Origin of the sequence: Corynebacterium sp. HMSC056E09 (assembly GCF_001813425.1) — a bacterium.
GTDB lineage: Bacteria > Actinomycetota > Actinomycetes > Mycobacteriales > Mycobacteriaceae > Corynebacterium > Corynebacterium hesseae.
Map to the genome: position 1 here is coordinate 1 of NZ_KV812479.1, position 46182 is coordinate 46182.

39 protein-coding genes and 3 tRNA genes are annotated in these 46182 nt (G+C 60.2%); 26 read left to right on the top strand and 16 right to left on the bottom strand.

Features of this window, described 5'->3' with window-relative positions:
* Nucleotides 1–218: 218 nt before the first annotated feature.
* Nucleotides 219–542 (bottom strand): hypothetical protein, encoded by a 324-nt coding sequence (locus tag HMPREF2912_RS01340; protein ID WP_070524461.1) that lies wholly within the window; start codon nt 540–542, stop codon nt 219–221.
* A gap of 48 nt (nt 543–590) precedes the next feature.
* Here HMPREF2912_RS01340 and HMPREF2912_RS01345 point away from each other — a divergent pair, with 48 nt between their 5' ends.
* The 6 genes from HMPREF2912_RS01345 (at nt 591) to HMPREF2912_RS01370 (ending at nt 8929) form a co-directional block, all read left to right on the top strand.
* Entirely contained in the window at nt 591–1967 is a 1377-nt protein-coding gene (locus tag HMPREF2912_RS01345; protein ID WP_070596740.1) for an MFS transporter, read from the top strand.
* Between the two features lie 22 nt (nt 1968–1989).
* Nucleotides 1990–3021, top strand: a complete 1032-nt coding sequence (locus HMPREF2912_RS01350) for an ATP-dependent 6-phosphofructokinase (RefSeq protein WP_070524457.1) — start codon at nt 1990–1992, stop codon at nt 3019–3021.
* Between the two features lie 39 nt (nt 3022–3060).
* On the top strand, nt 3061–4659 hold the full coding sequence (locus HMPREF2912_RS01355) for an aspartate:alanine exchanger family transporter (protein ID WP_070683057.1): 1599 nt from the start codon (nt 3061–3063) through the stop codon (nt 4657–4659).
* Nucleotides 4660–4693: 34 nt separating this feature from the next.
* A complete protein-coding gene (gene gatB / locus HMPREF2912_RS01360; protein WP_210396356.1) occupies nt 4694–6208 on the top strand; it encodes an Asp-tRNA(Asn)/Glu-tRNA(Gln) amidotransferase subunit GatB in 1515 nt (504 codons plus the stop codon).
* Between the two features lie 55 nt (nt 6209–6263).
* Nucleotides 6264–7319, top strand: coding sequence for an NAD(P)-dependent alcohol dehydrogenase (locus HMPREF2912_RS01365; RefSeq protein ID WP_070683059.1), 1056 nt, complete (start codon nt 6264–6266; stop codon nt 7317–7319).
* Nucleotides 7320–7504: 185 nt separating this feature from the next.
* Nucleotides 7505–8929, top strand: coding sequence for a YkvI family membrane protein (locus HMPREF2912_RS01370; protein WP_070683060.1), 1425 nt, complete (start codon nt 7505–7507; stop codon nt 8927–8929).
* Here HMPREF2912_RS01370 and HMPREF2912_RS01375 read toward each other — a convergent pair.
* On the bottom strand, nt 8926–9615 hold the full coding sequence (locus HMPREF2912_RS01375) for a LysE/ArgO family amino acid transporter (RefSeq protein ID WP_070683061.1): 690 nt from the start codon (nt 9613–9615) through the stop codon (nt 8926–8928). The genes HMPREF2912_RS01370 and HMPREF2912_RS01375 overlap by 4 nt on opposite strands.
* 70 nt (nt 9616–9685) lie before the next feature.
* Between HMPREF2912_RS01375 and HMPREF2912_RS01380 the strand changes: the two genes are divergently transcribed.
* The 4 genes from HMPREF2912_RS01380 to HMPREF2912_RS01395 all read left to right on the top strand — a co-directional run bounded on the left by HMPREF2912_RS01380 (nt 9686) and on the right by HMPREF2912_RS01395 (nt 12454).
* Entirely contained in the window at nt 9686–10570 is an 885-nt protein-coding gene (locus HMPREF2912_RS01380) for a LysR family transcriptional regulator ArgP (RefSeq protein ID WP_070524444.1), read from the top strand.
* 28 nt (nt 10571–10598) lie between these two features.
* Entirely contained in the window at nt 10599–11573 is a 975-nt protein-coding gene (locus HMPREF2912_RS01385; RefSeq protein WP_070564294.1) for a DoxX family protein, read from the top strand.
* Nucleotides 11574–11705: 132 nt separating this feature from the next.
* Nucleotides 11706–12143 carry a hypothetical protein gene (locus HMPREF2912_RS01390; RefSeq protein WP_070564297.1) on the top strand — a complete coding sequence of 146 codons (438 nt, stop codon included), beginning with the start codon at nt 11706–11708 and terminating at the stop codon, nt 12141–12143.
* On the top strand, nt 12140–12454 hold the full coding sequence (locus HMPREF2912_RS01395; RefSeq protein WP_070683062.1) for a transcriptional regulator: 315 nt from the start codon (nt 12140–12142) through the stop codon (nt 12452–12454). The genes HMPREF2912_RS01390 and HMPREF2912_RS01395 overlap by 4 nt, the downstream gene beginning before the upstream one ends.
* Nucleotides 12455–12565: 111 nt before the next feature.
* On the opposite strand, the gene HMPREF2912_RS01400 is transcribed toward HMPREF2912_RS01395, so the two are convergent.
* Genes HMPREF2912_RS01400 through HMPREF2912_RS01410 form a run of 3 tightly spaced genes read right to left on the bottom strand, consistent with a single transcriptional unit; the run spans nt 12566 to nt 16235 of the window.
* Nucleotides 12566–13834 (bottom strand): glycosyltransferase 87 family protein, encoded by a 1269-nt coding sequence (locus tag HMPREF2912_RS01400; protein WP_070683063.1) that lies wholly within the window; start codon nt 13832–13834, stop codon nt 12566–12568.
* Nucleotides 13835–13845: 11 nt separating this feature from the next.
* Entirely contained in the window at nt 13846–15699 is a 1854-nt protein-coding gene (gene ilvD, locus HMPREF2912_RS01405) for a dihydroxy-acid dehydratase (protein WP_070683064.1), read from the bottom strand.
* Nucleotides 15700–15701: 2 nt separating this feature from the next.
* On the bottom strand, nt 15702–16235 hold the full coding sequence (locus HMPREF2912_RS01410; RefSeq protein ID WP_070683065.1) for a PH domain-containing protein: 534 nt from the start codon (nt 16233–16235) through the stop codon (nt 15702–15704).
* Nucleotides 16236–16549: 314 nt separating this feature from the next.
* On the opposite strand from HMPREF2912_RS01410, the gene HMPREF2912_RS01415 reads away from it, so the two are divergent.
* The 10 genes from HMPREF2912_RS01415 (at nt 16550) to HMPREF2912_RS01460 (ending at nt 29050) form a co-directional block, all read left to right on the top strand.
* Nucleotides 16550–18382, top strand: a complete 1833-nt coding sequence (locus tag HMPREF2912_RS01415) for an acetolactate synthase large subunit (protein ID WP_070683066.1) — start codon at nt 16550–16552, stop codon at nt 18380–18382.
* Nucleotides 18375–18890 (top strand): acetolactate synthase small subunit, encoded by a 516-nt coding sequence (gene ilvN, locus HMPREF2912_RS01420; protein WP_070528612.1) that lies wholly within the window; start codon nt 18375–18377, stop codon nt 18888–18890. The genes HMPREF2912_RS01415 and ilvN overlap by 8 nt, the downstream gene beginning before the upstream one ends.
* A gap of 109 nt (nt 18891–18999) precedes the next feature.
* Nucleotides 19000–20013: a ketol-acid reductoisomerase gene (gene ilvC, locus HMPREF2912_RS01425; protein WP_070683067.1), complete on the top strand. Its 1014-nt coding sequence runs from the start codon at nt 19000–19002 to the stop codon at nt 20011–20013.
* A 112-nt stretch (nt 20014–20125) separates the two neighbouring features.
* The gene (locus tag HMPREF2912_RS01430) at nt 20126–21919 is read left to right on the top strand and encodes a GmrSD restriction endonuclease domain-containing protein (protein WP_070524423.1); all 1794 of its coding nucleotides are present in this window, start codon (nt 20126–20128) and stop codon (nt 21917–21919) included.
* A gap of 28 nt (nt 21920–21947) precedes the next feature.
* Nucleotides 21948–22832, top strand: coding sequence for a hypothetical protein (locus HMPREF2912_RS01435; RefSeq protein ID WP_148138147.1), 885 nt, complete (start codon nt 21948–21950; stop codon nt 22830–22832).
* Nucleotides 22833–22876: 44 nt separating this feature from the next.
* Nucleotides 22877–24463 (top strand): phosphoglycerate dehydrogenase, encoded by a 1587-nt coding sequence (gene serA / locus HMPREF2912_RS01440; protein ID WP_070528608.1) that lies wholly within the window; start codon nt 22877–22879, stop codon nt 24461–24463.
* Nucleotides 24464–24598: 135 nt separating this feature from the next.
* Nucleotides 24599–25618, top strand: coding sequence for a 3-isopropylmalate dehydrogenase (locus HMPREF2912_RS01445; protein WP_070683068.1), 1020 nt, complete (start codon nt 24599–24601; stop codon nt 25616–25618).
* Between the two features lie 17 nt (nt 25619–25635).
* Nucleotides 25636–27504: a DUF294 nucleotidyltransferase-like domain-containing protein gene (locus tag HMPREF2912_RS01450; RefSeq protein ID WP_070683069.1), complete on the top strand. Its 1869-nt coding sequence runs from the start codon at nt 25636–25638 to the stop codon at nt 27502–27504.
* Nucleotides 27505–28122 (top strand): exonuclease domain-containing protein, encoded by a 618-nt coding sequence (locus tag HMPREF2912_RS01455; RefSeq protein ID WP_070683070.1) that lies wholly within the window; start codon nt 27505–27507, stop codon nt 28120–28122.
* 118 nt (nt 28123–28240) lie between these two features.
* Nucleotides 28241–29050 (top strand): fumarylacetoacetate hydrolase family protein, encoded by an 810-nt coding sequence (locus HMPREF2912_RS01460; protein ID WP_185963178.1) that lies wholly within the window; start codon nt 28241–28243, stop codon nt 29048–29050.
* On the opposite strand, the gene HMPREF2912_RS01465 is transcribed toward HMPREF2912_RS01460, so the two are convergent.
* The 8 genes from HMPREF2912_RS01465 to HMPREF2912_RS01500 all read right to left on the bottom strand — a co-directional run bounded on the left by HMPREF2912_RS01465 (nt 29047) and on the right by HMPREF2912_RS01500 (nt 39035).
* Nucleotides 29047–30150: an isochorismate synthase gene (locus HMPREF2912_RS01465; RefSeq protein ID WP_070683071.1), complete on the bottom strand. Its 1104-nt coding sequence runs from the start codon at nt 30148–30150 to the stop codon at nt 29047–29049. The genes HMPREF2912_RS01460 and HMPREF2912_RS01465 overlap by 4 nt on opposite strands.
* Nucleotides 30151–30229: 79 nt before the next feature.
* Nucleotides 30230–31579 (bottom strand): choice-of-anchor M domain-containing protein, encoded by a 1350-nt coding sequence (locus tag HMPREF2912_RS01470; protein ID WP_070683072.1) that lies wholly within the window; start codon nt 31577–31579, stop codon nt 30230–30232.
* Complete coding sequence (locus tag HMPREF2912_RS01475) at nt 31576–32472, bottom strand: anchored repeat-type ABC transporter permease subunit (protein WP_070683073.1); 897 nt, start codon at nt 32470–32472, stop codon at nt 31576–31578. The genes HMPREF2912_RS01470 and HMPREF2912_RS01475 overlap by 4 nt, the downstream gene beginning before the upstream one ends.
* On the bottom strand, nt 32469–33197 hold the full coding sequence (locus tag HMPREF2912_RS01480; protein ID WP_070683074.1) for an anchored repeat-type ABC transporter ATP-binding subunit: 729 nt from the start codon (nt 33195–33197) through the stop codon (nt 32469–32471). Before HMPREF2912_RS01480 ends, HMPREF2912_RS01475 begins: the two co-directional genes overlap by 4 nt.
* Complete coding sequence (locus tag HMPREF2912_RS01485; RefSeq protein ID WP_070683075.1) at nt 33190–34089, bottom strand: choice-of-anchor M domain-containing protein; 900 nt, start codon at nt 34087–34089, stop codon at nt 33190–33192. The genes HMPREF2912_RS01480 and HMPREF2912_RS01485 overlap by 8 nt, the downstream gene beginning before the upstream one ends.
* Nucleotides 34082–35581, bottom strand: coding sequence for an anchored repeat ABC transporter, substrate-binding protein (locus HMPREF2912_RS01490; protein WP_070683076.1), 1500 nt, complete (start codon nt 35579–35581; stop codon nt 34082–34084). The genes HMPREF2912_RS01485 and HMPREF2912_RS01490 overlap by 8 nt, the downstream gene beginning before the upstream one ends.
* Nucleotides 35581–36678 carry a choice-of-anchor M domain-containing protein gene (locus HMPREF2912_RS01495; RefSeq protein WP_070683077.1) on the bottom strand — a complete coding sequence of 366 codons (1098 nt, stop codon included), beginning with the start codon at nt 36676–36678 and terminating at the stop codon, nt 35581–35583. The genes HMPREF2912_RS01490 and HMPREF2912_RS01495 overlap by 1 nt, the downstream gene beginning before the upstream one ends.
* A 14-nt stretch (nt 36679–36692) precedes the next feature.
* A complete protein-coding gene (locus tag HMPREF2912_RS01500; RefSeq protein WP_070683078.1) occupies nt 36693–39035 on the bottom strand; it encodes a choice-of-anchor M domain-containing protein in 2343 nt (780 codons plus the stop codon).
* A gap of 162 nt (nt 39036–39197) precedes the next feature.
* Between HMPREF2912_RS01500 and gltX the strand changes: the two genes are divergently transcribed.
* The 3 genes from gltX (at nt 39198) to HMPREF2912_RS01515 (ending at nt 41074) form a co-directional block, all read left to right on the top strand.
* Nucleotides 39198–40697 (top strand): glutamate--tRNA ligase, encoded by a 1500-nt coding sequence (gene gltX, locus HMPREF2912_RS01505; RefSeq protein ID WP_083312468.1) that lies wholly within the window; start codon nt 39198–39200, stop codon nt 40695–40697.
* Between the two features lie 173 nt (nt 40698–40870).
* Nucleotides 40871–40942: transfer RNA gene (locus tag HMPREF2912_RS01510), tRNA-Gln, on the top strand.
* Between the two features lie 56 nt (nt 40943–40998).
* Nucleotides 40999–41074: transfer RNA gene (locus HMPREF2912_RS01515), tRNA-Glu, on the top strand.
* An 84-nt stretch (nt 41075–41158) separates the two neighbouring features.
* Here the strand turns inward: HMPREF2912_RS01515 and HMPREF2912_RS01520 are convergent.
* Both HMPREF2912_RS01520 and HMPREF2912_RS01525 read right to left on the bottom strand, forming a co-directional pair.
* Entirely contained in the window at nt 41159–41488 is a 330-nt protein-coding gene (locus HMPREF2912_RS01520) for a transcriptional regulator (protein WP_070683079.1), read from the bottom strand.
* Nucleotides 41481–41885 carry a hypothetical protein gene (locus HMPREF2912_RS01525; protein ID WP_070683080.1) on the bottom strand — a complete coding sequence of 135 codons (405 nt, stop codon included), beginning with the start codon at nt 41883–41885 and terminating at the stop codon, nt 41481–41483. The genes HMPREF2912_RS01520 and HMPREF2912_RS01525 overlap by 8 nt, the downstream gene beginning before the upstream one ends.
* 636 nt (nt 41886–42521) lie before the next feature.
* Between HMPREF2912_RS01525 and HMPREF2912_RS01530 the strand changes: the two genes are divergently transcribed.
* Nucleotides 42522–42594, top strand: a tRNA-Glu gene (locus tag HMPREF2912_RS01530).
* Between the two features lie 217 nt (nt 42595–42811).
* Here the strand turns inward: HMPREF2912_RS01530 and HMPREF2912_RS13135 are convergent.
* Nucleotides 42812–44560: a hypothetical protein gene (locus HMPREF2912_RS13135; protein WP_070683081.1), complete on the bottom strand. Its 1749-nt coding sequence runs from the start codon at nt 44558–44560 to the stop codon at nt 42812–42814.
* A 228-nt stretch (nt 44561–44788) separates the two neighbouring features.
* Here HMPREF2912_RS13135 and HMPREF2912_RS13140 point away from each other — a divergent pair, with 228 nt between their 5' ends.
* Together HMPREF2912_RS13140 and HMPREF2912_RS01545 are read left to right on the top strand one after the other, a co-directional pair.
* The gene (locus tag HMPREF2912_RS13140) at nt 44789–45151 is read left to right on the top strand and encodes a helix-turn-helix domain-containing protein (protein WP_070683082.1); all 363 of its coding nucleotides are present in this window, start codon (nt 44789–44791) and stop codon (nt 45149–45151) included.
* 343 nt (nt 45152–45494) lie between these two features.
* Nucleotides 45495–45788 (top strand): hypothetical protein, encoded by a 294-nt coding sequence (locus HMPREF2912_RS01545; protein WP_070683083.1) that lies wholly within the window; start codon nt 45495–45497, stop codon nt 45786–45788.
* The last annotated feature ends 394 nt before the right edge of the window (nt 45789–46182 follow it).

A 46182-nucleotide genomic window follows, 5' to 3' on the forward strand; every position in this document is an offset into this window, starting at 1 on the left:
CCCGAGAAACATGAGTTAGAAGAAATGTTCTAACAATGATTCTACCGACCCTCACCGCACATAGCCATAGCCAGTAGTGAATTCACGTCAAGTCGCTACTATAAACGGGGGTAGTGGCACCCTGTTAGCTAGGAGGTTCGATAGGGTGCAGTAGGGGTAAGGTGAGAAAACAATCAAAACCCCACGTGCGTTGTTGGCGGCACGTGGGGCGTGGGGATCTACTGGGCGTCGGAAAGCGCGTAGGCAGCACCAGCGCTTGCGGCGGTGACGGCCAGGACTGCCGGCCAGGAGCCAATCTTCTTAGCCAGCGGGTGCGAGAGGCCAAACGCGCCGGTGTATAGAGCAGCAAGGCCAGCCGTAGTGGCTGGGTTCGTCTTAGCCCACCAGCTGCGTCCGGCCCAGACGCCAGCGGCGGCGAGTACAACGCCGCCTAGCGGGCGGATTCCAGTTTCCCGAGCTGTGAGCCAACCGCCAATGAGACCCAGAGAGACGGTCGCGGCCGTCGATACGTCCTGTGGTTTCTTAATGTCAATCATTCCCATGCGCTTCAGTTTAGGCCGCCTGCATGGACGGTGGCTAGACTTCCCTCCATGAATCACGCAGCAACGTACACTTCAGAAAAGCAAGCTTGGCTCGCCATGGCGGCGCTGTCACTCGGCTTCTTTATGTCGTTGCTGGATCAATCAATGATTGCAGTTGCGCTTCCCGACGTCCGTCGTGAGTTCAACGCCGACGTCAATCAGGTGCTGTGGGTCTCGGCCATCTATTTGCTCGCCGTGGTTGTGCCTCTCCTGTTTACTGGAAGGCTAGGGGATATCTACGGGCAGAAGCGAATGTTTCAGCTCGGCAACGGACTCTTTGGCCTTGGTGCACTGCTTTGTGCGCTGGCGCCATCCGTAGAGTTTCTCATCGCCGCACGGTCGCTACAAGGCCTAGGTGCCTCCATTCAGATGCCGCAGACCATGGCGGTGATCAACCGTGTTTTCCCTCGTGAGCGGCGCGGCCGTGCGTTGGGTGCCTGGGGCGTGGTGGGTTCGCTGGCCACTCTTGCTGGACCGCTAGTGGGAGGCTTCGTTGTAGCCGCGTTTGGGTGGCAGGCGGTCTTTTGGATCCACATTCCCATTGTCATTGCAGCGATTGTTCTTTCCGGCCTGTGGGTGCCTTCCTTGCCGACGGCGACCGGAAGGATTGATTTCGTGTCGGTAGGGGCGTCGTTTGTCTCGTTGACCTGCTTCGTCTTTGCGGTGCAACAAGGGCCAGAGACTGGCTGGCCGTGGTGGATTTGGGCCCTCCTCGTCGCCGGAATTGTCGGCATGGCTATCTTCGTGCGCCTGCAATCATCCCGTGGGGCGGCAGCGCTCGTTCCGCTTGGGTTGTTTAAGGACCGTAACTACTCCGTGGGCACGGTGGCCATCGTGTCCATGGGCTTTATGGCTGCGTCGATGATGATTCCGATCATGATGTGGTTGCAGGTCGAGCAGGGTTTATCGGCGGGAGATGCCGGAATGATCGTCACGCCGATGGCTCTGGTTTCTTTGTGCGTGTCACCACTAGCGGGGATTTTGGCAGATAGGCTGCATCCACGACTATTAGCGCTCACGGGCTTCGGCATGTTGATTGCCACTTTCGCCGTGCTGTGGTTCCTCATGCACGCGGGTGTTTCGGGGTGGTGGCTGAGCCTGCCATGTGCGGCCTTGGGGGCGGGACAGTCCTTTATTTGGGGATCCAATGCCGCGACGACGATGCGCGATATTGATGCACATTTCATGGGAGCTGCTTCCGGTGTCTATAACACATCGCGACAGGTGGGCTCGGTGATTGGTGTGGCCGGTGTATCAGCAGTCATGCAGGTCGCCGGCGCGGCGGACTCGCTGGTCGCTATCGCTGCGATCCTTTTCGTCGGGTGTATTGCTTCGCTCTTCTTCCGGGATACCCTGCACGCTGGTGTGGAGACTGCGAGCCAATAGGGAAGCGAGTAGATTGGATGTCATGCGTCTTGCTGTACTGACATCCGGTGGTGATTGCCCCGGTCTGAATGCTGTTATCCGCGCGGTCGTTCGCACCGCATCCAACGAGTTCGGCGATACGGTCGTCGGCTACGAGGACGGCTGGGTTGGTCTGATGGAAGACCGACGCCGTGACCTTTATGACGACGCTGAAATTGACCGCATCCTCCTTCGCGGCGGAACCATCCTTGGTACTGGCCGCCTCCACCCTGATAAGTTCAAGGCTGGGCTGGACACCATCAAGGCCAATATGGCCGATGCTGAGGTTGATGCGCTCGTCGCCATTGGCGGCGAGGGAACTCTCAAGGGTGCTAAGTGGCTTTCTGACAACGGTATCCCAGTTGTCGGCGTTCCAAAGACCATCGATAACGACGTCAATGCAACGGACTACACCTTCGGTTTCGACACGGCCGTGTCCGTGGCCACCGATGCGATTGACCGCCTTCACACCACTGCTGAGTCCCACAACCGCATCCTCATCGTGGAGGTCATGGGCCGCCACGTTGGGTGGATTGCGCTGCATGCAGGCATGGCCGGCGGCGCGCACTACACGGTGATCCCCGAGGTCCCATTCGATATCGCAGATATCACCAAGGCGATGGAACGCCGCTTCCAGATGGGTGAGAAGTATGGCATCATCTGCGTCGCCGAAGGCGCACTTCCCAAGGAAGGCACCATGGACTTCGAAGCGGGCGGTGTCGATCAGTTTGGTCACCAGACCTTCAACGGAATTGGCCAGGTCATCGGTGATGAGATCAAGAAGCGCACCGGTTACGACGTGCGCACGACGGTCCTCGGCCACATCCAGCGCGGCGGCACGCCGACGGCGTATGACCGCGTCCTGGCAACCCGTTACGGCACCCACGCCGCCCGTGCCGCGCACAATGGTCAGTCCGGAATGTGCGTCGCCCTCCACGGTGAAAACATCGACCTCGTCCCGCTCGAGGATGCCGTGGGCAAGCTGAAGGTGGTTCCGGCAAAGCGCTATGCCAACGCGCAAGCCCTCTTCGGTTAAACGCCGCGACAAGGCCGCCCATAGTTAATAAAGGTTTCGATGACAAGCGTATTAGCTTTCCTTGCTGAGCAGCCGGTCCTGTTGGTGTTTTTGCTGATTGGCATCGGCATGGCGCTCGGCGGCATCAAAACCCGGGGAATTAGCTTAGGGGCGGCCGCCGTTCTCTTCCTTGGTATTGCTTTTTCGGCCGCCGCCTCCGCCGTTGGTGTGGAGGCCTCCGTACCTCCCATTCTGGGAATGCTCGGGTTGGTGCTCTTTGCCTTTGGCATTGGCAATAATTCTGGGGTGTCCTTCTTTAAGTCGCTGAAAACCGCGACGGGCCCAGTGCTGTCGATGATTGGAGTCTTCATCGTCGCGGCGCTTGCCGCGTGGGGGTTGGGCACTTATGTCTTTGGGCTATCGAATGCCACCATCGCGGGTACTTTTGCCGGCGCTGTGACGAATACCCCCGCGTTGGCGGCGGCGTCGGAAGCTACGGGTGATCCCGGCGCAGCAACCGTGGGCTACGCGGTTTCTTACTTATTCGGCGTCATCGGCATGCTCGCGGCCACGGTGCTCGTGCTTCGCGACGCCGGGAATGACGACGACACCCTGTCACCCGTCACGCGCCAGCACATGCAGATTTTGAGAGAAATCGCGGTGGCAGAGATTGCAGACATCGGCAACGGGGAAGTGCAAGTGACCCGCCTGCGGCGCGTCGGCAGCAATGATATCGTCCTGCCGAAGTTTTTCGATGTGTTGCACCCAGGTGATGTGGTCACGCTCGTCGGTGCCCCGGAAGATCTGGACAATATCATTGAGCGCGCTGGCCGTGAATCCCCGCAGATCCTCAACGATGACCGCCACGAGCTAGACTTTCGTCGCATTACTATCTCCGAGCACAGCTTGGCTGGCCTGACTATTGCGGAGCTGAACAACCAGCTGTCTGACCGGTGGGGCGCGCGCATTTCGCGCGTTCGCCGTGCGGACAACGATCAGGTTGCTGTCCCCGAACACATCGTGGAGCTGGGAGATCGCGTGCGCGTCGTGGGCTCAAAGAAGTCGCTGCGCGAGATCTCAAACTTTCTTGGGGATTCTTCGCAAGGCCTAACCGATATCAACCCCGTATCCCTCGGCCTCGGCTTGGCCCTTGGCATCTTTGTAGGGCATATCGATATCCCGCTTCCGGGCGGATCTTCCTTCAACCTCGGTGCTGCCGCCGGCGTTCTCATCGTCGCGTTGGTCATGGCGCGGATTGGGCGAATCGGCAATACAGTGACCGCATTGCCGCACTCAGCCAACACGATTCTTTCCGAGCTCGGACTGTTGCTCTTCTTGGCCCAAGCCGGAACGAATGCGGGCGGGGAGATCGCCGGTGCCTTTACAGGCGGCGCGTGGTGGAAGATTCTTCTCCTTGGCATCATCATCACAACGCTGGTCGCATTCGGGTTTGCCTTTGTGATGCGCCGATTCCTGCGCGTCGGCGCTACAAAGACGGCGGGTGCTATGGCCGGAGCTCAGACTCAACCGGCAGTTCTCGCTTTTGTGAATAATCGGACGAGCACTGATCAGCGTGTGGCCTTGGGCTATGCCATGGTGTATCCAGCGGCCATGATTGCCAAAATTCTTATTACGCACGGCATCACCTTGTTGGGTTAGGCGGTTGCGCACGGTGTCGCGTTAACATACTAAGATGGCACGCATGACTGCTGCGATGTATGACCTGATGGACTACGACGAGGTCCTGGAAAAGTTCGAACCCGTAATGGGCATGGAAGTTCACGTGGAGCTCAATACGGAAACCAAGATGTTCTCCACCTCTCCCACGAACTTCAACGCAGCCCCCAATTCCAACGTGGACCCGGTTTCGCTGGGTCTGCCCGGAGCATTGCCGGTGGTGAATTCAAAGGGCGTGGAAGGCGCCATCAAGATCGGTCTGGCGCTGAACTGCAAGATTGCGGAATCGTCGCGCTTTGCTCGCAAGAATTACTTCTACCCGGATCAGCCGAAGAACTATCAGATCTCTCAGTATGATGAGCCGATTGCATACGACGGCTACCTTGACGTCGTTCTCGATGACGGCACCGAGTGGCGCGTAGAGATTGAGCGCGCCCACATGGAAGAGGACACCGGAAAGCTCACCCACTTGGGTGGCGCGGACGGCCGCATCCATGGCGCGACCTCCTCGCTGGTGGATTGCAACCGCGCGGGCATTCCGCTCATCGAGATTGTGACCAAGCCGATTATTGGCGCCGGTGAGCGTGCCCCCGAGGTTGCCCGCGCCTATGTGTCCGCACTGCGCGAGCTCGTCGCGGCGCTGGGGGTCTCCGATGCCCGCATGGATCAGGGTTCGATGCGCGTGGATTCCAACGTGTCACTGCGCCCGGTGGGCCAGGAAGAGTTCGGCACGCGTACCGAAACCAAGAACATCAACTCCCTGCGCTCGGTCGAGCAGGCGGTGCGTTTTGAGATGCAGCGCCAGGCGCAGGTGCTTGTCGACGGTGGCGAGATCGTCCAGGAAACCCGCCACTACCAGGAAACGGATGGCTCGACCTCGAAGGGCCGCCCGAAGGAGACCGCGGAGGACTACCGCTACTTCAACGACCCGGATCTGCCGCCGGTGATTGTCTCCCGCGAGTGGGTTGAGGAGATCTGCCAAACCCTGCCGGAGATGCCGTGGATTCGCCGCGCCCGCATCCAAGAGGAATGGGGCCTGAAGGACGAGGAGATGCGCGATCTGGTCAACGCTGGCGCGCTCGATCTCATTATCGAAACCGTGGATGCCGGCACCAGCCCGGATGAGGCCCGCTCTTGGTGGGTTTCTTACCTGACCGGTAAGGCTAATGAGGCGGGCGTTGAGCTGAGCGCTCTCGACATCACCCCGGCTCAGGTCGCGCGCGTGGTCCAACTGGTCAAGGAAGGCAAGCTGACCACCAAGCTTGCTCGCAAGGCGGTCGACGGCGTCCTCGAAGGCGAGGGGGATGTCGACGAGGTCGTCGCCAAGCGCGGGCTCGAGGTCGTGCGCGATGACGGCGCGATCGAGAAGGCCGTTGATGATGCCCTGGCAGCCAACCCGGACATCGTGGAGAAGTACAAGGCCGGCAACAAGAAGGTCACCGGCGCCATCGTTGGCGCGGTCATGAAGGCTACCCAGGGCAAGGCTGACCCGGGACAGGTCAATAAGCTGATTGCGAAGAAGCTCTCCTAATTGGTATAAATTTCCATTAGGCGAGGTCAGGCGGCTGCGGGGTACCGTAGTCGCCATGACTATTTCTACTAAAGCACTCCAAAAGACAGGCCCAAACGAACCTTTTAAGGTTGTGACCATCCAGCGCCGTGACCCGCGCGCCGATGACGTCGTCATCGACATCAAGGCCGCGGGCATCTGCCACTCGGATATCCACACCATTCGCAATGAGTGGGGTGAGGCGCACTTCCCGCTGACCGTGGGCCATGAGATCGCCGGCGTGGTGTCCGCCGTAGGGGAGGACGTCACCAAGTTCCAAGTGGGCGATCGCGTCGGCGTCGGCTGCCTGGTGAACTCTTGCGGCGAATGCGAGCAGTGCCAAGCTGGAATGGAGCAGAACTGCCTCAACGGTGGTGTGGGCACCTATAACTCCACCGACGTCGACGGAACGATCACCCAAGGTGGCTATGCGGAGAAGGTCGTGGTGAATCAGGACTTCGTCCTGCGCATTCCAGATGCCCTTGACTTCGATGTCGCCGCGCCCTTGCTGTGCGCCGGAATTACCACCTACTCTCCGCTGGCTCGCTGGGACGTCAAGGAAGGGCAGAAGGTGGCCGTCGTGGGCCTCGGCGGTTTGGGGCACATGGGTGTGCAGATTGCCGCTGCCAAGGGCGCGGATGTCACTGTCATCTCGCGCACCTCGCGCAAGGCTGAGGAGGCCGCGAAGCTGGGCGCGAACCGTACGCTCGCCACCACCGAAGAAGAGGACTTTTTCAAAAACCACCGCGGGGAGTTCGACTTTATCCTCTCCACGATTTCCGCCGAGTACAGCCTCGAGGGCTACCTGCGGATGCTGAAGCCGCGGGGCATCATGTCTGTCGTGGGCCTGCCGCCAGAGGCCCTTCCATTGCGCCTCAACCGCCTGGTAGGCGGCGGCAAGGTGCTCACCGGCAACAACATTGGCGGCATCGCCGAAACCCAGGAAATGCTGGACTTTTGTGCCGAGCACGGCTTGGGAGCTGTCATTGAGAAGGTCGGCGTCGATGATGTCGATGCCGCCTATGAGCGCGTCGTTGCGGGTGATGTGAAGTTCCGATTCGTCATTGATACCGCTACGTTTGCCGAGCATTAAGAGGTGAGCCGCCTCATGCTTTAGCGGCCATTGGAGCAAGCTCTCCACGGCCGCACACCTGTTTTCCTGTCATGATGGAGTACCGTGGTAGTAGTGTGCCGCCGTACTCCATCAAAGGTATGGCGTGTTTTTATGCGCTAGCCATAAAGCATAAAGAAAAGAAACTAGAAAACAGATAGGAAAACGTGTCTTATAAAAACGTCGTAGGCATCGCTTTGTCCTTCATTGGCTTACTCGTGGGTGCGGGCTTTGCCACGGGACAGGAAGTTGTCCAGTACTTTACGTCCTTCGGTATTCCCGGCATGTGGGGAATCCTGGTTGCCGGTTTGGTGATGACGCTCGCCGGTACAGTCTTCCTCCAACTAGGAAGTTACTTCCACGCCAGCGAACACAACCAAGTCTTCCGCAACATTACCCACCCGATCATCTCGCGCATTCTTGATGTCGCGGTGATCCTCACGCTGTTTGCGGTGGGCTTTGTCATGCTGGCAGGTGCTGGCTCCAACATGGAGCAGCAGTTCGGTTGGCCTGCGTGGGTAGGTTCGTTGCTCATGCTCGTGCTTGTCATGGTTACGGGTATGTTCGACGTAGACAAGGTCTCCCAAGTTATTGGCCTTTTGACGCCGACCATTATCATCGCCGTTCTCTTCGTTGGCACCTATACCTTGCTGCACATGCCGGAGAGCGTTGATGCGGCGATTAGCGCCTCTGAAGCGATTGAGTCCCCGATCTCGAATTGGTTGGTCTCCGCGCTGAACTACAACGGCCTCGCCCTCATTCTGGCTGTATCGATGTCCTTGGTGATCGGTGGCGATAACATCAGCCCGCGTGAGGCTGGCGTCGGTGGCATTGTAGGCGGCGCGGTCTACGCGGTGCTCATGGGTATCGCTGGTTTCTCCTTGCTGGTGAACGCGGAGAATGTGGGAGATTCAGATATTCCGATGCTGACCCTGGTGGACAACGTTCACCCAGTCCTTGGCGTCATCATGGCAGTCATCATCTACCTGATGATCTTCAACACGGCCATCGGCATGTTCTATGCGCTGGGTAAGCGTTTGTCCTCCGGCAACGAGTCCAAGTACCGCATTATCTTTATCGCCGGCTGCCTTGCAGGTTTCGCGGTTTCCTTCGCCGGCTTCAAGGCGCTCATGCAGTATGTGTACCCGGTTCTGGGCTACATGGGCATCGTCCTCGTCGTCATCCTGGTGGTTGGATGGCTGCGCTCCCTGGGCAAGATCAAGGATGAAGGCTTGCGCCGCGAGCGCATCCGCGCCCTGCTTCACCTGAAGCTGCACCCCGATGAGGAGTACGATGCAGCGCGTTACGACGATGAGATTGGTCAGCAGATCGCCGATTCCAACATGGATGATGAAGCCCTCTTTGAGGATCTCGTCTCCGATGTGGTCGATGAGCTGGATTCGGACGAGGAGCTCGACTTCGACAAGGAAGAGTGGGAGGAAAACCGTAACGACCACTCCTACTACACCGAGCGCGACGCCGTGGAGCAGGACCGCAGCGACGAAGAGATCAAGGCCTGGGTGGAAGAAACCGGCGCGGTGGGAGATCCCGCCGAGGATGAAGACCTCCCCGAGGACTCACAGAAGAATTAGTGGAGCAACAGCTTCGCCGTTAGTGCAAGCATGACGCAGCCGATGACGATGTTGACGACGCGCCAGGTCGTCGGCTTGGCCAGCACGTGGGAGAGCTTGTAGGCGCCAAAGCCTAGGGAGGGGAACCACACTGCGCTGGCCATGATGGCGCCTGCTGCGAACACCCAGCGCTGGTCGCCATATTGGTTTGCAATGGAGCCCAGCATGACCAGCGCGTCGACGTAGGCCAAGGGGTTGAGCCACGTCAACGCCAATGCCCCAAGGACGGGCTTGACCCAGGATTTCGAGCGCATGCGGGGGCGAATTTTGGTGAGCACGGAGGTGCTCGGTGCGCCCGTATTGCCCGCGTTATCATCAACTACTTGGGCCACCGGTGCGGTTTCCTCAATGACAAGCGCTTCCTGTTCCTTCTTGAAAGCATCGCGGAAGCACGTGAAGCCGAAGTAGATGAGGTAGGCCGCGCCGAGGTACTTCACCACGACGAGCGCGGTGGGGAAGCGCTCCACAAGGACGCCGACGCCGGCGGTGCCGCCGGTGATCAAGATGACGTCGGAAAGCAAGCATGCCAACAGGATGGGTCCGACATGGTCGCGTTTAATACCCATCTTGATGATGTAGGCATTCTGCGGTCCGATGGCGATGATGAGGGACAGGCCCAGCGCAAATCCTGCGAGCAATACTGACATGGCTTCTAGTGTGCGTATATCGACATATGAAGTCCAGTTAAGTGTTCTACATCTGGTTTAATATTGCTTCATGAACCCGCTGCATACCGAAACCCTGCTGGCCATCATCGATGAAGGTTCCTTCGAGGGTGCCGCGGCTGTGTTGGGAATCACTCCCTCGGCCGTGAGCCAGCGCATCAAGGCACTGGAGGTGTCGACGGGCCGAATACTCCTGCGCCGCGGGACCCCCGTCACCGTGACTGAGGCGGGGGAGATCGTCGCCCAAGCCGCACGACGCATGGCGCTGGTCCAGGCGGAAGCGGATGCGCGGCTTACCGAGCGGTTGTCCCGCGTGCCACTGACCGTTGCCATCAACTCGGATTCCCTGGCCACGTGGTTTCGTCCTGTAATCCAGCGCACCGCCGAGCGCGGTGCGGCAGCGCTGCGCATCCGCATCGAAGATGAGGCCCGCACGCTCGCAATGCTGCGCCGCGGCGACGTTCTGGGAGCTGTGACTCGCGAGCAAACGCCGGTCTCCGGCTGCGAATCCACGTACCTCGGTACCATGCGCTACTTTGCCGTCGCCGCGCCGGAGCTGGCGGAGACCTTTGAGGACTGGGAGACGCTGCCCATCGTGGGTTTCGGGCCGAACGACGCCACCTTGGATGACGCCATGCGTGAGCGCTTCATCGACTCCCACGTCCTGCGCGCACGGGTATCTCAGATTCCCTCCTCGGAGAGTTATGTCGAAGCTGTGCGCTACGGGCTGGGCTGGGGCTTGGTGCCGCGCCTGCAGGCCCAGCCATTGCTGGAGTCCGGGGAGCTGGTGCTTCTCGACGACTTCCCGCTCGACATCGACCTCTACTGGCAACGCTGGCGGCTGGAATCGGAATTGCTTGCTGATCTCACCGAAGACGTCTTAAACGCTGGCCATGCGGTTTTAGCTTCGCGCCGCGCCGGTAAAGATGCACCATAAGGGTGCTGTGCTGCCTTAAGTTGGAGGTATGAGCGATAAAACTCCTGATAAAGCCACCAACTTTGATGACGATATCCCGACCTACACGGGCAAAGACTCCGTGAAGGACAACGCGCCTGCGGAAGCTGCGGCCGAAAAGCCAAAGAAGAGCAGCCTCTTCCAGCGCCCGGGGCGCGCCGAGCCGCAGGTGATCAAGCCAAAGAAGGCTGAAGAGCCCGCCGTCGAGGCCGAACCCGAGGCGAAGACCGAAACCTTTGAAAGCGCCTCCAAGGAATCCCTGTCTTTCGACAGCTCTGCCGCTGATGCTGAAACTGAAACTACTGCTTTCCCGCGCGCGGAGGCGACGGCAGGAACCGATACGGAGACGACTGCAATGCCAGTGGCTGAGGCTGATGAAGAGCCCAGCGCCGTTGCCGTGGCTGACCCTGCGGCTGAGCCAGTCACCGCAACCGAAGCGGAGGCTGTAGAAGAAAAGCACTTGTCGGCTCGCCGAGGCACCATTGACTTTGGTCTGCTTTTCGTGCGCCTGGCGCTCAGCGTTTACCTGCTCGTGGCGGGTGCTTCGACCTTCTTTAAGCTCGGCGGTAACGAGGGGCTGTCAGGCTTGGAGAACGAGTTCGGTGAGTACACCATGGCGGCGGCCTTGGCCATCGGCGTGCCGACCGTCCAGCTCATTGCCGGTGCCTTCCTGCTTCTGGGTCTAGTTACACCGCTGGCGGCCATGTTCGGTCTCATCGTCACAGGCTTCTCCGCTATTCACGGCCTCAACGCCTCCGGTGCTGGGTTGGATGTCTTTGCCTGGAATGAGAGCGTCTGGCTGGGTCTGGTGCTCTTTGTTATCGCTGTGGCCCTGCAGTTCACCGGTCCGGGATTCATCTCCCTTGACTTCAATCGCTCCTGGACCCGTCGCCCACTGGCAACCTCGTGGGTCTTTGTCGTCATTGGCGTTGCCGCGCTCGTGGCCATCTGGTGGTTTGGAGCTGGCGTCAACCCGTTGAGCTAAGAGTTTTAGCGCCTACTTAAGCTCCCAGCCTGCAGTTATACACCAACTGTTGTTGTTTTCCATTGCGTAAAGTAAGTTGGTTTCCGTAATGGAAAACAATGACTTTGGTGCCGCAGGAGGGGAGCTTTAGTTTTGTCCGATCAGGATGTTCGAGAAGCACTCGCATTTGAGGAGCAACAACAGCTAGCCGCGGCGAAGCGGCCGCCTATCTGGCTGAGCTTGCTCGCATCGGCTGCTTACGGCGCGTGGTTTGCCTACATGTGGATCAAGGATGACGTCCATCCTCTCGTTCTTGTTGGTGGACTGCTTCTTGTACTCGGGCTCTTGGTGAGTCTTGCCTTCTTTTACCGCACGGGGGTGCGGGATTCGATGCGTCAGAAGGTTGATCCGCACGCCTCCAGGAATGTGACCTGGCGCTTCTACGCAGGATTGGGGTTTATGATGCTGCCGGCACTGTTCAATCCCTTTGTTGAAGGGCACGTTATTGCCTCGTGCATCGCAGGTGTGCTGTGCAGTTTGTCGGTCTTTTGGACGTTGCACACCGGTGCGCTGAATAGGATGCCGCGATGAGTGAGCTCGATCCGATAATCCACCCGCTCAACCGCTTTAAGATTTGCGCCACGCTCAATGCCTTTGGCGCCACACAGGGTGGGGACGTCAACCGTGAGATGAAATTCGCTATGTTGCGCGATCGCACGGAGCTTTCCGACGCCTCCCTGTCCAAGCAGCTCGGAGCGTTAGAACAAGCCGGCTACGTGACTCGCTTCCGCGAATATGGCACCAGCCGTGCTAAGGACTCGGTGTGGGTCGCATTGACTGAGCACGGCAAGATTGCCTTCGACGGTCACTTGGCAGCACTCAAGGATTTAGCTGAGGGCTGAGTTGGGCGCATGGTATGGCGTCGCTGAGGTGCCAATGTTGCCAAAGTTTTCCCTCGCGCTGCAGTGGCGGCGCACAACTTTGTCAGAACGGGCAGTTTTGCGTTTCGGGGCTTAGTTGGTTTGGGCCGCAGCGAGTTCGGTTTGTGGCTTGTCGGATTGAGCGCCTCGAGCCTTGAGGCAGATGGCGTAGAGAATCCAGCTGAGTAGTGCCAGCCACACGAAGTCATCGACCAAGAACTTCTGGTACAGCGGCATCGTGTGGACGTCGATGCTATCGCCGAACCACCACTTCGGTGGAACGGTGAGCAGCATGCCTGCCCAAGCCGCGAGAACTGCGAGCGAGCTGCCAGCGACCCAGGTGTGGTGACGCCACGTCCATGCGCGGTAGACCAGAACCGGCACGATGAGCGACAGCCACACCCAGTGGTGTGACCACGAGACGGGGGAGATGAGCAACATGATGGTGGCGGTGGTGAGGTGGGCGTCGACAAGCAGGCCGCGCCGCATCTGAGCCAGGATGAGTGCGGAGCCGAGGCCGATGATCGTGAGCGCAACCACGATCCACAGCACGTTGATGAGCATGCCGTGGTTGTCCATCGCCTCTTGGGAAGTAAAGAGGCGCTGGATGGCACCCTTGAGCGAGGAATTGGACTGATAGTCCGTGGCCACGCCGAAGTCTGCGCCCTTGCCCATATCGAGAAGCTTTGAACTGAAGAATTCGAGAAAAGCCTCCCAGCGGTAGGCCGCGGCCAACAGCGTTGCCACGACAGCGGAGGCGAAGGCTGTGAGGATCGGCTTCCACTCGCGGCGCAGCAGGAAGTACAGCAGCATGGCCAACGGAGTGATCTTGATGGCCGCCGCGAGGCCTATCAGCCAGCCCTGCGGGAGCTTGCGCTTGCGGGGGACGAGATCGAAGACGACCAACGCCATGATGACGATGTTGATTTGCGCAAAACCGTTGTTGAGGCGGATGGGTTCAAAGAACATGGCCGCGGCCCACGCGATCGCCACAGTGGGCCATAGGTGCGGCACCTTGAGTGCGCGGAAGATCGCGAAGAGGCAGGCGAAGACCAGCGCATCCGAGAGGACGATCATGATATCGCCCGCCAGGGCGTCACTCATCCAGTCGAAGGCGGTGAGCGGAACCATCACGAGCGCGCCGAAGGGTGGGTAGATAAAGGGGAGCGCCAAATCCCCGGCGTACATGGGCTCCGAGTAGACCGAGCGGCCCTCCATGAAGGCGCGCACGCCCTCACGGTAAATGATCATGTCCACAGGGTAGTCCGTGTGGAGGACGTGGCGGATGACGCCCACCAGGCCAATGATGAGCCCGGCGGCGGTCAGGAGTGTGCGCCTTGCGGCGTTAGTGGCGAAATTCATCGCCCCATACTCTAATTGACGTAGCCATCCACCACGCGCACCGCACCACGGTCAGCGGAGGTGGCCATGTTGGCGTAGGCGCGCAGTGCCTTGGTGACTGGCCGGTTTCGCTCTTTCGGCGTCCACGGTTTCTCGCGCTGCTCCTCGGTGGCGCGGCGGCGTTCCAAGACGTCGTCGTCCACGTCGAGGGTGAGCTGGCGCTCGCGGATGTTGATGGTGATGGGGTCACCGTTTTCCACTAAGCCAATGAGGCCGCCGTGGGCAGCTTCGGGGGAGATGTGGCCGATGGACAGGCCGGAGGTACCGCCGGAGAAGCGGCCATCGGTAATCAAGGCGCAGGCCTTGCCCAAGCCAGAACCCTTGAGGAAGGAAGTCGGGTGCAGCATCTCCTGCATGCCGGGACCGCCCGCGGGGCCCTCGTAGCGGATGACGATGACATCGCCAGGCTGGACCTCCTTTTTCAGGATGATGGATACGGCCTCCTCCTGGGATTCCACCACGCGGGCTGGGCCGGTAAAGGTCCACAGTTCCTCGTCAACGCCGGCAGCCTTGACGATGGCCCCGTTGGGGGCGAGGTTGCCGCGCAGGACAACGAGGCCGCCGTCGGAGGAGAAGGCATGCTCGGCGTCGTGGATGCAGCCGTTGGAAGCGTCAGTATCCAGCTCATCCCAGCGGTTGGACTGGCTGAAAGGCTCGGTGGTGCGCACGCCGCCGGGGGCGGCGAAGAAGAGCTCGCGGGCAGCGTCGGTAGCCTTGCCGCCGCGGATATCCCACTCGTCGAGCCACTCCTCAGCGTTGTCGTAGAGGGCGGTATGGACCTTGAGGTTCAAGTGGCCGGCGCGGCGCAGTTCGCCCAAGATGGCAGGGATGCCGCCGGCGCGGTGCACATCCTCGATGTGGTAGGTGCCGTTGGGCGCCACCTTGGACAGGCAAGGCACGCGGTAGGAGATCTCGTTGATGTCCTCGAGGGTGAAGTCCACCTCGCCCTCCTGCGCGGCGGCCAGCGTGTGGAGGATGGTGTTGGTGGAACCACCCATAGCCATGTCCAGCGCCATGGCATTGGTGAAAGCTTCCTTGGTGGCGATGGAGCGCGGGAGAACGGCGTCGTCTTCTTCGCCGTAGTAGCGCTGGCACATCTCGACGATGGTGCGGCCTGCTTGTTCAAAGAGAGCGCGGCGCGCGCTGTGGGTGGCTAGCGTGGTGCCGTTGCCTGGCAGTGCGAGTCCGAGCGCTTCGGTGAGGCAGTTCATGGAGTTGGCGGTGAACATGCCGGAGCAGGAACCACAGGTGGGGCAGGCGGATTCCTCCACGCGGGTTAGGCCCTCGTCGGAGACGGCGTCGCTGGCCGACGCCGTGATTGCCGTAATCAGATCTGTCGGCGCGTGCGCCACGCCATCGACAACAACGGCCTTGCCGGCCTCCATCGGGCCGCCGGAGACGAAGATGGTGGGGATGTTGAGGCGCAGCGCGGCGTTCAACATACCCGGGGTGATCTTGTCGCAGTTGGAGATGCACACTAGGGCGTCGGCAGTGTGGGCGTTGACCATGTACTCGATGGAATCGGAGATGATCTCACGCGAAGGAAGGGAGTACAGCATGCCGCCGTGGCCCATGGCGATGCCATCGTCGACGGCAATGGTGTTGAATTCCTTGGGCACACCGCCGGCTTCGCGCACGGCATCGGCCACGATGTCACCGACGTTCTTGAGGTGGACGTGGCCGGGGACGAACTGGGTAAAGGAGTTGGCAATAGCGACGATTGGCTTGCCAAAGTCACTCTCCTTGGAGCCGGTAGCGCGCCATAGTGCGCGCGCACCGGATGCCTGGCGGCCAACAGTCGTGACTTTGGAGCGGAGCGGGTACATGGTTATTCCTTTAATTCGGGGTGTTTCTTGAGGTACTCGGCGTATTCCTCCTTGGTGAGGAGGACTTGCTGGCCATCTCGGTGGACGATGATGACCTTGTCGTCGGCAGCATCACGGCCTGCAGTCAATGCGTCGGGGATGCGCCCATTGGAAGCGGCGGCAAGGCGGGGGAGGGAGTTGAAGGTCACTCCCGGCAGGTTGAAGTTGTTGCCGCTTGTGGTGCGGGCGTAGGCCCGCGAGCGCTGGAAGCCGATTCCCTTGAAGTCGCCCCACGCGATGTTCTTGGGGCCGCGGAAGCCATAGGTGATGTGGATGCCCTTGCCGTCAACGGTGGTGCGTGCGCGTAGAACCCACCAGATGGCCAGCACCGGGAAGATGAGGACCCAAAAGAGGTACTTCGGAGCCCAGCCAATGCTGAGAAATGCAATGGCGGCGAGGATGCCAATGCCGAGGAGATGTTCGCGGGTGGGCTTGAACGTTTCGGCCGTGGGGTGTTCGGCACGAGTTGATGCGTTCTGCGGGTGTGAGGACGTCATAGTGGGTCATCGTAATTGACTGTGCGGCGCGGTGGCGAACCGCCCCACCTGTGCAATCTCGCAAAATGAGAAAAAGATCCCAAAAATGGGGGTAAATGCCAGCGGTGGTGTTTCTATCAGTGTACAGTTTAGCCCATGATCATTATTCGACTTCACCTCGTAGTAGTACCCGGGCGGCGCGAGCCGTAGCGAGTCCACAAGTGACGTCGACCAGCAAGCGCCCCCGTTACCTTCACACCCAGGAAGGAAAGACGGGGGCGTTAGTCGTTGGATGATCTCTTCACCACCCACCCCACTGAAGGAGCACATCAACCGTGACAGCTTCCACACCGCCACAGCGGGCGCCCGAGCGCATCACGGGCGCACACGCCATTGTCCGCACCCTCGAAGATCTCGGCACCGAGCTTGTCTTCGGCATTCCGGGTGGTGCCGTGCTTCCGCTGTACGACGCCCTCTTTGAATCCACGAAGCTGCGCCACGTGCTCACCCGCCACGAGCAGGGGGCCGGCCATGCAGCCGAAGGCTACGCCCAAGCATCCGGAAAGGTCGGCGTCATGATTGCTACCTCCGGCCCGGGTGCGACCAACCTGGTGACCCCGCTGGCTGACGCTAACCTGGACTCGATTCCCGTCGTGGCAATCACGGGCCAGGTGGGCAGCTCCCTGCTGGGCACCGATGCCTTCCAAGAGGCTGATATCCGTGGCGTGACGATGCCAATTACGAAGCACAACTTCATCGTCACCAAGGCAGAAGATATCCCCGGGGCGATCGCGGCAGCCTTCCATTTGGCCGCCACTGGGCGCCCAGGGCCTGTGCTCGTGGATATTCCGAAGGACGTGCAGAACGCTTATATGGAATATTCGGGCCCAAGGATGCCGGAACTACCGGGGTACAAGCCCACGACTACTCCGCACCCGCGCCAGATTACCCAGGCTGTTCAGCGCATTGCGCGCGCCGAGCGTCCGGTGCTCTACGTTGGCGGCGGCGTCATCAAGGCCGAAGCCTCCCGCGAGCTGCGCGAGTTCGCGGAGCTGACCGGAATCCCTGTGGTGACCACGCTTATGGCTCTCGGTGCCTTCCCGGGTAATCACCCGCAGCACATGGGTATGCCCGGCATGCACGGCACGGTGCCGGCGGTCGCGGCCCTGCAGCGGGCGGACCTTATCATCGCCGTGGGCGCACGCTTCGACGACCGCGTGACCGGTGATACGGACACCTTTGCTCCCCACGCCGAGGTGATCCATGCCGACATTGACCCGGCGGAGATCGGCAAAATCCGCGAGGTGGCTGTTCCCATCGTGGGCGATGCCCGCGAGGTGCTTTTGGGACTGACCAAGGCTTATGCCAATGATGCGGAGTTGGATGCCCCGCGAATTGGTCCGTGGATGGAGTATTTGGGGAACATGCAGCGCCGCTTCCCGCGCGGCTTTGAGCCGACGTCAGATGGCCTGCTCAACCCGCAAGAGGTTATCCAAAAGCTCAGCTCCATCGTTGGCCCGGAAGCTATCTACTGTGCGGGCGTGGGTCAGCACCAGATGTGGTCGGCGCAGTTCCTCGACTTCGAGCACCCCCGCAGCTGGATCAACTCCGGTGGCGCCGGCACGATGGGCTACGCCGTGCCCGCGGCGCTGGGGGCAAAGGCTGCCTGCCCGGAGCGAGAGGTCTGGGCTATCGATGGCGATGGTTGCTTCCAGATGACCAACCAGGAGCTGACCACCGCGGCCGTGGAAGGCTTTCCCATCAAGGTTGCCGTGATCAATAACGGCAACCTGGGTATGGTGCGCCAGTGGCAGACGCTCTTCTATGACAACAAGTACTCCCATACCAAGCTGCGCGAGCACGACGAATTTGTGCCGGACTTTGTCAAGCTCAGCGAAGCCCTGGGCTGCGAGTCCATTCGCGTCACCACGGCGGAAGAGATTGGCCCGGCGATTGAACGAGCGCGCTCAATTAATGACCGTCCAGTGGTTATTGACTTCATCGTGGGCCAGGATGCCCAGGTGTGGCCGATGATTGGCGGCGGGGCTTCTAACGAGGAAATCCAGTACGCCCTGGGCCTGCGCCCACTGTTTGATGACAATGAGTCCGCGGCCGAGGAACCGGCCGACATCCACGAATCTCTCGAGGAGGCCGAAAACAATGGCTAAAGACGACATCACCCGACACATCCTCTCCGTTCGAGTTCAGGATATTGAGGGCATCATCTCCCGTGTGACCGGCATGTTCACCCGCCGTGGCTATAACCTCATCTCGCTGGTGTCCGCTCGGACCGAGACGGAGGGCATTAACCGCCTGACCATCGTCGTGGATGCCTCCGAGGTCATCATCGAGCAGGTGACGAAGCAGCTCAACAAAATCGTCCCGGTGCTCAAGGTGGTGGAGCTGGAGGAAGAAAACACCATTGCCCGCTCGATCATGCTGGTAAAGGTTGCCGCGGATAACTCGAACCGCCCCCAGGTGGTCGATGCAGTGAACATTTTCCGCGCGCGCATCGTGGACGTCTCGCCGGAGTCCGTGGTGGTTGAGGCCACCGGTACGCCGGGCAAGCTGCAGGCGCTTCTCGACGTCCTCGAGCCTTTCGGCATTCGCGAGCTGGTGCAATCCGGCAACGTCGCGCTGGGGCGCGGGCCGAAGGCAATGGCACCGACAAAATAAAATCTCACAATGTGGGCGCAGTGTCCCAAATTATGATACAAATTCAATAGACCGAGTTACTACTTGATGAGTAGTACTAACGAACCCAAAGAGAAAAGGAACATCAAACATGGCTATTGAGACTCTGTACGAATCTGATGCAGACCTGACCATCATCCAGGGCCGCAAGGTCGCCATCATCGGCTATGGCTCCCAGGGCCACGCCCACGCTATGAACCTGCGTGACTCCGGCGTTGAGGTTGCTATCGGTCTGCGCGAGGGTTCGAAGTCCCGCGAGAAGGCCGAGGAGGCTGGTTTCAAGGTTTTCAGCAACGCTGAGGCCGCCAAGTGGGCTGATGTCATCATGCTGCTGGCACCGGATACTTCCCAGGCGGCGATCTTTACAGAGGATATCGAACCGAACCTGGAGGACGGCAACGCGCTGTTCTTCGGCCACGGCCTCAACATCCATTTCGGCCTGATCAAGCCGGCGGAGAATATCACCATCGGCATGGTTGCTCCGAAGGGCCCGGGCCACCTGGTTCGCCGCCAGTTCGTCGACGGCAAGGGCGTTCCCTGCCTGATCGCCACCGAGCAGGATCCGAAGGGCGAGGGGCGCGAGCTGACCCTGTCCTACGCTGCGGCCATCGGTGGTGCCCGCGCCGACGTTATCCCAACCACCTTCAAGGATGAAACCGAGACCGATCTCTTTGGTGAGCAGGCGGTTCTGTGCGGTGGCGTGGAGTACCTGATCATGAACGGCTTCGAGGTCCTGACTGAAGCTGGCTATGAGCCTGAGATGGCTTATTTTGAGGTCTGCCACGAGCTGAAGCTCATCGTTGACCTCATCGTTGAGGGCGGCATCAAGAACATGAACTACTCCTGTTCCGACACCGCTGAGTTCGGTGGCTACCTCTCTGGCCCGCGCGTCATTGACGCTTCCGTGAAGGAACGCATGAAGGATGTCCTCACTGATATTCAGGACGGCACCTTCGTCAAGCGCCTTGTCGCCAACGTTGAAGGCGGCAATAAGGAGCTGGAGGAGCTGCGCGCCAAGGTGAACTCCCACCCGATTGAGCAGACCGGCTCCCAGCTGCGTGACCTCATGAGCTGGGTCAAGAACCCGCTGGATGCAACTGCCTAAACTACGCTTCGACTACAGAATCCCGTTGGCCACTGGTCAGCGGGATTTCCTTTTGATGTGATGTTCGCACATAAACGGGCATATTCCCACATTTAGTTGTAGGCTCGGGGCCATGGGTTTCTCTACGCCAAGCTATGACCTTAATGACCTTTTCGCTCGCATCGATCGTGGTGATATTCAGCTGCCCGATTTCCAGCGCTCCTATGCCTGGGATGAAGACCGAATTCGATCGCTGATCGTCACCGTCCTGCGCGGATACCCGCTCGGTGCATTCATGGCCTTGGATACCCGCAATGAAGCCATGCGCTTTCGGCCACGGCCTCTCGCGGGCGCGCCTAACACTGGGGTGAACCCCGGCCTGCTCCTGCTCGATGGGCAGCAGAGGCTAACCACCCTGTATCACTGCTTCCGCGGTGAGGGCTTTGTGGATACCACCGATTTCCGCTCCAAGAAAGTCTCCCGCAAGTACTTCGTGGACCTGCGCAAAGCTACCTCCGAGGACATCATGCCGGATGAAGCTGTCTTCGCCATCAACCAGCACGGCGAACTGCGCTCCCACTTCGCGCCGGACATCGAGGGCACCTTGGATAGTCGCGAGGCCGCAGTACAGGCATGCTGCATCCCGGTCTCGGCGTTGCTGAGTGAGGAAGGCACCAGCATGCTCTTCGAGCTTGCGGCTGCTAACGATGGCGCCACCCGTGACGTCGTCGCTGCCTTCAATAACCGGATTCTACGGCCCCTGTCCGGCTACACGGTGCCGATGATTCGCCTCTCCCGCGAGACGGCGAGCTCGGGAATTGGCTCCATTTTCGCTCAGGCTAACTCGGCCGGTTTGCAGATGGACGTCTTCGATCTCCTGACGGCTGTCTTTGCTTCTGAAGATCCGGACTTTCACCTTGCGGAGGACTGGGCAGGCGTCGAGAAGCAGCTGCGTGCCTTCCCCGCGCTCGACGGCATCGGCCGCAACGAGTTCCTTTCGGCAGTATCGCTGCTGGTGTCCGGGGAGAAGGGGAACGCTGGCGGGCAGCGCGAAGATATCTTGCAGCTGTCACTGAATGAGTACCGCAAGGCCTCGCAAACCCTGGTGATTACTTTCCGTGAGGTTGCTGAGTTCTTGGCCGAGCGCTGCATTCTCTCCCTTGAGCAGGTACCTTATTCCGAGCAGATCATTCCGCTGGCTGTCATCCTTGCGCGCCTGGCAGAAAAGAAGGGCGTGCTGTCCAGCCAGGACGCATGGGACCGCCTCAACCAGTGGTTCTGGAGCGGTGTCTTTGGTGAGCTTTATGGCTCTTCTGCAGTGAGGCTGCGCGCTGCGCGTGATGTCGATGAGGTCACCGCGTGGGTCGCGGGTGAGACCGAGGATGTCCCGAAGACTGTGCGCGATGCCTCCTTCCGCGAGTCCCGCTTGTTGTCTGTGGGGGAGCACGACGGGGTGTGGCACGGCCTCTATGCTTTGCTTATGGCACGCGGCGCGAAGGACTGGCGGACCGGCCGCCCGTTCAACCGGCACAGCTTTGAGGAGCTGCAACCAGGCTTCTTCCCGGTCTTCCCGCTTCGTTGGTGTGAGCGCCACGGCGTCAGCGGTGTGCTGGCCAACTCCGTGCTCAACCGCACGCCGATGGGCAAGCGCACCGAGGTTGTCCTCGACGGGCACTCGCCGGAGCGCTACCTGCCGCGCGTGCAGTCGAAGTCGATTATGGAAGACGCCGAGTTCGACAGCGTGCTGGCCTCCCATGACCTGGAGCCGGAGCTGCTGACCGCGAAGACTGCGCATCAGTTCTTCGCCGATCGCCGCGAGCGTTTCGTGGGCATCGTTGAATACGCGCTCAACAAGAAGGTTGTGCGCGACGTGGATGAGGCGAACCTTTCCGGCGGCGAAGAGGGCCCGCAGGCCTTTGCACGTTAAGGTGTCGTCGTCGGGCGCGCTGCGGGCCGTGCCTGTAGCGCTGCTGCTGGGCATGAGCGCGCTTGCGGCGGTGGGCTGCTCTTCGCTTGGGCGCGGTGAGCCAATCCTGACGCAGGACATTACCGCCCGCCCTGAGGCGGAGATTGACCTAGCCCGCGCGAGCGAAGAAAACCGTCTGCGGCTTATTGACCCGCAATTCGCCAACGAGGTTACGGTGGTTGAGGACCGCTGGGGAATTGACTCCGCACGCTTGTTCTTCAAGGAAAGCAATACGCTGATCTTGGCCGAAGACTCAGATGCCGCTGCCCTGCGGGCCGCGACGCTGAGCGTATCGCAGCGCGTGCCAATGGTGACCTACGATTCATCGATTCGCCCGCAAATCTCGCAGCTGCTTACCGACCTTGACGTTGACCAGATCCTCGTCATCGGGAATGTCCCATGGGCTAGCCACAATGGCGAACGTGAAGTGGTGCATGATCCGGGAAACACCAAGGCGCTGGGGGAGTACACCGCATTCCGCTTTGAATCCAAGGTGGTGGTGAATCGCGAACGCATGGTGGACAGCATCACGCGCCTAGATTCTTCGACCAAGACGGAGTTGAAGGCCGCGTGGGAACCCCTGCCGCAGCACCTTACGAAGGAAAAGATGCCAGCGATTCCTGCCCAGGCGCGCCGTGATGCGCAGATGGCACCGGTGATCGTTGCGACGAAGGACAGCCCTTTAGCAAACGTGGTGAACGCCACCGCGTATGGCGGTACGGTGTTCGTGATGGCGCAACCGGATCCGACGGCAACGAAAGCCGGCGCGGCGATTACTGCGGGGTTGGCGGATGGCCCGATCGTGGCCCTCGGGCCGGAATTCGGTTCAGTGACAGAATTCACGCATAAAATCGCTCAGGGTTGGAAAGAATAAACTACACTTCTCGGCATCCACATTTCAGACTAGTGAAGGAAGTTATGTCGAAGCCGGTCGTACTTATCGCCGATAAGCTTGCAGAATCCACCGTCGATGCTCTCGGGGACACAGTTGAGGTCCGCTGGGTTGACGGCCCCAACCGCGCGGAGCTGCTTGCCGCGGTGCCGGAGGCGGACGCCCTCCTCGTCCGCTCCGCTACGACCGTGGACGCGGAGGTGTTGACCGCAGCGAAGAACCTGAAGATTGTGGGGCGTGCCGGCGTCGGCTTGGACAACGTTGATATCCCCGCTGCTACCGAGCGCGGCGTCATGGTTGTCAACGCACCGACCTCCAACATCCACTCCGCCTGCGAGCAGGCGATCGCGCTGCTTCTCGCCACCGCACGCCAGGTTCCGGCGGCGGATCAGTCCCTGCGCCAAGGTGAGTGGAAGCGCTCCTCCTTCAAGGGTGTTGAGGTATACGGCAAGACCATCGGCATCGTGGGTTTCGGTCACATCGGCCAGCTCTTTGCCCAGCGCCTGCTGGCATTTGAGACCACCGTCATCGCACACGACCCTTATGCCAACCCGGCCCGTGCGGCAGCACTGGGCGTGGAATTGGTGCCCCTTGAGGAACTCATGTCTCGCGCTGACTTCGTGACCATTCACCTGCCCAAGACCCCGGAGACCGCCGGCATGTTTGACGCCGAGCTCCTAGCGAAGGCCAAGAAGGGGCAGATCATCATTAACGCCGCCCGCGGCGGCTTGGTCGATGAGGCAGCCTTGGCTGCTTCGATCAAATCCGGTCACCACCGCGGCGCTGGCTTCGATGTCTATGCCTCCGAGCCGTGCACAGATTCCCCGCTCTTCGAGCTTCCGCAAGTTACCGTCTCCCCGCACCTTGGCGCGTCTACGGTCGAGGCTCAGGATCGTGCGGGTACCGATGTGGCTGCCTCCGTGCTCAAGGCACTGGCCGGCGAATTCGTTGCCGATGCCGTCAACGTCGAAGGCGGCCGAGTCGGCGAAGAGGTTGCCGGCTGGTTGGATCTGACACGCAAGCTGGGCCTCGTTGCAGGCAACCTGTTGGACGCTGCGCCGGTTGCCGTCGAGGTGGAGGCTTGCGGCGAGCTGGCCAACGAGGATGTTTCGGCTCTTGGATTGTCCGCTGTTCGCGGGCTGTTTTCTGGCGTGGTCTCGGAGACCGTTACTTTTGTGAACGCGATGCAGATTGCTGAAAGCCGCGGCGTGAGCGTGGACGTCAAGACCAACGTGGAATCGAAGGGACACCGCTCCTCCGTGAGGGTCAAGGTTATCGGCCCCGACGGCTTGGTATCGCAGCTCACTGGTGCCCTGACTGGCATCGACGGCGTCGAGAAGATCATCCGCATCAATGGCCGTGGCGTCGACATGCGCGCTACGGGCCGCAACCTCTTCTTCTCCTACAAGGATGCCCCGGGTGCCTTGGGCACTGTCGGTACGAAGCTTGGCGCTGCCGGCATCAACATCGTGGCGGCTGCATTGACCCAGGGCAAGGATGTCTCCGATGCAGTCCTTATCTTGCGAGTTGAGCGCGAGGTGCCGGAGGAGCTTGTCGAGGAAATCAACGCGGCGCTGGGTGCTACCTGCCGCCAGCTTGATTTGGATGCCTAGTCTGGACAGCTGAACCTTTCATCCCAGCCCCCGTGAAGGACCGAGAACGGTTCTTTGCGGGGGTTTCGCCGCCCTCAAGGCAGAGGGGGTGGTACTCTCACATATATCCAATATGTGAGAAAGGAATCCCGCAAAATGAAACTGGCAGTGATTGGCGGCGATGGAATTGGTCCCGAGGTAACCGCGGAGGCGCTCAAGGTCCTGCGCGCGGTGCGCCACGACGTCGAGGTGACGGACTATGACCTCGGCGCACGACGCTACCTGCGCAACGGGGAGCTGCTTACTGACGCCGACCTGGCATCCCTGCGCGAACACGACGCCATCCTGCTCGGCGCCATTGGTGCGCCCGGTGAGGTCCCGCCCGGTGTGCTTGAGCGCGGGTTGCTGCTGAAGATGCGTTTCGCCCTGGAACATCACGTCAACCTGCGCCCCTCCAAGCTGTACCCGACGTCCACCTCTCCGCTGGCAAACCCGGGCGATATCGACTTCGTCGTCGTCCGTGAGGGCACCGAAGGTCTGTACTGCGGAAACGGTGGCACGCTGCGCGAAGGTACTGAACACGAGGTGGCCTCGGAGGTCTCTCAGAACACGCGCTTTGGAGTTGAACGCGTGGTGCGCGATGCCTTTCAGCGTGCGATGGGCCGCCGCAAGCACGTGACTTTGGTGCACAAGACCAATGTCCTTGTTAACGCCGGTGGCCTCTGGCAGCGCACGGTGGACGAGGTTGCGAAGGAATTCCCCGAGGTCACCGTAGATTACAACCACATCGATGCCGCAACGATCTACATGGTCACCGACCCAGCTCGCTATGACGTCATCGTGACCGACAACCTCTTCGGCGACATCCTGACCGACTTGGCGGGTGCAGTTACCGGCGGTATTGGTCTGGCTGCCTCCGGCAACATCGATGCCTCCGGCGCTAATCCCTCCATGTTCGAGCCGGTCCACGGCTCCGCCCCGGATATCGCGGGCAAGGGCATTGCGGATCCCACCGCGGCGATCCTGTCGGCGGCCATGCTGTTGCGCCACCTCGGGGATGAGGAGAACGCCGTGCGCATCGAAGAGGCCGTGGCTGCCGACGTCTCCTCCCGCGGCGACGCACAAGCGCGCACCACCGAAATTGGTGATCGAATCGCCTCCGCGCTCAGCGCCTAGCCCTGTATGGTTGGCGCATGAGCGTCGAAATAGACGAGGTCACCAGCTTCCTCGCCCAGAATGAGCCTTTCTCCCACCTGCCGGAGGAAGAGCTTAACGCGCTGTCCTCACAGTTGAGCATGATCTACCTGCGCCGAGGGGATATCCCCATCAAGCTGGGACAAGAGAATGCCAACCTCCACATCATCCGCACCGGGGCGATTGATGTTTTGGGGGAGGACGGCATGCTGCTAGACCGCCGCGAATCCGGGCTCACCTTCGGTTATTCCACGCTGCAGGGGGAGCCGCACTCCGCTTATGAGATGGTCGCGGTGGAGGACAGCCTCGTCTTCACCCTGGCGCAGGAGGACTTCAGCGAGTTGTCCCGCCGCAACCCCGACATTGCGCGTTTCTTTTCAGCGCAATCGCGCCAGATCCGTGCGGCAGCACGCGAGCTTTCTGAATCCACTTCGACCGACGTTTTACGCACGCCGCTGCGAGAGCTTACTCGCACCGACATACTGACTGCGCCGGCTGCCACCACCATCCGCGAAGCCGCGATGCTGATGACGGACCGCGGCGTGTCCTCACTGCTCGTTGTTACACCGGGTTCAGATTCAGCCAAGCGTCTTGCCGGCATTGTGACCGACCGTGATCTGCGCACCCGCGTGCTCGCCGCGGAGCGTGACCCTGCTGAATCGGTGGGGGAGATCATGACGCCTCAGCCCCTCACGGTATCGGCGGATGCCCCGGCCATGGAAGCACTCTTGCACATGGCCGAGCGCGGAATCCACCATTTGCCGGTGGTCAAAGAAGGCGCCCTGCAGGGGATTGTTACGCAGTCGGACGTTACCCGGCTGCTGCACAATGATCCGGTCTACCTTGCGGCGGATCTTTCACGGCGCTCCAGTGTTGCGGAGCTGAATGGTGCCTTCAACGAGGCCACGCGCCTGGCCGGGCGCTTCGTGGAACGTGGCTCGACACCGGCGGAAGCCTCGAGCTTGGTCACGCTTGCCGCCGATGCGGTAGCGCGCCGCCTGTGCACCCTTGCCGAGGAAGAACTGGGTCCTCCGCCAGTGGAGTATGCCTTCGTGGCCGTGGGTTCGCAGGGGCGGCGCGAGATGGCACTGGCCTCAGATCAAGATAATGCGCTCGTCCTCGCGGATGATTATGATGCCAACGCGCACGGCGAGTATTTCGCTCGGCTTAGTACCTTCGTGTGCCAGGGCCTTGCCGCCGCCGGTCAGGCTCTGTGCCCAGGTGACATGATGGCCATGAACGCCGAGTGGCGGATGACGCGCTCCCAATGGATCGACACCTTCCGCAAATGGATCCGGGACCCCCAACCGGAGGCGCTGCTCAACGCCCAGATTTTCTTCGACTTCCGCGTGCTCTACGGAAGCGAGGAGCTGGCCCTCGAGGTCCACACTGCCGCCGTGGAGATGGGCAAGGGTGCGACGCGCCTGCACGCCCACCTGGCTAGCCTGGCCGCGCGCCGCGAGCCGCCGCTGACGCTCTTTCGCGGACTCGTGGTGGAGCGCGATGGCGACTATGCACATACCCTCGACATCAAAAAGGGAGGTACCGCGGGTATTGTCCAGATGGCCCGGCTCTTCGCCTTAGCATCCGGCTCCACGGTTGTGGACACCCGCCAGCGCCCAAGCGAAGCCGCCGGGAACGCGGTGAGCCGCCGCGGTGCACAGGAGCTTCTCGACGCCTTCGACTACCTCCGATCCCTTTCTTTCGAGCACCAAGCTCGACAGTTGCGAGAAGGCCACAAGCCGAACTACCACATTGACCCCAAGAGCTTGGGCCGCATGGATCGCGAGCACCTGCGCGATGCTTTCCGTGCGATCAAATCCATGCAGAACGCGCTTGCCACCAAGTACCCGGTGAGGAGTATCTAGATGTGGAGCCGGTGGAGCCGCCGCGCGGATTGGGGCGCGCCTGCACGAAGCACCCCGCTCGATGAGCTGGGATTGCTCGCCGTAGATATGGAGACCACGAGTCTTGATCCGCGCACAGGAAAGATTGTTTCTATCGGGTGGGTACCGGTGAACGGCGGTGTTATCGACCTATCTGGCGCCGGCTATACCGTGGTGCGCGGCGCGAAGGTGGCCGAAGATGCACATGTCCACCTGCTCACTCAAGACAAAGTCGATGCCGGCGAAGAACGCGAAGTGGCAATCAAGCAGTTGCGAAAGGCCCTGAACGGCCGAGCGCTACTCGCTCACTTCGCACCTGTGGAGGTGGGCTTCATAGAAGCGGCTTCCAAAGAGATATTTGGTCAGGTCCCTCGGTTGAGCGTGGTTGATACCTTTGCTATTGAGCGGCGCCACATGGAACGCATGGGCACTTATCCGCGCGGCGAGGACCTGCGCCTTCCCCGAGTTCGCTCGAGATACGGTTTGCCGCGCTATGGCAATCACAACGCGCTGAGTGATGCTTTGGCCTGCGCTGAGCTATATCTGGCACAGCGGGGGAGCACTCGGGCGGTGACCTTGGGGGACGTCGCCAAGCGCTAGGCGGCCGAGCGGGCTCTGTTCCACAGGTTGGACGCCTGCAGTATCATCGCATTCTTTGCAAGCTTTACACCTAGCCCCTGAACGCGAGTGAAAAACCCTTGCGAGTAGTATGGCCGTCATGCGTTTAGGACGAATTGCTCACACCGAAGGTATTTGTTTCGCCATCATTGATGGCCCCGCCGACGCCCCGCTTGACCAGCTGGTGGCCAAGGAAATCTCCGGCACCCCGTTTACCCCGCCGGAGCCAACTGGCCGCGAGTGGCCGCTGAGCGAGGTGCGCTTGCTGGCGCCGACCCTGCCCACCAAGGTCGTGGCGCTTGGCCGCAACTACGCCGACCACGTGGCTGAGGTCTTCAAGGAATCCGCGGAGCACCTGCCGCCGACGATCTTTATTAAGCCCTCCACCGCGGTCATTGGTCCCGGTGCCCCCATCAAGATCCCGGAGTTCGCCACCAACGTGGAGTTCGAGGGAGAGCTCGCGGTCGTGATCTCAAAGGTCTCGAAGAATATTGATCCGGAGAAGTGGCGCGATCATGTCGTTGGCTACACCATCTGCAACGATGTCTCTTCGCGCGACCTGCAGTTCCAGGATGGCCAGTGGGCACGTGCGAAGGGCATTGACACCTTCTGCCCGCTGGGCCCGTGGATCGAGACGGACCTGGACTGCATCGACCTCGATGACCAGAAGATCAACGCTTACCTGACCCACGATGGCAAGCGCGAGCAAAAGCAGGATTCCAACACCGACCAGATGATCGTGAAGATGGGCGGCATCATCGCGGAGATCTCGCAGTCTTACACGCTGCTGCCCGGCGATGTCATCACCACAGGTTCCCCGGCTGGTACGGCGCCGATGGTGCCGGGCGATACCATCGAAATTGAGATCCCCGGCGTGGGCAGCCTGACCAACCCGATTGAGCGCGCCTAAAGGCCGAGTGCTTTGAGAATGGTGCGCAACTTCGCCGTGGTTTCCTGAAGCTCGGCCGTCGGGTCGGAATCCACGACGATTCCGCCGCCCGCCCACGCGCGGGCGGAGAGCCCATCGCCGGCCACCTCGGCGCAGCGGATGGCCACCATGTACTCGCCATCGCCGGAGTCATCGCACCAGCCCACTGCACCGGCGTAGAAGCCGCGGTCGGCTTCGGCGGTTTCGATCAGCGCTTGCGCGGCTTCCGTGGGGGTGCCGCAGATGGCGGGGGTGGGGTAGATCAGCTCGGCCAGTTCGAGTGCCGTGAAATTCGAATCCTTCAGTGTTCCCGCAATCGGGGTCCCCAGATGCCACATCTCGTTCGTGGAGGTCAGCTGCGGGGTGGTGGGGGCATCGAGAGTCCTGCACAGCGGCTGCAGGATCCGGCGGATGTGGTCCACGACGAAGGCATGCTCGCGCAGATCCTTGCCTGAGTTCTGGAGGTCTTGACCGGCCTTGATATCGTGTGCCTTATCGGCCTGGCGGGGCGCCGAGCCAGCTAGGGGGAAGGCCGTAACCGTTGAGCCTTGCTTCTTAATCAACACTTCCGGGGAGGAGCCCACGAGCATAGAACCCGGGCGCCCCGCCGGCGAGAGGTCGGCGATGAAGCCATCGCGGTTCGAGGATAGATCGATCAACCGCGCGGCCACGAGGAGCGGATCCACCGGAGCATTGAACTCAATGTCAACGGCGCGAGCAAGAACCACCTTGTCCAGCTTGGAGGCTTCGATCGTAGCGATGGCGGCCTCAATGCGGCGCAGGTGCTCTTCCGGCTCCGGATCAAAACCGGTCACGCGCGCATTGAGCTTGCCGCAGCGGTAGTAAGCATGGGGCTCAAGAGGCCCGTCCTCACGAATGATGCTGCGCGGCACGGTGAGCGCAGCTGGGTCGCCCTTGTGAAAGGGAAGTGCGCCGACGACCATGGGCGCGCTGCCGTCGTGTAGTGCGGACACTGCGTCATCGACATCAGTAAAGGTGGTGGTTGAACCTTGGGTACGCACAGACCCCGTCGCGCGGGACAGGAGGAAGTCGGGGGCGGTAGAGGGTCTGTTTTCACACATAAGGAATAACTCTAGTTCCTTCCGCTGCTAGCGCCGAAACCAGATCCCTTGCTTTTGTGATATGACCGGTATCGAGGTGCTAGTCGCGATTGCGCGGGCGGAAGAACTGCACGGCAACAAACAGCCCGATACCAAGTAGCAGGGCCAGGGAGCCCATGCCTGCGAGAAAGCCTGCCCAGAAGCCGACCATCGGGGCTCCATAGCTCATGGCCTGGATGTTTTCGGCGTCAGCATAGTCTTCGTTGGAGTCGGACGCAGAGCGCTGTTGCTGTGCTTCCTGCTTTGCGCCGCGTTCCCGGTTGGCAGCGGTGTTGCGCGTGGAGCCTTTTTCTCCTGAGGAAGCAGTGCTTTGCGACGCCCCACGGTGTGCCGAATCTCTCTGTCCTTGCGTTGTGTGTGCTACACCGTTCTGTGCTGAGTTCTGGGACTGCGACACTGAGCGCTGGCCATCAGCTGGGCGTTCAGTACTGGGCTCTTTAGACGTTGGTGATGTTCCCGGTTGTGCTTTACTGCGTGCACTCGGACGCGTGGAGTGCCGCGAATCCTGAGCCCGACTTGTTTCGGAGGGCTTTCCACCGTTGAGGAGGGTATCTGCCTCCTTGAGTGTTTTGTCCATAGTCTTATCCAACTGTGCGACGGACTTGGTGGTGTCATTAATGTCTTTCGCCAGTTGCTGCGGCCGGCTCTTCGGGCTGCCCGAGCCAGCATCGTCGCCTTCGCTGGAGTCCCACTCCAATTCGCAGATGTCGGAGGCATCGGCGTCGCCGACCAAGAACGGTACGTCGATGGAGTGCTCGGAGCCATCGTTGAGCGTGAACGTGAAGGTAGCGGCGTATGCTCCCGGTTCGGTGAAGATTATCCCGGTGTGGCTGTGGAAGTGATCGGGGTAGTCCCAAGTGATATCCGGGTTATCTGAATCAAAGAGCACGGTGGGTTCAGCGCCCACAGAGTTCTGGAAACCCACCATGCGCCCGCCGTCCGGCGCGGCGTGCAGCGTTAAGGATAGGGTGGCGTCGGCTGCTGCAGCCTCGTCGAGGTAGCTGGTGTTGAATCCAACCCAGGGGATATCCGGGTTCTGGGTTTGGGGAATCTGCCAGCCTTTCGATGGGATGTCGTTGCCTGCGGATTCTTCGAAGGCGGCGTTGCTGCCCACCTCCACGTAAAACTCGCCAGAGGTGTAGTCCTTGCCTGACTCGTCATCGCGGGCCAAGAAGGAGAGGTTTCCGGAATCTCCGACCAATGCTAGGTCTTGGTGTCCACGGGTAAAGGCGTGCAGGGAGTCGGCATCGCAGGAGGCCTCGCTCGCGTGCTCTTCGGCGAGGGCTGGCGGTGCAGCGGCTACCAAGGGTGGGGTACTGAGAGCTAGTGCAGCGACAGCGGTCAGGGTAAGCGGGCGGAAGCTCATACGTGTCATATGGAAAGAGTTCATGCGGACAAGGTCTCCTTCGAGGTGTGTGATTGCGAGGTGGATGCCGCGTCGCGGCGGGAATGCAGTAGAGGGGAGAGTGCCCACGCCACAAGGAAGAAGGCGGTGAGCAGCAGAACGATGGTTGCGCCGGCGGGAAGATCGATGGCCCATGCAAGGTAGATTCCGAAGAAGCTGCCCAGCGAACCGATCACCGCGGAGGCGACCATCATTGACCCCAGCGAGTCACAGAGCAGCCTGGCGGTCGCGGCTGGGGTGATGAGGAGGGCCAGGACGAGGACGTTGCCGATGGTTCCCACGGAGATAACCACCGCGCCCGTGACGCAAAGGTAAAGCACGATGTCTAGAACAAAGACGGGAAGCCCCATGGCACGGGCAGTCTCTTTGTCTAGGCAGGTGGCTGTGAGCTGGGGGCCGAGGAGCAATACTGTGGCCACGATAAGCACCGAGACGGTGAACGCGGTGTAGAGATCAGCGTGGGAGACACCCGTCAGCGAGCCGAAAAGAAAGCTGGTGAGCGAGGCCGTGTAACCCTCCACGCGTGAGATGATCACCATGCCGAGCGCAAAGGTAGCGGCAAAGAAGATGCCGATGACGGAATCTTCGCGCACAGTTCGCCGCTGGGAGAAGCACGCGATGAGCACGGCCACCGCGCAACCCGCCACGGCGCCGCCCAGCAGTACTGACCCGTGAAGTGCGAAGGCGATGGCCAGTCCCGGAAACACTGCGTGGGACACTGCATCGCCGATGAAGGCCATTCCACGCAGCACGACGTAGCACCCCACCACGCCGCACACGATTGCGGCGAGAAGGGAGATCCCTACTGCGCGGGCGAGGAAGTCCAAGTGCGGGTTGGTGAGGTCTTGGAAGAACTCAACTAGCGAGATGTCGATCATGCCGCCACCCCAATCGCAGAGAGCAGGGGCGAGGAGGCTGAGACCCCGAAGGTGGTGCTCCAGGGCTGCGGGGTTAAGCGCAGGGTTTCCGCCGGGCCGTCAGCGATGATGCCCCGGTTGAAGAGCACAAGCCGTGAGCAGGAATGCACGGCCTCTGAGAGGTTGTGCGTGGACATGACAACGCTGGTCCCATCCGTAGTGAGCTTGTCAAAGAGAAGCAAGAGCTCTTCGGTATTGGGGGCGTCGAGTCCGGTGAAAGGTTCGTCGAGAAGCAGCACCTCTGGTTCGCAGGCTAAGGCGCGGGCGATGAGGACGCGCTGGCGTTGCCCGCCGGAAAGTTGGGCTATAGGACGCCGTGCGAATTCTTCCAGGTTGGTCAGCTCGATGGCGCGCCGTGCGGCCTCCTTATCGAGGCGCCCTGGGCGCCGGAACCACCCCACTAGTCCAGTGCGCCCACTCAGCACCGCCTTGGCCACGCTGATGGGGAAGTCCCACTCCACGTCGTGGCGCTGCGGGACATAGCCAAGCGAGGTGGTCACGTCGATGGTCCCGGTAAAGGGCACGAGGCCTAAGACAGCGCGCATGAGCGTGGTTTTGCCAGCGCCGTTCGGGCCGAGGAGCCCGATAAACTCGCCAGGGTTAACAGAAAAGCTTGCCCCGTCGATGACGCGGCGGCCGGACAGCGATACGGACAGATCGTTCACCGTAATGAAGGGATTAGCCACGCCGCCCACCCTTCGCGCGCACGACCGCGATGATGGCACCGATGAGCACTAGGACGCCTACGCCCGCGAGCACCCAGATCCACGTCGGCACCGATGCCGACATAGAGCCGGATGTGGCGGAGGACTCGGCATTGGGGTCCCATTCCACGGCCTGTGCTTGCGCAACGTCGGCGTCATCGCCCACGGCGAAGGTCAAGGTGGCTTCGGCAGCAACCTCTTTTCCGGCGCTTTCTCCTGCGCCCTCGCCGCTCATGCGGACCCGGATCTGGTGAATGCCGGGCTCGGTGAACACCCAATTGGCGTGGGTATGAGTGCCCAAGTCCACCCAGAAGCCTTCTGAGTCCCCGGTTGCTGTAGACCACAGCAGCTGAGGTTCTTCGAAGCCGCCGTTTTGCAGGAAGAGGGAGAAGTCACCCGGGCCTTGGTGCCCGAGGAACTCCATGGTCACTCCTCGCTCAACATTGTCTGCCAATGAGGGAGCTTGGGTATTCCAGCCCAACCACGGAACGTCAGCCTGCTCCGTTTGCGGTACGACCCACACCTGCGAGCCAGGTTCTGCGCCAACGAAGGAGAATGCCTTGTCCTCCGGCAGAGTCAACAGGGCGTTGTCACCCACCTGGAAGACCACATCCTCGGGCTGGCGCCACACGGGTGTTTCAGCCGAATCATCGCGAGCGAGGAACTCAGCTTGGCCTTCGGAGAGCAGGAGCCCTAGGTCGACGTGGCCGTGATCGATGGTGGCAGCCGTTCCAGGCGCGGCTACCTCTTCGTTAGCGCTGACCACCTGGGCGAGATCTCCGGCAAAGGCAGCTGCCGGTGCGAAGGCCAAGGCCGCGGCGGTAAGTGCTGCCGCAAGCGGCATAGTGACGGTTCGGATGGTGAGTTTAGACATGAGATTCCTTTGTTGTGTTGCTGAGACAGCGGTTGAGTGAGTGCGCGTTGAAGCGCAAGAGGTCGAGATACGTCGGAACGGCGTCATCAAGCGTGTCGCCGTAAATCGGGCATACAGCCACCCCGAGGGAATCGGCGGCTTCCCGGATGACATCCGCGCTGGCTTGTTGCGTCGGTTCCACGAATACGGCGGGAAGCTGGAGGTTCTCCAAGGTGCGGCGCAGAGCGATGACATCGCGCGGCGAGGGCTCGATGGCCGGGTTCGGAGTAACGAAGCCCGCAATATCAATGCCGTAGCCTTGCTCCAAGTAGGCATAACCGTGATGCGGCGTAACCAGGTGGCGGTTGCGCTCCGGGATGGCGGAGATGAGCCTTCTTACTTCGGCATCAGCTTCCCGCAACTGCGTGATGTAGTCCTGGGCGCGGGCACGGTAGTCCGCGCCGTGTGAGGGGTCTGCCTGGGCAAGCTGTTCAGCGATGACCTCGGTAAAACTGACAACGTTGGCGGCGTTATGCCACAGGTGCGGGTCCACCTCACCGTGAATGTGTTTCCCTAACACCGCCTGCGGCAGGAGATAGGTTTCATCGCCTGGACGGCCCAAGAAACGGTAGGAGGGATCCGACGGGATCTCCTGCAGCGCGGAGTTAGGGACGCGCAACACCGTGGTTTTCGGATCAAAACGCTCGCCTTGGTCCTCTAAGTCGAGTTTTCCTGTAGCCATGTCAGCGGTGATATCCACGTGGCCCGCATCGATTTCGCGCATCCCCTTAGGTGCGCTTACGCCCACCGCCACTGTGAATTCCTGCGGGGAGCCATCGTGAGCGCCAAAGCTCATCCTGTAGATACCGGGCCTGCTAAAAGCCCAGGACACGTGCGTGTGGGCGTTGGCTGGCAGCGTCGTGGAATCCTCGTGCGGATCTATCCCATCGGCGGTGTTAAAAAGGACCTCTGGCGTACCGAATGTCGAGACCACGTAGGCGGCGGCATCGCCCGGGCCTTCTGCGTCGATCAGGCGCAGGTCGACGCTTGAGGTCCCCAGGGGCGCGTTGCGCACGCGCAACCCCAGCCACACGGCGTCGAGTGCGATGTTCTCCACCAGCGGGACCAGCTTCGCTCCACGCGTGGAGGCCTGATCCGCCACCTCCGTGACGGGCACATCCGAGGACTCCTTCATGGACTTCAGCAGATTCTGTGGCTCGAGAAGGAACCCGTTGGACAACAGTACGTCTGCGTTTGCGATGTCCCGCACCGAGCGCAGGCTCGGTTCAAAGGTATGGGGATCCTTTCCCGCGGGGATCAGGGTCGTCACCGTGGCGTCATGTCCGGCCACATGCTTGGCGACGTCCCCCAGTATCGGTGTCGTCGCCACCACCTTCACCTTTGCATCGTCTCCGCTGGCAGTGTTCGCGCAGCCACTCAGCGCTGAGGCGCCGAGAGAGATGGCGGAAAGAATCGCGGTGCACGCCATCCGAGTGCGTACTTTCCGAGACATCAGTCGCGGCCCCTCAGCAGCGCGAGGCGCGCTAGCGCCAGGCCCAGCACAAGCATTCCCAGGCCGAGGATGCCGATGCCCCACGGCAACAGGTTTTGCCCGCTGTCGTAGTAGCCGGCCGCAGCCACCGTGTCCACATTCTCCCCGTCCGCGGTTTCGGCGGATCGGTGAGAAGGCTTGCGCTCCTTCCTTTCCCCGCGAGCTGTGCGGTCTTTACGCTCCTTGTTGTGGGCCTGTTGTTTGGTGTCTTTGGCACCGGCAGCGGTGGCCGATCCGCGGTCAGCGCCTCCAGAGCTGCCGGCTCCGGTGCTTCCAGCGTGAGAGCGTGAGCCGGAGTTGGAGGAAGCAGATTGCTCAGGGGAGGCGGCGCCTTGCGCAGCCCCGTGGTCATCGTCGGCACCGTCAGTGCCATCATCGACGCTGGATTCCTCGTCCCCGGAATCCTGGGGAGCGGCTTCGCCGTCGCCGACGTCCCAGGTATAGGTGACCTGATTACTCGTGTCGCCGTTGGATTCAGCCTGAACAGTCATGGTGTACGTACCAGGTTCGCTAAACGCCCAATTGACGTGGCGGTGCGCCGGGTAAGCCTGATTGATGACGTCACCGGACACCAAGTCGAGCTCGCCGGCGTCCGTGACCGGTTGAATATCACCAAAGCCTGCGGTTTCGAAGATGAAAATGTCGCCGGGCCCGGTGACCTCAACAAATTCGAAGTTCACGTCCTTATATCCAGCAGATTGGGCCGCTTGCGTATCCCAACCCGGCCACAGGAGTGAGCTGTCCTGGGTCTGGGGGAGGTAGTACGTCGGTGTGCCGATGCCATCGATGCGCTCGGTCGCCTCGCTCCATGCCTCCTCAGCCACCTTGAGGGTGACATCGTTACCGGGCCTGATGACGCCACTACCAGTTACGTCTTCCTTCATCGACAGCGTCAGCTGACCATCCGGCGCGGAGACATAGAAGGCATCCACGTGCCCAGAATCTATAACCTCGCTTTCGGCGCGGGCAGTCGCTGGAAAGCCAAAGACGGACACGAGAAGTGTCACGGCGATGGCGCACACGGCGGCATTGAATGTTTTCAGCGGTGCGGAATGCAATCGAAGTGTCCTTTCTAGCGGTGAAGTAGACCGTTGAAGCGGGCCTCGATCTGGGCTCTGTGGTCGTTGTAGAAATTGAAAAGGCGTTGGAAAATGAGGGCCACGACGACCGGAAGCACTAATCCCCACAGGCTGTCGAGCTTGGGCTTAGAGGACGTCGTCCCCTTATCTCCACTGGGCTTCGTGTTTCCTGGCTTCTTGCCGCCGGGTGTGTCGGTGCCTTCGCCTTCGCTTCCTCCCTTGGAGCTTGCGCAGTCCTTGATTGCGGCGTCTCCGGCCGCGACGGTGAGCACCTGGGGTTCGGAGGAAATTTCTTTGCCATCGGCGGTGGTGGCCGTGTAGCTGACTTCGAGTTTGTAGATACCCGGCTTGGTAAAGACCCAATTGCTGTGGGTATGCGAGGCAAAAGTGGTCTCGATGGACAAGTCCCCCTCCGCTGAGTTGATCAGCGGGGTAAAACCTTTGCCTAATCCTTCAGTAGTGAAGAGCCCAATTTCTGCGCCTTCAGGCTTCTCGACGGGCTTAATATTGAGCATGACCTTGCCGTCTTTATAGTCCTTGTAGTTGAGAGCTTGGGTGTTATATCCCGGCCAGATGATGCTCTGCTCTTGGGTTTGGGGGAGGAGGAAGAATTTCTCCTTGCCCAGGTAGTCGAATTCCTTGCCGTTGAGCGCGGCGGGGCGGGAGCGCAGGGCGTTGTCGTGTACTGCGAGGACGACGTCGTCAAGCGGGCGCTCGACGGTCTTCTTATCCACGATGGCCGTTTCATCCTTGAGGCGGGTGAGAAACTTATCGCCGTCACGGGATACCGAAATATCGACGTGTCCGTGGTCGAGCACTGCCTTGTCGGCGCAGACACCGGTGTTGTCGCCGGGTTCGGGCTGAGGAGTGTTATCTGGGGCTGGCGCAGGAGCCTGAGCCCCAGCGCCGAGTTTGCCCACGCGCTCGTACGTTTTTCCGAAAGCGAAATTGTCGGTCAGCGTGATGCTGCCGGAGTCTTGCGTGATGCTTGGGTGCGGAAGAATATCGAGGCGCACGGTATTGCCGTTGAAGTTTGCATCGGCACCGACGACAAATTCCGCGCGGCCGCGGGTGATAGTGCCGTCGAAATCGATGTCCGGAAGCGAGCTTCCCTTACTAAAGAAGCCACCGTGCACGTAGCCTTCCAGGTTTGTATCGGCTGCCTCCAGGATGATGCGGGTGGCGTCTTCGCCCTCCGGAACGGCGCGCGCGGACAGTCCCGTGTCAGATAGCGAAACCTCTTCTCCGGAGAAGAGTTGACGGGGGTTTGTAGTCTCGGTCCAGGACTCCGCGGACGTCTTCGATGTGGTGGCTACTTCTGCACCCTCGGAGTACTTGAGCTGCTCGGATACCCACCGCGGGCTGCCATCTTCTGGGGTGTACACCGCCTGAATCTCGGAGGATTCTGGGCCTAGGAACTCGTCAAAGTGGGCTTTCCCGTCGGTAACCGGCAGGTCGGTGAGGAAGTAGCCGTCGATAAGCAGCGTGAGCGTGCCGTTACTGCCCCCAGTGAAGTCGATGGAGGAAAGCCGCTCATCTCCATCTTTGTCACGGGACTTGGCAGGGGCGATGCGCAAGCGATAGTCCTTCTGGCTAGCATCCCCCGCGGATGCCTGCTCGAAGCGCTCCTTGAGGGAGGGAGTGCTGTGGTCTGACGGGCGCTGCCCGCCGACCTGAATGGACGTGGTTGTCGGCTTGGAGGAAATGAACTCGCCGTCTTTGTTTCGCGCGGTGGTTTGGTATGTGAGCTGGTAGCGCCCGGGTTTGGAAAAGACAGTGAAGTTGTGGGTATGCGTGCCACTAGTCAGCCACGCGGAGTGAGGTGCGCCCTCCGACGTGCCAAAGAATCGTTGAAGCCCTCCAGGGCCGGGGTAGTAGCCAAACATCTCTACTTCGCCCGGTCCATCGACGCTTAACAGGTCGAGGGAGGCGATGCTATCGCGGAAGGTGTCGACAGGCAGCTCAGTGTCCGCGCCAAAGCCCATCCATACCGGGTCCAGGCTGCCCTGCACGCTGGCAGGGGCCATGTAATAGGTTTCGCCCGGCTTCCCTAGGAAGGAGAGCGCAGGGTCTTCAGGCACGGTGAACTGGTATTGGTTCGTGCCGTTCTGGTCCCAGCCTTTGCCTACCCACGTGACGGTGTCGGCGAGATCGTGGTCGGATTCGGCTGAATGGCTCTTGAGGTTAAGGGAATCGGCTTCCCAGAATGCTTTGGGGGAATCGATGTGCGTTTGGGTGGCCACGTATTTGCCGTCGTCAGGGCCGGCTACGGCGGTAGCGGGGGAGAAGAGAAGTGTGGCGCAGGTAAGCAGCGCCACGGAGCGAGTTCGAGCCACAGTGTGGAACCTTTCTTCAGTTCTGTCGAGAGAATTTCACTATAGGGAATGGAAATCAATTCCGTTTAGTCTGAATCGAAAACCCAGTTCACGCTTAGTGGAAACCGGGTTCAATTACCCCCAAGTGGGGCGGGCGGTGCAGCAACTCGGCGCTGAACTACGATGGTTGACATGACTGAAACAACTTCCGACGTCCGCGTACGTTTTTGCCCGTCGCCCACAGGAACGCCCCACGTGGGCATGGTCCGCACGGCGCTGTTCAACTGGGCCTATGCCCGCCACACCGGCGGCAAGCTCATCTTCCGCATCGAGGACACCGATGCCGCTCGTGACTCCGAGGAGTCCTTCCAGGCCATCATTGATTCGCTGAACTGGCTCGGCTTGGGCTGGGATGAAGGCGTCAATGTGGGTGGTCCGGACGAGCCGTACCGTCAGTCGCAGCGCATGGATATTTATGCTGATGTCCTGCAGAAGCTCAAGGATGGCGGCTATGTCTACCCGGCTTATTCCACCAATGAAGAAGTGCAGGCGCGCCACAAGGCAGCCGGCCGCGACCCGCAGCTTGGCTACGACAACTTTGACCGCGACCTCACCCAGGGGCAGATCGATGCCTTCGAGGCGGAAGGTCGCAAGCCGGTGTGGCGCCTTCGCATGCCGGACAAGGACTGGACTTGGAATGACTTGGTGCGTGGAGAGCTGACTTTTAAGTCGGAGACCCAGCCGGATTATGTGGTGGCCCGCTCCAATGGCGCACCGCTCTACACGTTGGTTAACCCCGTCGATGACGCGCTCATGGGGGTTACGCACGTGTTGCGCGGCGAAGATCTGCTGTCTTCCACCCCGCGCCAGCTCGCCCTCTACGAGGCGCTCATTGAGTTGGGCATTGCCAAGCAGACCCCGGAGTTCGGCCACCTGCCGTTCGTGATGGGTGAGGGCAACAAGAAGCTGTCCAAGCGCGATCCGCAGTCCAACCTGTTCAACCACCGCGATGCGGGCATCATCCCGGAGGGCATGCTCAACTACCTGTCCCTGCTGGGCTGGTCCCTTTCCGCGGACAAGGACATCTTCTCCGTCGATGAGCTCATTGCCAACTTCGATGTGCACGACGTCCTGGGCAACCCCGCCCGTTTCGATCAGAAGAAGCTGGAGGCCATCAACGCCGACCACATTCGTTTGCTTGAGCCGGCTGACTTTGCTCAGCGCCTGCGGGACTACCTCACCGAGTACACCGACTTCCCTGTGGATTACCCGGAAGACAAGTTCGCCTTCGCCGCCGACTTGGTGCAGACCCGCATTAAGACGCTGTCTGACGCTTACGGGTTGATGTCCTTCCTAACTACGTCGGACGCTGAGCTGGAGCTCGACGCCAAGGCGGCCAAGAAGAATCTCAAGGAGGAGGCTGTTCAGCCTCTCGAGGTCGCCATTGCCAAGTTGGAGGAGCTCGGGGAGTGGAAGACCGAAGAGATTGAAAAGGTTCTCTCTGGCGCGCTTATCGACGACCTCGGTCTCAAGCCTCGCAAGGCCTACGGCGCCCTGCGCGTCGCGGTCTCGGGGCAGCAGGTTTCCCCGCCGCTGTTCGAGTCCATGGAGCTGCTGGGCAAGGAGTCCACGCTGGCTCGCCTTAAGGCAGCTCTGGCCGCGACTCCGTGGAGCGCTGAGTAGTCTCAAGCGCTAGTCTCACAGGCCTGTAATTTCGGGGCATTAAGAATCGTTCTTAATGTCCCGAAAATGCTATCTGGCCTGGCGATTTGTGTGTATCGGTGGTGCTGGATATAGTAATAAACCGTTGCAGCGAGCGGCGAGGGGTTAAGCCCCAAGCAAGTTCAAAGCGATAATGGCCTATGGTGTAATTGGCAACACAACGGTTTCTGGTACCGTCATTCTAGGTTCGAGTCCTGGTAGGCCAGCAGTGATAACTGCGCAAAGAGCAGCGGCACTTTGCAGTCAGCGGTCACAGTTCTATGCCCCGTTCGTCTAGCGGCCTAGGACGCCGGCCTCTCACGCCGGTAACACGGGTTCAAATCCCGTACGGGGTACCACTTAAAGAGTGGCAAGCATAACGGGCTTGCCACTCTTTTTCTTTCATCGGCCATAATCCTAGCCCGACTTATTGGGCTGGAGGCTTATAGGCCTTCTGTCATAGATTTGAGGGCTAGAACGTGCCGTGTGTAGGCGTCAGTGCCAGTCTCGGTGAGTGTGACCCACACGGCGTCCTTGGCGCGCGTAGAGCCGTACTCCCGTGTGCGGCTTACGTAGCTGTGGTCTTCGAGGTGCTTTAGTTGCTTGGAGAGCGTATCGGCGGGGAGTTCCGTAAGCTCAGCGAGTTGACCGTACTTCATCTGCCGTCCTTCGGTGGCGCCGGCGGAGAAGAGTGTGGCGCAGATCTTGAGCCGATTGATGGGGTGGATGACTGGGTCTAGCTCAGGGGGCTGGTGAGATGCTTTCCTAGACATTGATGCCCTTTACGGCGGAGTTACTGTTCTCGTAAAGCATCCAGGCTGTCGCGCCAGTAACTATGACTCCGCAAGCGATCATCCACGGCCACGTGTCGGGGGTCGGTGTAGTTGACATGATCATGGCGAAGGGGAGGACTACTCGTGACCATGTCGCGCGATCGTTCCTCGGCCCCTTGTTGGGGTTGGGGCGAACAAAAGGGTTCGCGATTTTGTCCTTGAGGAGGAAACCGAGAATGAACGTCGGTATCAGGATTGCGAGTGTGTACCACCAGGACACCTTGGATAGCGCAAGACTGCTACCGATACCGAGCGCTACAAGTGCCACCGCCCACCAGCTTTGTGTCCAGGCGGTCCGCTGTTGGGCGTCTTGAATGATCTTGAGTTCATCGTTCATGGCCTGACTCCTTTGTTTGCATCTAATGCAAGTGTATCACTTGCATTAAGTGCAAGTAAGGGGGGTGAGGGCTGTTGTAATCAAGGAGTGGTGTGGTTGTGCCCCTTACCGGAGGGTTAAAAGTCCAAGTGCAAGCGGACTTGGGAAAGTTACCAGGGGGTATACCAGTGGCCAATTGGTCTAATCCCTTCCGCTATGCCTTTGGCGGTCATACACTGCAGGTATAAGGCATTCCCGACAGAAAGGAGAGCGGATGGCGGAAGCTGATAATCATCACTATCGCCGACGCGACTCTAGCAGATAATACGAGGCGGCATCGCCATAATCCACAACTTCTTAAAGCCAACATTCGAGCGAAGTAGGAGCCTTGCACCACATGCTGTTAGCGCACGTGTCCTCCCGAACCTCTAGCGATGACTAACGAGTGCTCCGGCCCCAGCTGCCAACGGCACGCCAGCGGAATAACCACTGATTCGATCCGCACCCGGGCCCTGAGAGTCAATGATTTCATCGCAGTCGAAAGCGGCAACGAGGTTCGGGATTTTCTTTGTGTAAAAAGCCATACTAGCTGCCGATTTGTGCATTCTTTCGCCGATCCTATAGTGTTTAGCAAGTCCGCAACGGACAGCTAAACGAGCCCCGTTCGTCTAGCGGCCTAGGACGCCGGCCTCTCACGCCGGTAACACGGGTTCAAATCCCGTACGGGGTACAAAAAGGCGGTTTCACGTTTCTGACCTGCAGAGTTCACGAAACTGACAATCGCCAAACGAAATCCCGATTCTCGTTACTGAGAATCGGGATTCTGCTTGTTTTACTCGATTCCTGGTGCGTGAAAGCAACAGGGATAGAGTGAATTTTCGGCTAAACGGGCAGTAGCCCACGACCTGTAGACCACGGCCCATACGGGCGGTGGTCTTTGTTGGTCTTTAGGCAGCAGCCGGGGGAGCCTGGGGTGCGACGTTGCCGAACGTGTTCCAGTCAGAGACTCGCTTACACGGTTGAGTTGGAACCGGGTCGCTGGGGTTTGTATTCAAGTCGAATACGACTCGGTGAAGGAACTTCTGAATCAGGTGAATGTTGACACCCACGATGCCCAAAGCGGTTACGAGGGTCGCGTTAGCGAACCCACGAACGAGACGGCGAGTCTTGTCGCCCAATCCCATGCGACCGTTCTTGAGAAGGGCGTTCCGGCTCTCGATCGTGTTACGACCACGACGGTACGTGTCAGCCCATTCCTGCGTTCCCCAAGAAGGTCCCGTCTGAACGTGTTTTGCTGCTGCATCCACAGGGATACGAATCTGCGTCTGCTTGAAGACAGCACTGTTACGGTCTTCCTTAGTCAAGTCACGAGCGAACACCTTACGCAGGGTGGAACCTTCTAGAGTCTTGTCAACGCCGATACCGTCAACCTTGAGCTTGGCACGCTTGCCACGTGCCGGGGAATAGAAGTCGATTGAGCCATCCTTGTGCATTTTCTTGACTTGAAGAGCGAATGCTTGGCGACGGTCGATAATGTCGAGTAGCTCGTCACGATCCATCTCGCCAGCGGCAAACAGGGCACTAGCATCGCGCCAGCGGGCGGGCATGCCAGGGAAGAACCAAGAGCCGTCAATAAGCTGAGCTCCGTGGTAGGTAGCCTGTAGGCCCATCTGGCCCTTGACGAGGTCGCCCATGACCTTGTAGCCCGCCTTGCGCAGCGGGATCTGCAGCTTCTCAGGCTTGCTCATCGGGTAGTAGACACGGTCGCCGATAAAGGCACCCTTCGGCAGGGATTCGTCGGCGATGAGATGCTGCAGGGCATCCATGGCACGATCTGCCGGCGCGTGGCCCGGCTTGTCCATTGCCATGCCGACAATGAGCTGTGGCAGGTTGTCCTGGCGGGCAGGGAACGTCTGTGTGACGATCGTGGCCTCGTATGCCCAGTACATCTTTTTAGGCGCGGACTTGGCCTTGTCGCCGTTGTGATCACCTTCGCGGATGTACCAACCTGCGTCAGGGTCTGACGAGCGCTTCGGCTTGCGGTCACGCGGGTTGCCCGACTTAGCGGCGAGCACAGGGGTGCCGTCTACAGCTACGTCGCCCGTCCATGCGTCTCGGTACTCTTCGGGCAAAAGGCGCACTGACGCGGCGATGAGTGCGTTGGTGAACATGGTCAGTCGCAGGTAACGCTTGCGGGTTTCTTCCGGGTTAGCCAGAGAGACTAGGTAGTCGAACTCGTCCGTCGTAAGGCGCTTGCGGTAGGTCAGGGTCGGGTTCGGATCCACGACATCCTTAACCTTGTTCCATGCGCGGTAGACCTTCTCGTACCACGCCTGACGGCCCTTGTAAGTGGTGTAATCGGTCTCGTGACGCTGCGGCAGGCCGAGCGCGCGCAGGACCTGGTTGTTTGCACGATCGGTGATGATGTTGACCGCTTGCTGGATGTGCAGCGGCTTGGCTTCGATGGTTAGCAGGGCCATGAGCGCGAGAACCGTGCGCGGCTGAATCGTGGCTGGACGGCCACCCTTGCTCGGGTCGTATCCATCCTCGGCACGCCAGGTATCGATGAGCAACTCCACGCCCGAATCGTCAACAACGTCAATGGCACGCTTGAGGGAGTTCATGCCGACCACGTCGAGGCTGATGATGCCGACCTCGGCTGCGTCACCTGCGGCAGTGAAAGCCTGGTTGCTCATGGGCTGGGGTTCACCTCCCTGCGCGTACTTGAGGTATGGATGCTGGAACGTCACTTAAGCGACCCCACAATCTGTTGTGAGGCCGGTGAAACTAGCTACGACACGGCTGGAGTCCTTCCGATCGGTGGTGCGTAAAAGCACCATAGATTCCGTACTGTACCGGTAAAGATCGACGACATCCAGGCGAGTGGAAGCTGCGACGGATCGTGTGTTCGATACGCTTGTGACATGCCCGCCCGACAGCCCATCCCCAAAGAGCTCTACCCTGAGTGGCCCGACGCTCAGATTAAGAACCTGGCGCACGCCCGTCTCCAGCTCGCCGCTCGCAACATTCGCCGCCACGTTCACGACAACATTGAGCTGAAATCGCTTAAGGATTTGGCGGAGGTTACCGGCGTTGGACACTCCACGATCAGTGACTTTGTTGCTGGCCGCGCTTGGCCAAGTGTCTTGACTATTGCCCAGATTGAAGTTGGGATCGATCGCGAAATCTGGCCCAGAGGTTTGGGTGAGGGTCGTCGCATAAGGCCCACCGAAATCGCGAAGTTTGGTCATAAGAAGGATCGTTCCCGGTTTTCGCGAGGGCATTGAAAGGGATCTACGACTTTTTGTTCGAACGGGAAAACACCTGGGGATTAGTTAAAAAATTCTTCATTTTCGACCGGGTACCCGGTTTGTGAGATCTGATGTGTTTGGTTGAAACTATGCGAAAACTAGGGGAGAACGAGGATAGTGTGCCGACCTATACAACCGAAGAAAGGTCGTTCCCGTGACCCATCATCACTTTGGAAGACTCGGCGGAGTAGTCAATGAAGATTGTTGGCTCGTCGGCTCTCAGTCACCTACACGTATTCCTATTTCAGAGCTTCACACAAGCCATGTGGGCCACTATGCTGTGCCGTTCGGTTGTGTCTCCTGGCCGTAACTAGCAGGCATGGATGATGAGATTCTTGACCCCGGCGTAGGTCGAGACGGCATGTATCGACAGGTTGATCAGTGGCTGCACGATACCTATTCGCTAGAGAACACATTCCCCGAAATGTCGGTGGCTGGGTTCACACAAGAGCTATTGACGAAGCCGTTGTTGTCGTTGATGGGGGGTGATCTTGACGCTGTACGCAAGTACATTACCAACATGTGCAATCACGCTGTGGCGAACAAGCGAGACTATCTCAACCAGATCGCGGTCTTGAATCTGAATGGCTTGCACTTGTTGATGAGTGAATGAAACTGATGTAGTTCTTATCAGATCAGCGGCGGCGAAAAGGGGACAGTCAAAATCCCGTTTCGCCCCGTTTCATTTGCGTGATAATAGGTGCATGGCTGCGAAAGAACTCACCGAACGGCAAAAGAAAGTTCTTGAATGGATCTTGCACGGGTGTGTCGGCAACCCGCCTTACGAGACATTCAAGACCACAGCACGCATGTTGGAGGGGCACGGTCTGGTCAAGATTTCGGGTCGTGGTGCAGCATGGAAAGCGGTTGCAACAAAACGCGGTGAGCGTGTTCACGATGGGACTGAAGCTCTGTTCGTGAAGAGGCGAGGGAAGAGCGCGGCTTCGTCTGTGCCTGTCTCACAACCTCACGTGGGCCTGCCCCCCGGAAAGTAGACACGTCGGGGG

Coding starts and splice junctions, on each gene's coding strand:
- HMPREF2912_RS01340 (WP_070524461.1), bottom strand. CDS start 542: ATGGGAATGATTGACATTAAGAAACCACAGGACGTATCGACGGCCGCG.
- HMPREF2912_RS01345 (WP_070596740.1), top strand. CDS start 591: ATGAATCACGCAGCAACGTACACTTCAGAAAAGCAAGCTTGGCTCGCC.
- HMPREF2912_RS01350 (WP_070524457.1), top strand. CDS start 1,990: ATGCGTCTTGCTGTACTGACATCCGGTGGTGATTGCCCCGGTCTGAAT.
- HMPREF2912_RS01355 (WP_070683057.1), top strand. CDS start 3,061: ATGACAAGCGTATTAGCTTTCCTTGCTGAGCAGCCGGTCCTGTTGGTG.
- gatB (WP_210396356.1), top strand. CDS start 4,694: ATGGCACGCATGACTGCTGCGATGTATGACCTGATGGACTACGACGAG.
- HMPREF2912_RS01365 (WP_070683059.1), top strand. CDS start 6,264: ATGACTATTTCTACTAAAGCACTCCAAAAGACAGGCCCAAACGAACCT.
- HMPREF2912_RS01375 (WP_070683061.1), bottom strand. CDS start 9,615: ATGTCAGTATTGCTCGCAGGATTTGCGCTGGGCCTGTCCCTCATCATC.
- HMPREF2912_RS01380 (WP_070524444.1), top strand. CDS start 9,686: ATGAACCCGCTGCATACCGAAACCCTGCTGGCCATCATCGATGAAGGT.
- HMPREF2912_RS01385 (WP_070564294.1), top strand. CDS start 10,599: ATGAGCGATAAAACTCCTGATAAAGCCACCAACTTTGATGACGATATC.
- HMPREF2912_RS01395 (WP_070683062.1), top strand. CDS start 12,140: ATGAGTGAGCTCGATCCGATAATCCACCCGCTCAACCGCTTTAAGATT.
- HMPREF2912_RS01400 (WP_070683063.1), bottom strand. CDS start 13,834: ATGAATTTCGCCACTAACGCCGCAAGGCGCACACTCCTGACCGCCGCC.
- ilvD (WP_070683064.1), bottom strand. CDS start 15,699: ATGTACCCGCTCCGCTCCAAAGTCACGACTGTTGGCCGCCAGGCATCC.
- HMPREF2912_RS01410 (WP_070683065.1), bottom strand. CDS start 16,235: ATGACGTCCTCACACCCGCAGAACGCATCAACTCGTGCCGAACACCCC.
- ilvN (WP_070528612.1), top strand. CDS start 18,375: ATGGCTAAAGACGACATCACCCGACACATCCTCTCCGTTCGAGTTCAG.
- ilvC (WP_070683067.1), top strand. CDS start 19,000: ATGGCTATTGAGACTCTGTACGAATCTGATGCAGACCTGACCATCATC.
- HMPREF2912_RS01430 (WP_070524423.1), top strand. CDS start 20,126: ATGGGTTTCTCTACGCCAAGCTATGACCTTAATGACCTTTTCGCTCGC.
- serA (WP_070528608.1), top strand. CDS start 22,877: ATGTCGAAGCCGGTCGTACTTATCGCCGATAAGCTTGCAGAATCCACC.
- HMPREF2912_RS01445 (WP_070683068.1), top strand. CDS start 24,599: ATGAAACTGGCAGTGATTGGCGGCGATGGAATTGGTCCCGAGGTAACC.
- HMPREF2912_RS01450 (WP_070683069.1), top strand. CDS start 25,636: ATGAGCGTCGAAATAGACGAGGTCACCAGCTTCCTCGCCCAGAATGAG.
- HMPREF2912_RS01455 (WP_070683070.1), top strand. CDS start 27,505: ATGTGGAGCCGGTGGAGCCGCCGCGCGGATTGGGGCGCGCCTGCACGA.
- HMPREF2912_RS01460 (WP_185963178.1), top strand. CDS start 28,241: ATGCGTTTAGGACGAATTGCTCACACCGAAGGTATTTGTTTCGCCATC.
- HMPREF2912_RS01465 (WP_070683071.1), bottom strand. CDS start 30,150: ATGTGTGAAAACAGACCCTCTACCGCCCCCGACTTCCTCCTGTCCCGC.
- HMPREF2912_RS01470 (WP_070683072.1), bottom strand. CDS start 31,579: ATGAACTCTTTCCATATGACACGTATGAGCTTCCGCCCGCTTACCCTG.
- HMPREF2912_RS01475 (WP_070683073.1), bottom strand. CDS start 32,472: ATGATCGACATCTCGCTAGTTGAGTTCTTCCAAGACCTCACCAACCCG.
- HMPREF2912_RS01485 (WP_070683075.1), bottom strand. CDS start 34,089: ATGTCTAAACTCACCATCCGAACCGTCACTATGCCGCTTGCGGCAGCA.
- HMPREF2912_RS01490 (WP_070683076.1), bottom strand. CDS start 35,581: ATGTCTCGGAAAGTACGCACTCGGATGGCGTGCACCGCGATTCTTTCC.
- gltX (WP_083312468.1), top strand. CDS start 39,198: ATGGTTGACATGACTGAAACAACTTCCGACGTCCGCGTACGTTTTTGC.
- HMPREF2912_RS01520 (WP_070683079.1), bottom strand. CDS start 41,488: ATGTCTAGGAAAGCATCTCACCAGCCCCCTGAGCTAGACCCAGTCATC.
- HMPREF2912_RS01525 (WP_070683080.1), bottom strand. CDS start 41,885: ATGAACGATGAACTCAAGATCATTCAAGACGCCCAACAGCGGACCGCC.
- HMPREF2912_RS13135 (WP_070683081.1), bottom strand. CDS start 44,560: ATGAGCAACCAGGCTTTCACTGCCGCAGGTGACGCAGCCGAGGTCGGC.
- HMPREF2912_RS13140 (WP_070683082.1), top strand. CDS start 44,789: ATGCCCGCCCGACAGCCCATCCCCAAAGAGCTCTACCCTGAGTGGCCC.
- HMPREF2912_RS01545 (WP_070683083.1), top strand. CDS start 45,495: ATGGATGATGAGATTCTTGACCCCGGCGTAGGTCGAGACGGCATGTAT.